The following is a 50,757-nucleotide window of genomic DNA, read 5'->3' as shown; positions in this document are numbered from 1 at the left end:
GAATTTATATTTTCTAGACATAATAAAACCGCACCTCCAATTGTTAGTTATTTGTCTAACAAATTGGGTGCGGTTCAAAAGTGGGCGGTTCGCAAGTTGGAAAACTAATTAAGTTGCTATGACCACACCATCTATTTTCTCAGAATAGTGATGGGTTACTGAAGACAGGAGTTTCTCAGGCTTCTGTCTTTTTTAGTTTACGTATATTGCTAACTCTTTTATGCAAAAATCTTCCGTTTTTTAGTTTACAAAATATTTGAATTTTGATAACATGGGAAAATCGCTTTTTTAGAGTTAACTATCTGTTTACATTATAACATGATTTATTAGTAAAAATGCAAGCGAAAAAGTTTTGTTAAAGGAACATAATTTATTAGTAAAAATACAAGAGTGATTCAATGATATCGACAGCTGAGTAAATTCTACTTAGCTGTTTTCTTTTGTTCTGATCAATATTTAGATGTTTCATTAGAGTTTTGTATTTTCCCTGAATAAGTGCTTCATGTGGAACGGACAGGATTTTGTTATTTATGTGGATATTCCGATGTTGTTTCTTGATGTGAGTTAAAAAGATATAATGGAATTATAAGGTATACAAGATTCTCTTGGGAAGGGGACGGGGCTATGCAGAAAAATAGCGAGTTATACAAACGGGTACGATTATCGGGGTATTCAAGAAACATTAAGCAGTATACTTTAGAATCCTATTTTGATTCTGTTTGGGGAGAAGAAGATGAAAAGTACTTGGAGTTGCATCTTGAAATCATAAGGAGAATTCAAAAGAGATATAAACATAGTGATGAAACAATGGTAGTGGTAATAGATTATGTTTTACATATATCAAACGGGATATTGAATTGTAGATACATAGAGTATATTGCTTGTATGGTAATAGGCGAGGGTATTAATACGACGGTTAATCTATTGAAGTATTTATATAACGAGAAACCACTATGGCGAGAGATTGAAAGAGGATTGGAGGCTAAGTGAGTATGCTTATCGTCTTTCGCGCACCGTTCATCATCCTTGGGTTGTATGCCTAAGGCGGTTGCTCGTACATCATCTACAGAAGGAGCTAACCATGCAAGAATTTGCATATTGATTGCTAAAAATTGCGTGGTAAAACACTTGAAATGTAGGCTCATATGCGATATCATGTGCAGACCTCAGAAGTGAGGAAAATATACCTAGAAAGGAATGATGAAATTGAGTCGAGACTTTTACAGGATGGACACTGATAAGAGTTGGGAAGCTTACATGAGAGATGCGATGAGAGATGTAAAACTAAGAGGACAGTACGACGATAACGACATGAACTACACAAATAAATTAATTGAGGATATTGCTTTAAATAGGCGCTACCGTGATAAGTACGATATATTCACGGCTGATGTATCTCCAATGAAGAAAGGAAGATTTATATGGAACTAACAAAAGAACAGCTTATGCAGAAGTTACGAGAAGAACACGGCATTACAGAATTTAAGACAGAAGCACAGCAAGTAAGAGACAGAGAGTATTTTGAGAAGAAGGACAAGCAAGATAAACGATACTTTGTATGGCAAAACACTATCAACCATTTAGCCGTACAATACTCACTGAATCCTATCCAAAAAGGAGCGCTACTTATTATGAGTACCTTCCTAGAAAACAATGGAGACGGAAAGCTATTTGATACTGAGGGTTCTACCTTTACAGTAAACAAGATAGCCGAACTTTCAGGAATGTCCACCCGTCAAGCAAGGAGAATCATAAAAGAGTGTGAAAACATTGGAGCATTGACAATTGAGAAGGTTGGGCGAAACATTGAGATTACCTTCACGGATATGCTTTACAGTTGCGGAACATTGGAGAAGAACAAAATGGATCAATTCGCTAAAGTTTTCAAATTACCTATAAGAGAACTAGCTTCAAAGTTTTCACTAAAGGAATTAGGATTGCTTGCTGATTTGTTACCGCACTTCCACAAAGACAGTCATATCTTATGTGATAACCCTACTTGGAACGGCTCAGAAGGTATGAAAGTATGGAGAAGAAAAGATATCGTTGAAGTTACTGGACATAACAAGAAATTCGTTTCGGCAACAATCATGAAGTTTATCCGAAAAGGGGTCATGTTAGAGACTAAGAGATTGATAGACGTGTTGTATTTACACCCTGATTATGTAAGTCGTAGTGATGAGAAGAAGATTCTAGACACAATAAAAGAAGTCGCTAGCGGTTACGCCAACGACTCCAAAGTTAAATACCGATAATTTCCTAAAAAGTCGTCTCCTCCTCCCCAGGTTTGGACGGCTTTTTAGTTCCTATAAACATTATAGCAATTACACGGAAGAAGCCAATACTAATTGGTAAATATTAGGAGTGTCGATTTTGTCCATTTTTGAGCATTTGAGGGGTTGATTTTGTCCATTTTCGAAATGGCTCAAACCCTTGGGAGAGTAAGGTGAAACCCTGTTTTGTCCACTTCTCACCTCTTATACCTCTTATTTATCTATAGTGTTTGGACATAAATGCATAGCCGTACTAGTAAGATAATATCAATAAAGATACATGTGTCGCACACTCCACATGACGTCGCTATCGCTCCATCTACCGTTACTTATGATATACATATAGATATAATGAACGGATAGTGTGAACGTAGTGAAACACAGGGGAACGTAGTGACACAATCTCTATAGATACACACATGACTGAATCAGTCAAGAATACCTTAATAGATACACTGCATAGATACATACATTCTATAGCTACACTTGATTGACGATTGAAACTACGGTGGATTAATCTCCAAAGGTGATACTTATAAGAAATACCTGATAAGGGTAGGCGTAGCCATTGCATGTATGTAAAACTCTTAAGAGAGTGCCGATGCTCAAACGATATATACTCCTATATATGGGAAATACTCTCGGGAAATGACCTCTAAAGTATACACTATTTTGCATATCTCAACTGTACAACTCATAGAAATCACACCTCTAAAGGGAAGATGTACGGAATAGACATCATTTATGCATCTATATTAGCTAAAACTGAATGCTATAATCCTCATGTGAAGTACTTGGAAGTATTGACACCATTGAAGAAATCCCGTCATTAAAGGATTTCACAATAGGAAGCACCTAAATGACTACCGATAACGCAGATTATGACAACTGAATGTGAAATACATCACGTATTCATTATTTCAACATGGATCGAAATGATAAAACTAAATAGCTACATACTCTCATACACTCTAAAGTAGTCCCGTCCTCACCAGATACAATAGCTACATCCTCCTGAGACTATCCTCTAAAGTAGTCCCATCATATCCAGATAGAATACTTACCTTAGATGTTCCCGTCCTCATCAGGTACATACACACAGGCACAATCCATAATCATACACTGTACGGATACACTCCTCTAAAGTATGCCACTTAAAGCTACACTAGATAGCTACCCTCATATGCTACAGCTATACATACAGTACTATCTATCACAGTACATACAATGAAGAGAGTACATCATACAGTAAGTAGTATCCACACAGGTACATATAAGTATGAGAGCACCACCACACAGAGACACCACACAGACCACTCATTGTGATACAACTACAGAGAGGATGAGACACACCGATGTACGACACACACCACAGAGGATGTGAGACACCAATGAGGGAGACAATGGAGAGGACGACACCGACGATGATACAACAACAGAGACGGCGATGAGAGAGACAACAGAGAAGGAGAGAGACGGAAAGAAAAAGAAATCGAATGAGGAGAGGAAAGGGAAGAAGACGGAGAGAGAAGAGAAAGAGTCAACCACCACAGATACATACTGTGTCTCCTCCTGTGCTCATCACCGAAGAGAATCAGAGAGCGAAAGAAAACTTCGAAGAGGGGACGAGACCTTGGGGGGTATCAAGGAAAGAGTGGAGGTGCAGTCGGGAGTCGTCTCTTAAAAGGTATCCGTGTGTGATTGCCCCATGCCCCCGAAAGTTTCCCTACATGTGATTGGGCAATTGTGACCTCTCAGATTGTCTCAAAAGAGATTCTACAGATATTCGCAATAAAAATGTACCCTAAACGTAAAAAACCTCACAGGAAGGAATCTGGTTGATACAATTGTATCATTGACGGATAATTATATTTAATGTTATAATAAAAAGTTTATCTAAACTATTGACATTTATGGGGCATTCCTCTATAATTATAAATATAGAAGAAATTCCCTCTACAATCGTTTACCTAGTGAGATACGTAAATGAGTAATTCCCACAATTATAGAATCGCCCTTCTCTTAAGAGACCTTCAACGCTCGTTCCCCTAAAAAGTTCAAGTCCACTGAAGTAGTCTCATAGAGTTATTTCCGAACGGTATTTCCACACGAGATGATTCTATGAGGTTACATCCGTTGAATGATACAATCATCGTCATTACGGAAAGTCTCAACCTCATTGCCCATTACGGTTGCAATACTAAATAGTAGGAGTCCTTACTCGGGAGTATCTACCGCACAGGTGCTCCCGTAAAGTACTTCTACCTCCCTTTCTCTATATTCCATTGTGATTTCATTGTTCAGTTCAATCTTATTATCTCCCCTTATAATCTTATAGGAGAGCACGGAAAACTCTCCTGTTAAGCAAAGCTCTTAAGGTACGCTACTGGTTTCATCCTCCTCTCCAGTAAACTTGAGAGTTTTGCTTAATCTATACCCATAGTGTCCCAAAACGGACATATCCCACAAAGAAAGAAGATGATTCCCCTTATGAGAATGACCATTTCGATAAACATTCCTGACATAGACAAGCGTTGCGAGAAAGAATTAAAGTTCCTCATGTACGTCCACTTGTTTGCCAAGAGGCCAATCCAAAACTTGTGCTTCATCTCGGGTATCCAACCTAAACAATTGTACAGAGCTTGGAAGGGTGAAAGCTCCTACCGATCTCAGCAAGCAACCGCACTTGCCTTAATTGCAAATCTACCCTATTCGGTAACTGATGAAACAATCGAGTACGCATGTAAGGTAATTGACTTGATTGCTGAATCATTCGATACAATCCTACAAGATGATAAGGAGGTGTATAATTAATGGGACTACAGAGAGTTAAACGCAACAGACACTTAAATGATGCTCCACTCATTCCAGATACTCAAAAGGACATAGGCGTTTATGGAAAGCACGACAATGCCCTAGCTATGCATGGTGACCTTACATCAGCATTGGATACACTCCGAGAGATTAATCCCAAGTGGGAGAAGTTCCTATTTGCATATGTCGGTGAAGCACAATTTTCTCCCATGAAAGCAGCAGAACTTGTAGGCTACGCACCCCACTACGGATATGCCATCACAAGCGATCCCCGATTTAGATACGCTTATCAGTGCTACAGACAGGAAGCATCCTTCCATGAAATCGCCGATGGTTTTAGACTCCTAAAGAAACTTACAGATATCGCTGAAGATCGAACCACTACTCATGTAGCTCTCCCCACTGGAACGGTGAAAATTCCAACTCCTATCAAAGACCAATCAAAAGCTCTAGAATTGTTAGCTCGCTTCCATGGTTTCTTTGACTCTCAAGCTATGAACGTCCAAGTTGGCAACCGACAAATTATAGTAGACTTTGATGATGCCACTAAGGAAACACTTGCCAAGGAAGGCAAGTTCGATCTTGAGAAAGATGACTTCATAGACGGTGACGACAGAGACACTATTGATGTAGTCATTGAAGATTAAAAGACAAATATAAAACTAGAGCGAATGCTCAATACAATTAGAAAAGGATGATTGAACAATGAATTTAAACAATATCAATCCGCGGGTACTATCACGATTAGAGAAAATGGCACAAGCTGAAGAAGCAAAGTTCCAAGCTGAATTATCTAAAGAGAAACATCTATTGGAACAACTAAAGGATGCAAAACACTACGCTACATACGGCTCAATTCAAAACGCTGAAACTTTAGTCAATATCGATGGTGTGACTTGTTTAGCCACTACAGACGGTCATTCCCGTATTTCATCTATTAAGGTACTCGACCAAGAAGTGTACAATGAGATGAACTTACAAGACAAGCAAGCTATTAAGCAATACGACAAGGTGCTAGCTGCCCGTCTAGACCATAATGATTACACAATTGGAGAGAAATCAGACAAGTTCTATAAAGTATTCTCGGATGCTCAAGGTCAACCATTCGATTTAATCCAAGAGAGAGGTAGAGACATTGAGAAGGAAGTACCATCTTCAGAGGTTTGGAGTCACTTTTCTTCAGCGGAACACCGTCAAGCGGGAATCACTAAAAGAGCAGAAGCTCTTATAGATATCAACTCCCCTCAACATCTTGCAGGACTATCTAAACAGGTTATGGAGCAACAAGCTAAAGTGGAATACATGATTGAGAATGCAGACTTTCCAGTGTCCGCTGAAGGAGGTCAAGGCGAATGAGCACTACTACAACCTCTCAAGAAACACTCCATCAAGTAAAAGCTACAGACGGGGCTTCCTTCATCCTTTCGGATGGGGAGGTCTTGTCTATCCTCAACCGCATGCAGTTCCCCTATGTAAAACCTTCAATAGAATCTCTCCTCACTCATAAGAATCTCATATTAGTACCACGATACAGAATGACAAAGAACCTCAAAAAGTATCATCCCCTGCAAGTACTACGTGAAACAGACTCATATGTATTCATGTGTGAGAAAGAACGCTTTAGGGAGACGGTAGCGCATGAGATTAAAGAATCACACACGAGACACCTTTTAGATGAACTGGACGAGGAAATCTTACAAGGTCGATTAACGGATAAGCGTAGAAATACTTACTTGTTAAAACAAAGCTAAATTATATTTGAAAGCATAGGCTCATCTATAAAGGTGGGTTTTTTTTGTAGATTTAGTCGGAAAACGCAATTTATTGCGGTATTTATTTAACAAAATCCACACTTTGCGGCTTGTACAAATAGTAAGATGTGCGGTAAAATGTGAATAATGATAAACATCGTTAAGAGTAAACGGTATCAACAACCGTATTGAACAAAAACATTCCTCATTATACGTATTCAACCTCTAAAGTATCGTAATTGAGCGAACACGTCCCCTTATTATCGATACATCGTCCACATTCCAATGTCTTTAAATCCTAGTCGTTTATAAATTCGTCCAGCAGCTGGATTGTTATAAAATAAACAAAGTGTTCGGCCGTCTTTCGTAAAGTCTTGAATCATTTTTTGTAATATGAGTGAAGCGAATCCATTTCCGCGATAATTCGGGTGTGTACATACACCAACTACCATAGCGGATAATGAATTTTCAGCGGAAGTAGAGGCGGATGCGATGATTACGCCATCTTCTTCAATAAAGTATGTGCGTCCTGTATTTGTTTGGATAGCCTGTCTTAATATTTTCTCTGATTCATTGGTAGTCGGAAATTCAGCGATGTCACTTCGTAATTTCATAATTCGTTCTATATCATCGAGTGAGGCAAGTTTAATTGTTTCATGAATTGGTGTGCTAGGTAAGTTGTTGTCATTTAGACATTCACAAAAATACATTTCATTTTTGACGCCTAATTGTAGACTTGGAGCAGTTTCAAAATTTTCTACAATAGTTGACTTACCAGAGAGTTTAAGTGGCTTATATGTGGAAAGAAGTGCCTCATAATCAGTGGTAATAAATTCTTCTTTACTATAGGGTATAAATGAATCGTGGAATCGGAGTAGAATTGATTTTAATGTTCCATTCTCTTTAAATACTCCCCATAATTCTTGAAAATCTGTGTCATAACCGAAAGCTTCAATATCTCCAATAATAAACAAGTTAAGGGCTGCTTCTTCTTTTAGGTAAGCGAATACTTGTTCATGATCTTTCTTTGTTAATTTTCTTATCATAAAGAATCGACCTCTTTTTTTATTTTTCTAAATATTACAACTTAAGTTTTTTGAAATCAATATAAAATTTTATGTTTAGTTCACAAACTTTCGGAAAAACTAGGAAAGATATGACAAAGGAGGTTATGAACGGTGGATCATCCAATTCAAGGGTTAATGAAAGCAGCAATGGAAAATTTAAAAGAAATGGTCGATGTAAATACGATTGTTGGAGAGCCTGTTCAGACGGCTGACGGTGGTGTAGTGTTAACGGTTTCTAAAGTAGCGTTCGGTTTTGGAGCAGGAGGTTCTGATTTCCAAACGAATGATGGACAAAGAGCGAACGGTAACCCTGCATTTGGTGGAGGTAGCGCGGGTGGTGTTTCTATTACACCAGTAGCATTTCTTGTGGTGAATAAAGATGGAGTAAATATTCTGCATCTACAAAATGCGACACATTTAGCGGAAAAAATGATTGAATTAGCTCCACAAACAATTGATAAAATTCAATCGATGTTCCAAAAAGATGAAAAGAAAGAGGGAAATCATCATCCTCAAAACCCAGATGAAATCCTTTAAAAACGCCTGCTCACGAGCAGGTGTTTTTTCTTGTAATCACTATGTAATAAAACACATGAAATTGTAAATAGTTTTTGAAGTTTTTTCTATGTTTCTAAAATTTTTCATGTTAAAATATGCTATAGAATTGAAACATATAAAACGAAGGTGGCTAGGTGCTTTGTCTGGAGGATCTGACCAAGTAAAGAATATGATATATATTAATGGTAATCGTCGAGGTCATTGTTTTATTACATCAGGAATTACGTTTAAAGAGTTTGCAAGTAACATCCCTTCACCGCTTCATCAAGTGTTGCTTTTAAAGCATAACTTTGAATGGACAGATTTTCATTATCATACTTTATTTGAATATGTTGAGGAAGAAAATATACATAAGTTAATTCAAGCAGAGATTGATGAATTTGATGAATTTTGTTGGGTAGATTTTGATGATGCAAGCGATTTAGATGAACTAGAGCCAAAAGAAATTGCAGAGCTTTTATATTTGGCTCACAAAAAAGAACCACTTGCAAGAACGTTCTTTCCGTTATTGAAAAATAGATTTGTTTATTTTTCACATGATGACGGATGGTACAACAAAGTGTATTATCGTAGAATTGCAGACTTTGTAGGGATGTTAAGTAAAGTTATTCCTTATAAACTCGGTGCTTTCGGTAAGAAACGTTTTTCTTTCTTCCAAAAATCAAAAATTTTCCCAGCAATTTCAAAAGAAGTGATTATGGGGCTTATTCCATTAATGGAAGATGGTCTTTATATTGATCTGGCAGGGAAAATTGAGTCAAGAAGGGGTCTTGAAATTCCAGTTTATGTAGTCGGTTCGTATGAAAGTACGGATGAGGTACTAGATAATATCGATGAATTGAAAGAAGAAGCAACAGAGACTGGTTGGCTTATTTTTGATAAGAAAGAACAAGAGTGGCAATGGGTTGTGGACTAAGAAAACTTGGCGCATGCAGTCAAGTTTTCTTGTCTTTTGAAAGGAGTACAAATGAAGAAATATTATACAATTGTGGGCATTGTAAGTATTATTCTTGTGGCAATTTTACTTATAACTTGTCCGAAAGAATCAGATTTTAAATTGTATCTAGAAGATAAGTATGCATTGAAATGTGACGAGAGTAGTTTTGAATGCACACAAAATGTAGATGGTAAAAAAGAAAAACTAAAATTTGAAAGTACAGATGCACGAAATGGTGTATTCTTTATGACTGTAAAGCAAACATTTAAAACAGAAGCTGATGTTACGAAAGAATATAGCGGGGTAGGAATGTTTGGTACATTTCTTTTTGTTTCAGAGAAGACTTTCTAGTAATAGAAGGTCTTTTTTTTATGCTTATGTTCATATAGATGAAGTAAGACAAGCATAGGAGGGATATTGATGAAGAACACATGTATTGTTTGTGGCGGTGAGGAGTTTTTCTCTTCTACATTATACGCACGTACAAAACAAGATTGGGCGTATGCACCAAATATGTATCGATTTGAAAAGGTGTTTATTGAGCACCGGGATGAAGAAAATTATCCAGTGTTCCAAGAAATTACAGCAAAGCATTGTTGTGGATGCGGTCATATTATGTTGTATCACGAATGAACACACCAAGTATAACTTGGTGTGTTTTTTTAAAACGCTGACAAAGCAAGCGGATAAAGTAAAGTAAATAAAACAGAAAAACTACCAAAACCAATTGCTGTATATCCAAGTGTTCTTGCTCCGAAATTGACAGCTAATAAGCCAACTAAAATCGCAAGGGAACCGAGTGTAACTGGATAAAATGCAATGGAGAAAAGCGAAAGAAATAAAGCGACATAGCCTATCATTGCACCGGTATTTGTACCTTCTATTTCATTTGCAATTTCTTTACGCTTATGTCTAATTGGTAAGCCAGCTGGTGATATTTCAGCTGCATACTCTTCGTTTTTTTCACCACTTTTAAAATGATGATTTCTCTTTCTTCGCATGTACATCCCTCTCTTTCAATTGGGTGTACCTATAGTATCTTTCATCAAGAGAAGAACATGAGTATGAGTTAAACCCAAGTAAAGCAAAAATTGGAGAATAAAGATTCCTTCATTAGCATGTACATTTCCTTATGAAGATAAAACAGGAATTTTGGAAAATGATGTAGAATGAAATGAGTGATAAAGCGTGAAGGTAGGGGAATATATGACGAAATTTAATTGGCATGAATCAGCAGAAAAGAAATGGGATAGTAGTGCAGAGTTTTGGAATCAAAATAGTCAGGAGATGTGGGACAGCGGGAGTAGGAGTACAATTATTCCGTTTTTTGAACAGTACGTGAAGAAAGAAGCGCAAGTGCTTGATGTTGGTTGTGGTGATGGATACGGTACATATAAATTAAGTCGCGCGGGCTATAAAGCAGTTGGAGTGGATATATCAGAAGTGATGATTCAAAAAGGGAAGGAGCGCGGAGAAGGGCCTGATTTATCTTTTATAAAAGGAGATCTTTCTTCCTTACCATTTGAAAATGAACAATTTGAAGCAATTATGGCAATTAATTCTTTAGAATGGACCGAGGAGCCATTACGAGCATTAAATGAGATAAAGCGTGTTCTAAAAAGTGATGGATATGCATGTATTGCAATTTTAGGACCGACAGCAAAGCCAAGAGAGAACAGTTATCCTCGTTTATACGGCAAAGACGTTGTTTGTAATACGATGATGCCCTGGGAATTTGAACAGTTAGCGAAAGAACAAGGTTTTGAAGTTGTAGATGGAATCGGTGTATATAAGCGCGGAGTAAATGAGAAGATGCTAGGTCAACTCCCTACAGAGTTACAACAATCGTTAACATTCTTATGGGTATTTATGTTAAAAAACGTATAAAGAAATGAAAGAATTTTTAGGAGGTAAATAAGTGCAGAAAATACAAAAAACTGATACAATATCATCAGAACCAATTAAAGGGGGACTAGGGTATATGACAACTACTACAACAGTTAAATCCGACATTGAAATCGCACAAGAAGCGAGTATGAAGAAGATTCAAGAAATTGCAGCTGATTTAAATATTTTAGAAGATGAATTAGAGCCATACGGGCATTATAAAGGTAAGTTATCTCTTGATATTTTTAAGCGCTTACAGAATGAGAAAGACGGTAAAGTTGTTTTAGTAACAGCGATTAACCCAACTCCAGCTGGAGAAGGTAAATCAACAGTAACAGTTGGTTTAGGTCAAGCTTTTAATAAAATTGGTAAGAAAACAGTAATTGCACTTCGTGAACCATCTCTTGGACCAACGATGGGACTAAAAGGTGGAGCAGCAGGTGGTGGTTTTTCACAGGTTGTACCTATGGAAGATATTAATCTTCACTTTACTGGAGATATCCATGCGATCACAACTGCTAATAACGCGTTAGCTGCGTTTATTGATAATCATATCCAGCAAGGAAATACACTTGGAATTGATACGCGTAAAATCGTTTGGAAACGCTGTGTTGACTTAAATGATCGTGCTCTACGTAACGTAGTAATTGGTCTTGGTGGACCAGTTCAAGGTGTACCACGTGAAGATGGTTTCGATATTACAGTAGCATCTGAAATTATGGCCGTATTCTGCCTTGCAACAGATATTCAAGATTTAAAAGCGCGTCTATCTCGCATCGTAGTTGCTTATAACTTTACAAATCAACCTGTAACGGTTAAAGATTTAGGGGTAGAAGGTGCGTTAACATTACTACTAAAAGACGCATTAAAACCAAACTTAGTACAAACGTTAGAAAATACACCAGCTATCATTCACGGCGGACCATTTGCGAATATCGCTCACGGTTGTAACAGTGTTATCGCTACTACAATGGCAGCAAAATTAGGTGATTATGTTATTACAGAAGCTGGATTCGGTGCGGATTTAGGCGCTGAGAAGTTTTTAGATATTAAAGCTCGTGCAGCTGGTATTAAACCAGAAGCGGTTGTTATTGTTGCGACGATTCGTGCGCTTAAAATGCATGGCGGCGTAGCAAAAGATCAATTAAAAGAAGAAAATGTAGATGCATTAGCAAAAGGTATGGAAAACTTACAGAAGCATGTTGAAACAATTCAAAGCTTCGGTGTGCCTTTCGTAATTGCAATTAATAAATTCATTACAGATACAGATGCAGAAGTTGCATACTTACAAGAATGGTGTAATGAGCGTGGCTATGCAGTATCCTTAACGGAAGTTTGGGAGAAAGGCGGCCAAGGCGGAGTTGACCTTGCTGAAAAAGTGTTAAAAGAAATTGAAAAAGGTGAAAACAACTACGCACCACTTTATGAATTAGAATTACCATTAGAAGAGAAAATTCGTACAATTGCTCAAAAAGTGTACGGCGCAAAAGATATTGAATTTGCTCCGAAAGCACGTAAGCAATTAGCTCAATATGAAGGAGAAGGTTGGAGTAACCTACCAGTTTGTATGGCGAAAACACAATACTCTCTTTCTGACGATGCAACGAAATTAGGTCGCCCATCTGACTTTATCGTTACAATTCGTGAGCTAAAACCATCTATCGGTGCAGGCTTTATCGTTGCGTTAACAGGAACAATGTTAACAATGCCAGGCCTTCCAAAACAACCAGCAGCACTACAAATGGATGTAAATGAAGATGGAAAAGCAGTAGGTTTATTCTAAAAGGTTGTAATTCATCTCGTTTATCTGTAAACTATATATACATCAAGTGGCGCCTTTCCATCGAAAGGCGCCTGTTTTTTGGAGGAAATTATGTTTGATCCAACTGCTTTTGATAATTTAAAAGTAATCGTAGAAGGCGCTGTTTATGATTTTGATTTACATGGAGATATTCTTGTAACTGATCGAAAAGATATGATGGACCTTGCTTCATTAAGTCGTATATATCATATTTCATTTCAATTAACAGAACCATTCGAACCGTTAGTAGAAGCAACATTTTCACTATCTGTAGATGCAAAGAACTTGTCTGGTGAAATATTAGAAGTACCACAATTTACACCAGGTTGTGAAATGAAATTAGCATTTTCATTCCCGATAGAAAAACCAGAAGTAATGTGCAAAGAAATTGAAACTTTCATGCATTCTATATGGGGAAAAGAAAGAATGATTACGCAAAAACTTTCATACGAATATAATAAGCAAGCGATTTCATATCATAATAAGGTAGAGGTTCTATTTCAAAAAGCGATTACAGAAGACCATGTTGATGATTTAATAGCTGTTATTTCACACATGATAGAAACGGTGCGAACAATACAACATTTTCTTCAAAAATAGAGATAAAGGAGAAAAACAAATGATAAAAGATATGCAACCATTTTTACAACAAGCTTGGGAGAAGGCTGGTTTTAAAGAATTAACTGAAATTCAAAAACAAGCGATTCCAACTATTTTAGAAGGACAAGACGTTATAGCTGAATCTCCAACTGGAACAGGAAAAACATTAGCGTACTTATTACCCCTTTTACATAAAATTAATCCTGAAGTAAAACAGCCCCAAGTTGTTGTTTTGGCACCAACACGTGAACTTGTCATGCAAATTCATGAAGAGGTTCAAAAGTTTACAGCAGGAACTGAGATTTCAGGTGCATCTTTAATTGGTGGTGCAGATATTAAGCGCCAAGTTGAAAAATTAAAGAAACACCCAAGAGTGATTGTCGGTTCACCAGGACGTATTTTAGAATTAATTCGTATGAAAAAGCTCAAAATGCATGAAGTGAAAACAATTGTATTTGATGAGTTTGATCAAATTGTAAAACAAAAGATGATGGGCGCTGTACAAGATGTAATTAAATCTACGATGCGCGATCGTCAATTAGTATTCTTCTCGGCTACAATGACAAAAGCTGCAGAAGATGCGGCACGTGACTTAGCAGTTGAACCACAATTAGTACGTGTAACACGAGCAGAGTCAAAAAGCTTAGTTGAGCATACGTATATCATTTGTGAGCGACGCGAGAAAAATGATTACGTAAGAAGAATTATGCATATGGGCGATGTAAAAGCAGTTGCTTTCTTAAACGACCCATTCCGTTTAGACGAAATTACAGAGAAATTGAAATTCCGTAAAATGAAAGCAGCGGCTCTTCATGCAGAAGCAAGTAAACAAGAGCGTGAAGCGACGATGCGTGCTTTCCGCGGAGGAAAATTAGAAATTTTACTTGCTACTGATATTGCAGCACGCGGTATCGATATTGACGATTTAACACATGTAATTCACTTGGAATTACCAGACACAGTAGACCAATATATTCACCGCTCTGGACGTACTGGACGTATGGGTAAAGAAGGAACTGTTGTATCTCTTGTAACACCGCAAGAAGAGCGTAAATTACTACAATTTGCGAAAAAACTAGGTATCGTATTTACGAAGCAAGAAATGTTCAAAGGAACATTTGTAGAAACAAAACCGAAAGCACCAAAGAAAAAGAAACCAGCATTTACTGGGAAGAAAAAGCCTAGATAAATGATGAGGAAGGCGTAACTATTTGTAGTTACGCCTTTTTTATTTGTAATCAAGTGATAATGGGAATTGTATTAGTGTTTTTTATGTGCCTATCATATATATGCTTTTACTGGGAGTATCGAAAAAAGGGTAGTTTATTTATTTCGTTTATACGAGGAAATAATATAAAAAAAGTCGAATATTAAACTGATACGAAATAATAAAAAGAAGGTACACATATGGATAGGAAATTAGGAATGTTTTTAAATACGAAACATATTGAAGTAAACGAAGGAATAAAGAAGGCGAGAGAATGGGGGTTAGAATATATTCAATTATATGCTATGAATTCGACTTTCAACTTAGCTAACATTTCAAAGGTACAATGGAACACATTAAAAGAAAACTTATCTTTTAATGAGATTCAAGTCCCGTCATTAGCAATTAGCTTCGGAGAAAATGGAATGATAGGAACTGAAGCTGGATGTGCAATAGAGAGTCTTAAATATATTACTGATAAAGGGTTAAGGTTAGGAGCTAACATAGTAACTGCCCATATTGGGAAAATCCCTGATGATGAAAATAGTGAGTACTATGATAAAATGATACGTGTTTGTAATGAAATAGGAGACTTAGCGTTCAGATTTGGAGGATTTTTCGCTATTGAGACAGGATCTGAAAAAGCGATAGTGTTAAAGCGATTTATAGAAAATATAAATTCAAAAGGATTAGCGGTTAACTTTGACCCAGCAAATTTAATTAGTGATGTAAATGAAAATCCGGTAGAAGGTTTATTGCTATTAAAAGATTATATAGTACAAACTCATATTAAAGATTGTACAAAAGTGAAAAGCGATAGTTCAAGTAAGTATATTGAAGTAGCAGTAGGAAATGGTGAAGTGGATTTCGATATATTCTTCAAGGTATTAGATGAAATTGGATTCAATGGATATAACATGATTGAAAGAAATGATTATTTTGATGAACTGGATGGGATGAGTCAGTCGATAAATTTTGCAAAGAAGTACATACCAACTCAAAAGGAATAACGATAGTATTTGTAGAAAGCTACATAGAATATAAAAACCATTAGGGGGAAATGCAATGATCCATAAAGTAGGACAAATTATGTTATATGTAAATAATCAAGATGAGGCAGTAAATTTTTGGACGGAAAAGGTAGGATTTCATGTAGTTGCAGAGGAAGATAATAAACAAGGAATGAGATGGATTGAAATCGCTCCAACTAACGGTGCTGAAACGAGCATTATATTACATAATAAAGAAGTTATCTCTAAGATGAGCCCAGAATTGAATCTTGGTACACCGTCTTTAATGTTCTTCTCAGAAAATCTTGATCAATTATATGCAGATTTAAAAAATAAAAATGTTACTGTTGGCGAAATGGTAACTATGCCTTCTGGTAAAGTATTTAACTTTGCTGATAGTGAAGGGAATTATTTTGCGGTTATGGAAAAGAACCGATAATAATATTGTTATGTGAAAATCCCCCCTCAAATATATTGAGGGGGATTACATATTTGAAGTGGATTTTTCATTAGAGAGTTGATTAATATAAAATACGCCTTTTTCAATAGCTGTCTCAATATAACCAATGATTTGATTAAACGTAAACACCTGTAAGTCTTCATGCAAATGTTGCTTTGGATACAACATATCTTCAAAAAGATATTTTCGAAATTCTAAAACATTTTCTTTAGAAACCTCTTCAATATCGACAATGTGAGCATTTTGATTGAGAAGCGAGAAGAGCTGTTGTTCTTTATCGTAATGATGAAGCAACTTTGCATTTAACAATTTAAAATCGTTATAGTACATAGGTGCGATCGTCTCGTCATTTTCTATTCTATTTTTTAGCCAAGGAAGAAAAAAGCCGCTTAGCCAATTATCATCAGCAATGAGGTGAGTGTAATAGCCTAAGAGAAAAGGGGAATCCATTTGAGCTTTATATTTTTGAAAAAAAGAATTAAAAGCTATCCTTCTCGTATAATTTTTCGTTGTGCCAGCGTAAAAGTGTGAAGTTCCTTTTTCTTCTGCTGAATGAACCGCATCAGGTGCTACACCTCCGAGTATGAAAGAAGTTCTATCTTGAATACATAGTTTTTCGGCAATACCGTTAGCGATAATAGCATGCATAATTCGTGATCCCATGAATGACACCTCGGTTTCAAGTATTCATTTCAGGAAGAGGACTGAACAGTTAGTATTACTTTCCCTGTACTTTTTCTACTTTCGACCCATTCATGTGCTTTCCCTGCATCTTGGAGTGGAAAAGATTTTGTAGCCTTCATTTGCAAACGTCCGTCACGCAAATAACGGAATACTTCATTTGCAGTTTCTTGGAGTAGTTCAGGACGTTTTTTTCGTGTAGTTCCAAAGCTAAAACCGAGTATAGAACGGCAACTTGCATGTAAATCTTTCGTTTGAAAATTGCCAATTTCACCACTAGTATTACCGAAATGAACGAGGCGGCCGTAATAAGCAAGACATTTTAAACTTCTTTCCGAAACAGTTCCAGAAATAGAATCTAAAATTACATCAACCCCTTCACCGTTTGTCAGCTCATTGACTTTCTCTACAAAATCTTCATTCTGATGACAAATTACATAATCAGCTCCAGCATATAAAGGAATTTCTTTTTTTGCTTCACTTCCGACAGTACCGATAACTTTTCCAGCCCCTAATAGTTTTGCAAGTTGAATAGCTGTAGTACCAATTCCACCAGCAGCCGCATGAATGAGTACTGATTCACCTTGTTGAAGCTTTGCAACATTTGCGAGTAAATTGTAGCTTGTAAAAGATACAATCGGACAAGCAGCTGCAGTTTGAAAGTCGACTTCATCAGGTAAAACGAAAGTAAGATTTTCATTTGAAACAACGTATTCTGCGTAAGATCCATTTTGAGGAAAAGCAATGACACGTTGTCCAGGGTTTATATTTTTCACATGAGAGCCGACACGTTCTACTATACCAGCGACATCTATCCCTGGAATAAAAGGTAGTACTTTATTTCCTTTTTTGCCATAACGTGATTTAATATCAGCGAAATTTATACTTGTAGCAACAACGCGAATTAAAACTTGATTTTCTGAAATAACCGGCATATCCACATCTGTATATTTCATCACTTCAGGACCACCGAACGATGTTACAATGATGGCTTTCATTATTTATCCCCCTAAATTTGACTATATAAATCATTTTAAATCTTTATCAGGAATTGGAAAATTATATAATAGTTATGCAAGGTTATAAGTGAAGCTTATGAACGTATTGAATCATTATATTAATTTATATAAAAAACTTTTGAAAAAATCGAACGAAATATAGATTACTTGCCAATATAAAGTGTAAGACAAAGGAGGGGTGGTATATGAAGGATGAAACAGTGTATACAGATTTGATCCAATTAACTTTATCAGGAAATAAAGAAGCGTATAGTGAATTATATGATGTAACGATTCACGAAGTATATAAGACAGCACATTTTTTAATAGATGATAAAGCGGATGTAGATGATGTCGTTCAAGAAATATACATACAGCTATATGAATCACTTCGTAAGTATGATAGCGAGAAGCCATTTCGTCCTTGGCTAATTGGACTTGTAATTAAACAAATTCACTCTTATAGAAGAAAGAGGTGGATGCGACTACGAATTATAAAAAAAGCAGAAGAGCAAAGAAAACCGGTACAAAGTGATTTTTCTAACGATGTTGTAAGTAAAATATCAAATCGAAAACTAATCGAACTTATTCATAAATTACCGTATAAATTGAAACAAGTTATTATTTTAAGGTACTTGCACGACTACTCACAAGAAGAAGTAGCAGAAATATTACATATTCCAATTGGTACTGTTAAATCTAGAATTCATTCGTCTTTAAAGAAACTACGTCAAAAAGAGCAAGTAGAAGAAATCTTTTTAGGAGAGGTAGGGAATGTGAAATGAGTTTAGATTGTAGAGTTCGAGAATCTATACAAGAAGAAGCGAAGGGGATTGTTGCGCCGCCGGAGTTGAAAGAAAAAGTAATCGTTCAAATAAAAATGAAGCGTGGGGGAAGTAAGAAGAAGAAACGCCTTATCGCAGGAGTACTTGCAGCGGCGTTTTTAATCCCAACAACTGGTTTTGCATATCAATCTATTATGGCAGATGGTATATACGGGTCTTTTGAAAACTTAAAAAACATGCTGGAACGATGACATTAGAGGCGTACATGCGTTTTAGTGCAAAGCTATCAAAAGCGAAAGATGAAATGAGTACAAAAGAATATGAAGTGTTTACAAAAGAACTAAAGAAATTAACGAATGCAAAGCTTGCGTACGGAGATTCGAATGGCAATATTGATTATGATGCATTATCGCCAGCAAAAAGAGAAGAAATGAAAAAGGTAAGTATGGGCCTTCAACCATACTTTGATAAATTAAATGGTCATAAATCAAGTAGAGAAGTATTAACGCAAGAAGAGTTTGATCGCTATATGGAAGCTTTAATGACACATGAAATCGTACGAGTGAAGACAAAATCAACCGGTGCAATAAAAGTAGAAGAAATACCTGAGGCGTACAAAGAAAGGTTTATTAAAGCGGAGCAGTTTATGGAGTATGTAGACGAAAAGGTAAGATAAGTTAGAAAGCTCATAGCTTTTGCTTTGAGCTTTCTTTATTGAAACGTAATTTGACTTAGTACGTGATCCCCTTTAGTTTAATATAAATTTCCTTTTCTCATGTGTAGCGACTTTTACAAGTAATATTGCATTTATAAATAAACCGCCGAAACCAATGATATTTAAGCATAGGTCATTAATTATATTTTTTCATATTTGCAGTGTCTTTTTGTATAAAGGAATCTAACAGTGAATAACCAGCTATTAAACTAATTATCGTAACAAAAGTTGTATTTATAAGAATAATATTAGCTAAATAAGGTAAGTACGAACCAACTGGTGAAAAGAGTAGAGCTGGAGAAAAGGAAATGAATAGCGTAGGCAACGTAATAGCAATAAATTTATCCGTTTGAAAGCTCCAGTTTTGTTTACTCGTTTCGCGATTAATAGATTGAAGGAATCGTAATAAAATGCCAACTATAAGAGGGAAGAGTGTAAAGTAGAATAATCTTGGATAAACGTTAAAGTTCACTTGCGCGTCTGTATCTAAATAAAATTGAATTTTTACTCCGACAAATAATAATAAGACGACAAATAATGTGAAGCAGAGGTATAGCATCACTTTTTGCATTACATTCCACCATCCTTTACTCAAAATATATTCAAAAAAAAAAGAGATATACAATAACTACTGTTGTATATCTCTTCTTTTACTGTTAGCTAATAGGGGGATTAGTTTTTTCTAACTTCGTGAAATAATCAATAATGCCCATTGCGCTAATTTCTATATCTAGATGTAAAATGTTATAAACGGAATGATCTGATGGAACGTTTAACTTTGTAAGGTGAGAAGAGATTTTATCCATTAATATAGTTTGCAAAGCTTTAGTAGCCTCATCGAAATCATTATATTTTTCAAAGACCTCTTTACCAGTATGAACGAAAATAGGTAACCAATGCTCCAGTTGGTTATATACTTCTGTAACATTGGATGATGCGCCGTAATGGCCGAAATAAATAGTATCTACATTCATACTTTGAATATGATTTTTAGAAGCAATCATCGCATCTGGTTGGAATTGTGAAGGGGACGTTGATGGTAGATACAGTTCTACACCAAGGTCTGCAAGTTCTCTATAATAAATTCCAATTGTATCGCCAGTGAAAATACCGTTTGTTAATGAATCGTGAATGCTAATATGGTGCTTAGCATGTCCTGGTGTATCGTAAAATGTAAGTGTACGGTTTTCTGCAATTTTTAATGTATCACCATGTTGTACAATACGAACACGTTCTTCTTCTATAGGAAGAATTGGATCAAAAAGTTTATCGAAATCTTCTTTGTACACAGCTTTTGCACCTAAAATGAGTTTTGTTGGGTCAATCATATGACGAGCACCGCGAGAATGCACATATAAAGTAGCATTTGGGCATTTTTCCATCATTAAACCAGCAGCACCGGCGTGATCTAAATGAACATGTGTAACGATAATGTTTTTAACTTCGTTTAAATCAATATGTAATTGTTGTAAGCCGTCTAAAATATACGGAAGAGAAGGGGCTGCACAAGTTTCAATTAAAGTAATATCATCACCTAATAAAACGTACGTACCAGTTCGTTCATTATGTTGTAAATCAAAATCATCAATCAGATATAGGTGAGAAGATAATTGTTCTACTTTTTTCATCTTTACCACTCCTTGTATACGGTATGTAACTATTATACGCTAAAAATACAAAAAGGCAGAAAACGAAAGTTTCGTCTTCTGCCTTTTTGTAATGTTCTTATTGTCTTTGTTGTTTATTAATAGACATAACGAATAGTCCAACAATGCCGCCAACTAATGGAAGCATAATCTCTCCCGCTAAATTAAAGTAGGAGCTTAAAAATAAACCATTTACATCGATTACCCAGCCAATCACATACAATAACATCATATATAGTACGAAATAAAACTCGCGATTTGAAATCGTTTCATGTTGTGCAGTTTTCATATTGAACACCATCCTTTTCTATAATAATAGAATATAAACTGTCACATTTTGTTCACAATTTAATTGTAAAACTTTCCATCATAAAAGTCTAGTAGATTGTGTCGAATTTTTAAACATAAATAAAGCGCTATCATTTTAACGTGTAAATACGTAATAAGAGCCGTATATTCACGAATGTAGTATAGTATAAACATAGAATGATAGTGAAGAGAGGGGTAAGGACAATGACAATTTATGATTTTTCAGCTAAAACAATTACAGGTGAAGAAAAATCGTTAAAAGATTACGAAGGAAAAGCACTTCTTATTGTAAATGTAGCTAGTAAATGCGGGTTTACACCGCAATATAAAGGATTACAAGAAGTATATGATAAATATAAAGAACAAGGGCTAGAAATACTCGGTTTCCCTTGTAACCAATTCGGAGGGCAAGAACCAGGAACAGAAGCAGATATTACTAGTTTTTGTGAATTAAACTACGGTGTAAACTTCCCAATGTTTGCAAAAATTGATGTAAAAGGTGATAAGGCTCATCCTCTGTATACATACATGACAGAACAAGCACCAGGTTTACTCGGTATGAAAGCAGTAAAATGGAACTTTACAAAATTTCTAATTGGAAAAGACGGAAAAGTAGTAGGGCGTTTTGCACCGCAAACGAAGCCGGTGGATTTAGAGGTTGAGATTGAGAAGGTACTTGGCGAATAACTAGGAGTTTCACTTTATTAAAAAATGCCTCAAAGAACTATTTTGTTCTTTGAGGCATTTTATTTACATTCACATTGTCAATATTAAATCGCTGAATGGAAGTCATTTGATTTAGGTGGAGAAGCAGCTTTTTTCATAAGCACTTCGCATAAGTGTACGGATTTTTTCCATTCTGCTGCGGCTTGTCCTTTTTGATATATAGCATTCTCATAACTGAAAGTAAGTTGTTGCATATCGGCCGAGTTGTAAAGTGTATCAACATGGAGAGCATATTCTCGGAATGTTTGACTCTCATCTCGTCGTATACCAATTCGCGCAAATTGTTTTAGGAGTGAATCGTAAGCTTTTGTATAAACGGCATCATCTTTTCGATATTTATAGAAATGAATGATAAAAAACGTAATCCATTTCATTCTAGTGATGAATAGAATGTATCCTATAATACTAATCGGTATCGTAGAGAGGAATACGTACCACCAAGAAAATCCATTTTTAGAATTTGGAATCTTTTTAGTAGAAGCATCTTCTGTATCTTCTATTAAACTTTTGAGCTTTGCTTCATTGTTTCGTTGTTGTATGGGTTCGTTATTAGAATTATATACTTCGTTATTTTGTAAAGTAGGAGCAGGAGTATTATTTGTGAAATTATAGGGATTCGTAAATCCTTTTGTCGGTTCGAATGGAATCCATCCATATCCAGGGAAATATACTTCGACCCAAGAGTGTGCGTTATCGTTCGCGACTTTATAAACATCCTCACCTTCCGCACCCACCAACGTATTATCAAGTGTTCCTTCTGTATAACCTTTTACCCAACGAGCTGGAATCCCGGCAGAACGAAGTAAAACAATCATAGACGTCGAAAAATTATTACAGTAGCCGCTTTTTGTATCGAAAAGAAATTGATCTACATAATCTTGGTGTTTGGTAGGGAATGAGACATTCGTTGTTTCATATACAAAAGAATGGTCAGTAAAGTAGTTTTCAATAGCTAATACTTTATCATATCGGTTGTTTTTATCATTTGTTAGATTAACAGCTAAGTCTCTTACTCGCTGCGGTAATGATTCGGGAAGTTGCGTGTACTTTGTCATGAAATAAGGATTTGTTTCTTGACCTTCATTCGTTTTTACAGCTTTCAAGTTTTCTATGGAAAACTCCGGGACCTCATATGTTACTTTATATGAATGTAAAGTAGTGGAAGAGTCTGCGTCCATCGTATAGATTTTTTCTGAAAATGGGTCAACGCTGTATGATACATCGGAAGAAGCCTCAACTGATACTAAACCTGCTGGATAGGTAAGGTGCGGATAACTTTTTTGCATGGTGATTGTTGCCGTAGTTGTCTCTGTTTTTGTATTTTGTTCGTACCAACTCACGACGTCGTTTTTATTTTTAAAAGTAACCTTCTTTTGATTTTCAGAAACTTCCCAACCTTTTCCGGTATAAAAATCTTTCGTTTCTACTCTCCAATATTGTTTGTTTTGCGTTTGTGCTGTGAAAACAATTGTAGGATCTGCCGTAAAAGGACCGCCTAATTTTGAGTCATCAAGACCATATCCAATTTTAGAAACTTCTTGTTTTTTACTTGATTCGGATATGTTGAATTTTAAAAAATCCATTGGGTTTGGCCATTGAGGGCCAAATTTTGGCGCAAAGTATGCGATGGTTGCTGACAATACAATAAATATTGTAAGAGGTTTAAGTAGTTTTGAGATTTCTCTAGCATAATTTTGTAAGTGCTCACTCTCTTTTATACGTTCTATGCGAAGAAGACTCAGCATAAAAAAGCCGGTGACAACGGTACGAATAATAGCGTAGTTTGCATTGTATACATGTAAGTTATGAAAAGCGGTGATATAAATAATAGTCAATATAAGAAATAACAATCCACGCTTTTTATGAATCATCCAAAAAGAGATGAAAGCACTCAAAAACCAAAATGATAAAAAAAATAAAAGTGTAGGAAAAACAGGAGAAATATCTAGTAAATTCCCCTGAAATAACAGGGAGGAATTTCGAGAAATATCAGTAAAAAATTTTGTTAGCCAAGTTGGATTAATAAAAGCATTTTTATAATACAGGAAATGAATGATGAATAAAATCGTCACGATCTTTAGTGGAATTTGCCACCTTATTTGAAAAAAAGAAAGAGTGAAGCAAATTCCTATAAATATTACAAAAATATCTAATCTACCTACGTTTGTAATACCTATAAGGGGTCGTATCCATTCTAGTAAAAGTAGAAATGCGCATGCATGCATGAAGAATCTGCTCATATCCCATTTGTATTTTGTTTGTAATGTTGTCATTTGCTCACCTCAAAAAACACATTTGTATATCGGTTTTCATAAACCACATTTACAAATATTTTTCGTTTTTGTAGAGTTTCTAAAATACTTAGTTCTCGATGTGAGAGTTGATTCGGTTTTTCTTTTACAATAAAAACTAGTAATTTTCTATTTTGTATAGTGGCATAGTCAGCTGCCTTTTGAATATCGGGAGAAAGATCGCTTGTCACGAGTAGTATCGTTACGGGTTCATAAACTTTTCTTAATTCCATTTCTACACTCCGGGAGAGCGGGAATACACTGTCCGCTTGTACTTTCGCTAAATGACAAAAGATTTGCTGCAACTGACTATCTCCATTGTCTAAAGGGAAAAAAGTTCGTTCTTTTCCGACAGACACAAATGACGCTGGTGAATTTTGCTTCAATACAGCCCTGACAATAGAGGCAGTAAATGTGACGACTGATTCGAATAGAGGGGACTCAGTTCTGTCTATGAATATCATAATATTATGGCTACGCTGTTGTTCAAACTCTTTCGTCATAATGTTGTTTGTTCTTGCAGTTGCTTTCCAATCAATCCATGAAAAGCGGTCACCAGGTTTATAGTCTCTCACACCGACAGAAATGGTAGAGTCTTTTGTGAAATTTATATTTGCTGAGAGCGCTCCTTGTTCGAAATGGTTTTCCAATTGCTGATACGTTATATCTACATACTGAGGATAGACTAAAAATGTATCCGGAACTGAAAAAGTTACTTCTTTCTCCATCATACTGAATAGATCACCAGTTTTGACTCGTACGCTTGAAAAAGTGTGCTCTCCTCTAGGGATTGTGTCAATTGCATATTGAAACGAAATATTTCGTTTTAATCCTGGAAAGAGTATTGTTTTATTCATCTTTGTTTGTCTACAACTTGTAAGGTGTGGTGGCAGTTCATCTTCTATAACTAAATAAAGTAAGGGGAAAGGAAATTTTCTTTTTATTGTAATCGTGCTTACAAATCGTTCTCCTGCTACATAATCGTTTTGATTTGTTATTCTTTTTACTTCAGCACCCCGTAAAGCGTAGAAGGGGAATAATAGTGAATAAAGGCCAATAGGAACCATACTGTAAAATAAAAACCAACTTACAAATCCTCCTTGAAGCATAGCGTACACAAATGTTAACACTAGGCATAAAGGGATTAGTAATAACTTCAAAACGTGATATAGTGCTCGTAGCATGCGTTTCATCAAAGGTTCATCTTCCTTTGAGTCGGCACGGTAGTTCGCGCAACGATTTTTGAAATAACTTGTTCCCCTGTTATTCCTTCAAATTTTGCTTCCATTTTTAGAATGAGTCTGTGAGCTAACACGTAAGGAGCTAAAAATTTAACATCGTCTGGAATAACATAATTTCTGCCATGGATGAATGCATAAGCTTGTGAAGCTTTCATTAAAGCAATCGAGCCACGTGGACTTGCACCTAGTTGTATAGAACTATAAGAGCGAGTTTGACTAACAAGCTTTACAATGTAATGCTTGATTGCTTTGTCCATGCTTATTTCCCGTGCGTTTTGTTGCAAATAAAGTAATTCTTCTATTGTAGTAATAGCTTGTAAAAGGGAGAGGGGATTTGTTTTTTCCATCCGGTTTAAAACTTCAAATTCTTCTTCTGGTGAAGGATATCCCATTTTTAGCTTCAATAAGAAACGATCGAGCTGGGCTTCTGGTAAAGGATATGTTCCCTCATATTCGACTGGATTTTGTGTAGCCATTACAAAGAATGGTTTTGGTAACGGTCTTGTCATACCATCTATTGTAATATTGCCTTCTTCCATACTTTCAAGTAAGGCAGATTGTGTTTTGGGAGATGTACGATTAATTTCATCAGCAAGTATAAAATTCCCCATGATTGGTCCAGGCTTGAACTCGAATTGGAGCTCTTTCGGATTGTAAATAGAAACACCTGTTACATCTGACGGTAGTAAATCAGGTGTGAATTGAATTCGCTTGTAATCAGCATCAATAGATTTAGAAAGAGCGCGTACTAACATTGTTTTCCCAACGCCAGGAACATCTTCTAATAGTACATGACCTTCAGCTAAGAGAGCTGTCAAAGCTAAAATCGTTTCTTTTCTTTTTCCGACCATTATTTTTTCAATATTGTTCATTATTTTTTCTATAATGGGATGTAATGAATCAAGTTGGTGCATCGTAATCCTCCTAATGTTATTATCGTTTTCTAATCTATTTAGTGGAAAATAGAACGTACCTCTCTATGTGCGAGTATAAAACTATTACCTTTAATTCTAAGAATATTCAGATTATTTATTCTGATTACATCTAGTATAATTGTTTCAGTAACTAAGGGCAATATGGTAAATAATGATTTCTCTTTTTATGTGAAATATATCTTGATATAGAATAGTATCGTCGGTAAAAGTAGAAGAGGGGAAGGAAAGATTGACCTCAATGAGCAAAATAAATAGCGTAGGAAACCCTACGCGTATAGTTTGGAACATATATTAATACCCCTTGTGAATAAAAAATAAAGTCGACTTCACATGAAGAGACCAGCTATTTAAATTATTACACTCCTTTATTTTGTATCTTTCTTATATTCTTTTCGTTTATTTAACCAAATATGAATTAATTCTACTAATTCCATTGTTTCAATCTCACAATATTCTCCTTTACCATCTTCGGCTAAATTGTCTAATATAGTAGTTGTGTCGTTCTGAATTTCTAAACCGCAAATGTTTCCATTTACTACCACATAATTTTTTTCTCCGTTTAAAATACTATGTATTTCTTCTAAAATCCAATCTCCAAAAGCTGCAACTTCAATTCCTAAAAAAGTTTCAACAAGTTTAATTTCTTTAGGAAGTCTCATAACTAAATCGCCACTGTTAAGCACTTCAAAACTATATGGATATTTCATGACTATTTTCCTCCTTTTACTTCTCTATTAATCTCATAAGCTCTATTAAGGTAATAAATTCTTATACTATCATCACTATTTTCCTACTTAAATTATAGTAAAAGTAGATTATTATTAAACTTATCTATCCAATATTTCTCTGATGTAGGTATGAATTCAGTGAAATCTTCATATGTACCACTCCAATCTTTGGGTACATAGTTTTCGTATGATGCCGGTTCTGGAAACATTGAATATAGTATTTTATTATCAAAGTTAATTAATAAGATTTGACTAAAATCTAATAGATCTTCTCCTGCATTTTTCCTTTTAATATTTTCAAGTAGTAAATAATTTAATTCTTCTTTAGTTGTTTTATATTGATTAATCCTTACTAAAAATACTTCTACATTTTCATGATCTAATACTTTTATTCCATTTCTTTCTTCCGCTTCGTCATTATCTTCAATGCTTATACCTAAATTTTTATATGCATTATCTAATTTATTATAATCTAAAAACCATAGTTCTTTATCTGTTACATACCATCTAAACTCATTTTTATATATGACGGCTACGATAATGTTTTCTGCATAAAGCGGTTCTAATTTCATAATATACTCCTTGTATTATTATCTTAAAATCCTGCCATTCTTGGTGTATTCTTCTATGGATTCAATCTAAGTTGCTGACAATTCATATGGATTTTCTGGCGTTTTTTGTTCAACTATTTTCAGGATAGTTGCCCTTGATATGGTGGATTTAAAGTATTGTATTTTCATTTATTACCTCATCTAACGATTTAGGTATACCAAATTTAACTACTCCCAAATTACTTCCTCTATTATATAAGAAATTTTTTGGAAGCTCATTATTATCTGTACTTCATCTTAAATTTTGATAGAAGCAAGGAAGTAATTTAACAGTCAGTGAAGGATGTGAGCCCTCCACAATGATTAGATTTTCACTTTTTTATATTTTTTCCGGAATTTTTGACAATCTCTTGAACTGTGCGAAATGTCACATCTGTATTTTACAACCTCTCTTATAGTAAGGGTATGTAAGAGAGACGTATTAAAGGAGTGAACAGTATGAAGAAGAAACCTTCAGCACTAATGAGACGTTTAAAATATTTTTCACCAATAGATCGTTATAACGATAATCATACACAAGAAACATATGAAGATCGTGAATGGGAAAATGTGTACAGAAAGCGTTGGCAGCATGATAAAGTAATTCGTTCTACACATGGCGTGAACTGTACTGGTTCATGTAGTTGGAACATTTATGTGAAAGATGGAATTGTAACTTGGGAAGGACAGGAGCTTAACTATCCAACAACAGGTCCAGATATGCCTGACTTTGAACCACGAGGATGTCCACGTGGAGCGAGTTTTTCTTGGTACATTTATAGTCCACTTCGTGTGAAATATCCGTATGTACGTGGTGTTCTTTGGAGTATGTGGCAAGAGGAATTACAAAATAATGAGTCACCATTAGATGCTTGGAAAAGCATTGTGGAAAACCCTGAAAAAGCACGCAAGTATAAGCAGGCACGTGGTAAAGGGGGATTCGTTCGTGCGAATTGGGATGAAGTGTTACAACTCGTTTCAGCTTCATTATTATATACAGTAATGAAATACGGTCCAGACCGAAATGTTGGCTTTTCACCAATTCCAGCTATGTCGATGTTAAGTCATGCTGCAGGCAGCCGCTTTATGCAACTTATGGGTGGACCGATGCTTAGTTTCTATGATTGGTACGCAGATTTACCACCAGCTTCTCCGCAAATTTGGGGTGATCAAACAGATGTACCAGAAAGTAGTGACTGGTATAACTCTGGTTACATTATGACATGGGGTTCAAATGTACCGATGACAAGAACACCAGATGCACACTTTTTAGCGGAGGTTCGATATAAAGGAACGAAAGTCGTTTCTGTCAGTCCTGATTTCGCTGAGTCAACAAAGTTTGCAGATGATTGGATTAGTGTGAAACAAGGTACAGACGGTGCACTTGCGATGGCAATGGGGCATGTGATCTTACAAGAATTTTACGTAGATAATCAAGTGGAATACTTCACAAAGTATGCGAAGCAATATACTGATTTTCCTTTCTTCGTTACATTGAAACAAAAAGGAGACCAATTCGTTGCGGATCGATTCTTAAATGCTTCTGATATTGGACGCGAAACAAAGTTAGGAGAATGGAAACCTGTACTTTGGAATGAAAATACGAACGATTTTGCAACACCTCACGGCACAATGGGGTCACGTTGGGATAACGAAAAGAAATGGAATTTACGTTTAGAAGATGAAGAAACAGGCGAAAAGATTGATCCACGTCTTTCTTTACTTGGAATGGAAGATTATGTTGGAACTGTACAAATTCCGTACTTCTCTGATGATGGAAACAAAGTATTAGAACGTACAATTCCAGTGAAAAAGGTTATGACAGAAGAGGGCGAAGTGTTCGTTACTACTGTATATGACTTAACGTTAGCAAATTACGGTGTGAACCGAGGGCTTGGTGGACAAGAGCCGAAAGACTTCAATGATGACGTGCCGTTTACACCTGCATGGCAAGAGAAAATGACAGGAGTAAAACGTGAGCTTATTATTCAAATCGCTCGTGAGTTCGCACAAAATGCTGTTGATACGAATGGTCGCTCAATGATTATTGTCGGGGCTGGTATTAACCATTGGTTTAACTCTGATACAATTTATCGCGCCGTTTTAAATCTTGTACTTCTCGTTGGAGCACAAGGTGTAAACGGCGGTGGCTGGGCGCATTACGTTGGGCAAGAAAAATTACGACCAGCAGAAGGATGGCAAACAATCGCAATGGCAAAAGATTGGCAAGGGCCACCGAAATTACAAAACGGTACATCTTTCTTCTATTTCGTAACAGATCAATGGCGCTATGAAGATACACCAGTGGGACATTTAGCATCACCAGTCGAAGGCAACTCTCGTTATCAACATCACGGTGATTACAACGTATTAGCGGCGCGACTTGGCTGGTTACCTTCTTATCCGACATTTGAGAAAAATGGAATTGAACTATATAAAGAAGCTGTTGCTGCTGGTGCAACAACACAAGAAGAAATCGGAAAATATGTTGCACAAAAATTAAAAGAAAAAGAACTAAAATTTGCGATTGAAGATCCAGATAACAAAAATAACTTCCCGCGCAACTTATTCGTTTGGCGTGCAAACTTAATTTCAAGTTCTGGTAAAGGACACGAATATTTCTTAAAACATTTATTAGGTACAACGAACGGATTAATGAATGATGATAGTGATTCATTACGACCAGAAGAAATGAAGTGGCATGAAGAAGCGCCAGAAGGGAAGCTTGATTTGCTCATTAATTTAGATTTCCGTATGGCTGGAACAGCGCTTTATTCTGATATCGTCTTACCGGCTTCAACTTGGTATGAAAAACACGATTTAAGCAGTACAGATATGCATCCATTTGTACATCCATTTAATCCGGCAATCGGTTCGCCATGGGAAGCACGTTCTGACTGGGATATTTTCACTTCACTTTCTAAAGCTGTGTCAGATTTAGCAGAGAAAATTGATCTTGAACCAATGAAAGAAGTTGTTGCAACACCACTTCTTCATGATACACCGCAAGAATTAGCACAACCACTTGGTAAGATTAAAGATTGGAGCAAAGGTGAGTGTGAACCAATACCAGGTAAAACGATGCCGCAAATTCATGTTGTCGAAAGGGATTATAAAACGATTTATGACAAAATGACAGCACTTGGACCAAATGCCGGGAAACAACCGATTGGTACGAAAGGAATTTCTTGGTCGGCAGAAAAAGAGTATGAGCAATTAAAAAGCCGATTAGGAGTTGTTCGAACAGATTCTATTGCGAAAGGTTGTCCAGACATAAAAGAAGCAATCAATGCTGCTGAAGCGGTATTAACGCTTTCTTCTACAACAAATGGTCATATGGCTGTAAAAGCATGGGAGGCACTTGAAAAACAAACAGATTTAAAATTACGTGATTTAGCAGAAGAACGTGAAGAAGAATGCTTCACATTTGAACAAATTACAGCGCAGCCAAAAACAGTAATTACTTCTCCAGCCTTTACAGGTTCTGAAAAAGGTGGGCGCCGTTACTCACCATTTACAACAAATGTAGAACGTCTCATCCCTTGGAGAACAATCACTGGACGACAATCTTTCTATTTAGATCATGACATGATGAAAGAATTTGGTGAAACGATGGCAACATTTAAACCAATTCTGCAACATAAACCGTTCCGTAAATCACGACCTGAAGTAGAAGGGAAAGAGATTACACTAAACTATTTAACACCGCATAATAAGTGGTCCATTCATAGTATGTACTTTGATTCATTACCGATGTTAACGCTATTTAGAGGTGGTCCAACTGTTTGGATGAATAAAGAAGATGCTGAAGAAGCTGGTGTTGCAGATAATGATTGGATTGAGTGCTTTAACCGTAACGGTGTTGTTGTAGCACGTGCAGTTGTAACGCACCGTATACCGAGAGGAATGGCGTTTATGCACCATGCGCAAGATCGCCACATTAACGTACCTGGAACGAAATTAACAAGTAATCGCGGGGGAACGCATAATAGTCCAACTCGAATTCACGTAAAACCGACACATATGATTGGTGGATACGGTCAATTAAGTTATGGATTTAACTATTATGGTCCAACTGGGAACCAGCGCGATTTAAACGTTGTAATTCGCAAACTGAAGGAGGTAGATTGGCTTGAAGATTAAAGCGCAAGTCGGAATGGTAATGAACCTAGATAAATGCATCGGCTGCCATACTTGTAGCGTAACGTGCAAAAACACCTGGACAAATCGTCCAGGTGCTGAATATATGTATTTCAATAACGTAGAAACGAAACCTGGCATTGGTTATCCGAAGCAATGGGAAGATCAGGAGAAATATAAAGGTGGCTGGGAATTGAAAAATGGTGAAATTCAGCTGAAATCCGGTTCGAAAATGAAGCGCCTTATGAATATTTTCCACAATCCAGATCAACCAACAATTGATGATTACTTTGAACCGTGGAACTATGATTATGAAACGTTAACAAATAGTCCGCAGCGTAAGCATCAGCCAGTTGCTCGTCCGAAATCAGCAATTACAGGCGAATTTATCGACAAAATTGAATGGGGTCCAAACTGGGAAGATGATTTAGCTGGTGGACATATAACAGGATTACAAGATCCGAACGTAAAGAAAATGGAAGAAGAAATTAAAACCGATTTTGAAAATGTCTTTATGATGTATTTACCACGCATATGCGAACATTGTATGAATCCATCTTGCGTATCGTCTTGTTCATCTGGTGCGATGTATAAACGGGAAGAAGATGGGATTGTTCTTGTGGATCAAAATGCATGTCGTGCATGGAGATTCTGCGTATCGTCTTGCCCATATAAAAAAGTGTACTTTAATTGGCAAACGAATAAAGCGGAAAAATGTACAATGTGTTTCCCACGTATTGAAGCTGGTATGCCAACAATTTGTTCGGAAACATGTGTAGGACGTATCAGATATATTGGGGTAATGCTATATGACGCTGACAAAGTAAAAGAAGCGGCTTCTGTTGAGAATGAAAAAGATTTATATGAATCTCAGCTTACTGTTTTCCTAGATCCAAATGATCCTGAAGTAGCAGCTGAAGCGAAAAAACAAGGCATTCCTGAAGAGTGGATTAAAGCGGCACAACAGTCACCAATCTATAAAATGATTATCGATTGGAAAATTGCTCTACCACTTCACCCAGAGTATCGTACAATGCCAATGGTTTGGTATATCCCACCGCTTAGCCCAATTATGAATATGGTGGAAGGGAAAGGTAGTAACTGGCAAGCAGAAGAGATTTTCCCTGCTATCGATAATATGCGTATTCCAATTCAATATTTAGCGAATTTACTCACTGCAGGAGATGAATCACACATTCGACTTACATTGAAAAAAATGGCTGTTATGCGAACGCATATGAGAGCACTGCAAATTAATAAAGAACCAAATGAAGCTGTATTAAAAGAACTTGGTTTAACGAAACAGGATGTAGAAGATATATATCGTCTTCTTGCCATTGCAAAATATAAAGATCGCTTCGTCATCCCGACATCTCACCGTGAACAAGTGGCAGATTTATATAGCGAACAAGGAAGCTGTGGTTTATCATTCACAGGTGGTCCAGGCTCTTGTATGACAATTTCTTAAATAAAGGGGCAGAAAATTATGAGACAAAGTTTACAAACTGCTTTTTCTTGTTCTTCATTCCTTCTCTCTTACCCGGAACTTGGGTGGAGAGAAGCTTTAACTGAATTACTAGAAGAGATTGAAGCGATTGAACAAGAAGACGTTAAAGCATCACTTACAACATTTATAAAACAAGCACTACATAAAACGAACGATCAACTTATTGATAGTTACGTATGTACATTTGATTTTGGTAAGAAGACAAATATGTATTTAACGTATATGAACACCGGTGAACAAAGAGAAAGAGGTATTGAATTACTAGAGTTAAAACAGCACTATAAAAAATCTGGTTTTGAAGTAACAGATAAAGAACTACCTGATTACTTACCGCTATTACTCGAGTTTTTTGCAAATGCAAATGAGCAAGACAGTGAACCAATTATGAGTAAATACAAGGAGAATATACAAGCATTACACGTTCAGTTAAAAGAAGCAGATAGTATGTATGAACCAATTCTTTCGGCTGTTTTACTTGCTATCGATACATGGGGTGTACAGACAAATTAGAAAGGAGAGTTGTCAAAATGATGGATCAATTTCTATGGGTATTGTTTCCCTATATCATTTTTGCAATCTTTATCGGTGGACATATTTTCAGATACAACTATGATCAATTTGGTTGGACATCAAAATCTAGTGAACTATTAGAAAAGAAAATGCTCCGAATCGGAAGTATATTATTCCACTTTGGGATTATGTTCGTAATTGGCGGGCATGTTATGGGGATTTTAATTCCAGAAGCTGTATACCGTTCCATAGGTATTTCTGAGCATATGTATCATGTAGTAGCAATTAGTTTTGGGCTTCCAGCAGGGGTTGCTTCAATCATCGGTTTAATTATATTAACGTACCGCCGCGTAACGGTAAAACGTATCATTGCAACGAGTACAAAGGGAGATTATATTGCGCTTATTCTATTACTTATCGTAATGCTAGCAGGACTTTCTTCAACGTTTTTAAATATCGACTCAAAAGGATTTGATTATCGTACAACGATCGGTCCATGGTTCCGAAGCCTCTTCGTTTTTCAACCGAAAGTTGATTATATGAAGGAAGTACCTGTATGGTTTAAAATTCATATTCTTGCGGGAATGGGGCTTTTCGCAGTATGGCCATTTACTAGACTGGTACACGTATTTAGTGCCCCAATTAAATATGTAAGCCGTAGCTATGTAATTTACAGAAGACGTATTCCAAATGAATTGAAAAAATAAATTAGTTTTATATGTTTCGTAATTTATAAGGAAAGCCGAGATCTAATTGGAGACCTCGGCTTTCCTTATAGGTATAAGTACCTAAATAAGACGCTAATCAATACTACAAACAGAAGCAGAACAATCTTCACAAGCAATTTCACATTTTAAAAATTGTAAATCGTGTATTGTAATCTTTCCTTTATGAATAGAAATTGTACCTTGCTTTTTTAATTCATTTAACATTCGATTTACACTTTCACGTGAAGTTGCACAGAAATTAGCAAGTTCTTGATTCGTTAACGGTAAATCGATGAGAATACCATTTTCCTTTAAAACACCATAACTATTTGTCATTCGTATGAGAGTAGAATATAAGGCACCTTTTTTGCCGTGTAATACTAAATCTCGGAACTTCGTTTGCATTCTTCTTAAATGTTCACTAATCCATTTCATAAATTCAAATACAAGAGCTGGTTTTTGGAGTAATTCTTTTTCTAACGCTTCACGCTTTATAACGCCTACTTCAACATCTTCAAGGCATTTTGAATTTAATAAATACTTCGCATTATCCGTGAACAATGTTAATTCTCCAATAATGTCGTATGCCGAACAAATTCGAAGTGTTAGTTCTTGTCCGTCAGCACTAAGTTTACTAATTTGTACTTTTCCTGAGTGGATGATATAGAGTTCGGTTGCCTCCATACCTTCTTGAAAAATAAAACTACCTTTTTTTATCTGCATTTTATATTCAACAGATGCAAGTAATTCTTTTAAATCTTGAGATAATGTCATACTGTTTGCCACAGCAATCACCTTTCTTCTTATAAGCAATACATTTCCTATTTTGAGTGTAAATATGATGAAAATGCAAGAGCTATTTTAAAAATAATGTAAAATTTCAATGACCGTAAGGAGTATGGCCTGAAGATGTGAACAAAATGCGAACGGATTTGTGAAAAGTTTTTGAATGGGGAAAGTGATGTGAGAAAAGTCACATTGAATATGTAGCTTCTTTTTTATAATAAAGGCAAATAAAAAAATGAAAGCTTACTAAGGATTGCAGCAGAAAAGAAGGGATATAGATGCACGAGAACATGAAAGATTCTTTAAAGCGACCACTTCAAGATTTACGCATTTCAGTTATTGATCGTTGTAATTTTAGGTGCACATATTGTATGCCTGCTGAAGTGTTCGGACCTGATTATGCTTTTTTACAGGAAGAGTGTTTATTAACGTTTGATGAAATAGAAAGGTTAGCGAGATTATTTATAAGTATGGGAGTTAATAAAATTAGGCTTACTGGCGGTGAACCTTTATTGCGTAAAGACTTACCGAAGTTAATTGGAAGACTTGCAAAGCTAGAAGGCTTAAAAGATATTGGGCTCACAACAAACGGAATTCATTTAGCAAAACAAGCTAAGGCGCTAAAAGAAGCAGGATTAAAGCGTGTAAATATTAGTTTAGATGCAATAGAGGATTGTGTCTTCCAAAAAATTAATGGAAGACATGTAAGTACGAAACCTGTACTGAAAGGAATTGAAGCAGCGAAGGAAGCTGGATTAGAAGTAAAGGTAAATATGGTCGTAAAAAAAGGGATGAATGATAGTCAAATTCTTCCTATGGCTCAGTATTTTAAAGAACAAGAAATACAGTTACGTTTCATTGAGTTTATGGATGTAGGCAGTACGAACGGATGGAACTTTGAACAAGTCGTTACGAAGGAACAATTAATAGAGAAAATTAATCGTGTATATCCAATTGAACCTGTTAAACCTCGTTACTTTGGAGAAGTTGCGAAATTGTATCGATATGTAGGAAGCGATGCCGAAGTTGGATTTATTACTTCAGTATCTGAGTCATTTTGTTCTTCTTGTACGAGAGCCCGTATTTCGGCAGACGGCAAGTTTTATACGTGCTTATTTGGAGAAAAAGGAACGGATTTACGATCGCTTCTTCGAGAAAATATTTCTGATGCATCACTATTAAAAATTTTACAACATACATGGCGATATAGAACAGATCGATATTCAGATGAAAGAACGGCGGAAAGTACAAATAAACGTCAAAAAGTTGAGATGTCTTACATTGGTGGATAGCGAAAGGAGGATTCCTTATGCAAGAGCGATATTCAAGACAAGTATTGTTTTCTGGAATAGGTGAAATGGGACAAAGGAAAATAAGGGAAAAGCATGTGCTCTTAATTGGTGCGGGGGCGCTAGGAGCTGCAAATGCAGAAGCGCTCGTTCGGATGGGAATTGGGAAATTGACAATTGCCGATCGTGACTATGTCGAATGGAGTAATTTACAACGGCAACAGTTATATACAGAAGAAGATGCAAAACAATGCAAACCAAAAGCAATTGCAGCGGCAGAACATGTAAGAAGGATTAATTCTGAGGTGGAAATTGTACCAGTTGTAACGGATGTCACAATGAAAGAAATGGAAGAGTTAACGAAAGAAGTAGATCTCATATTAGATGCGACTGACAACTTTGATACGCGTCTACTTATAAATGATATTTCACAAAAAGAAAATATACCTTGGATATACGGTGGATGCATTGGAAGTTACGGTGTAACGTACACAATTCTTCCAGGGAAAACACCATGTTTTCGCTGCTTAATGGATCATCCGATGGGCGGTGCAACATGTGATACAGCGGGAATTATTCAGCCAGCTGTACAGATGGTTGTTGCTCACCAAGTGACAGAAGTAATGAAAATATTGGTGGATGATTTCGAGACGCTACGAGGAACAATGTTATCATTTGATATTTGGAACAATCAATTTCTCTCATTAAAAGTAAATAAACAGAAAAAAAGTACATGTCCATCTTGCGGAAATACACGTACGTACCCAAGTTTAACATTTGAATCACAGGTGAAAACGGAGGTGCTATGCGGACGGAATACAGTTCAAATCCGTCCAGGAATAAAGAGAGCTCTAAATTTAAACGAAATTAAAAAAAGATTACAAAAAATTGTACATGTCCAAAAAACGCCGTACTTACTATCATTTCTAATTGATGAATATCGTTTCGTTTTATTTACAGACGGTAGGGCATTTGTTCATGGGACAAATGATGTGAAAATAGGAAAACGATTGTACGCAAAATATATAGGATGAACAGAAAGAAAGTTTCTCCTTATTAAAACGAGGTGAAAAAGAATGTTAGCAAAACGTATACCAATTCCAGTGGCGGAAGCAGTTGCACGAGTAATGAAATATGCTTATCAAGGTGAAACAGAAGAGGTTTCTCTTATAGAAAGTTACGGAAGAACGCTTGGAGAAGATGTTATTGCAGATCATGATGTCCCGCATTTTGATCGCTCTCCGTACGACGGATTTGCGATTAGAGCGGAAGATACAAAAGAAGCAAGTAGCAGTAATCCCATTCAGTTTGAAGTGATTGGTGAAATTGGAGCAGGGGTTGTTTTTACAGAAGAAGTGAAAGCATTTCAAGCTGTCCGTATTATGACAGGGGCCGCAATTCCGAGAGGGTGTAATGCGGTTGTTATGTTAGAACTAACGGAAGGATTTGAAAAAAACGAAAAGACTTATATGACATTAAAACGCTGTTTCGCAGCCGGTGATAACATTTCTTTTAAAGGTGAAGATGTAAAACAAAATACTATCCTTGTGAAAGAAGGGACTGTTATTAATCCTGGAGTTGCAGCACTTCTTGCTACGTTTGGTTATAGTTCCGTACATGTTGTAAAACGGCCGATTATTGGAATAGTAACGACGGGTAGCGAACTGCTTGAAGTACATGAACAATTAAAGCCAGGGAAGATTCGAAATAGTAACTCCTATATGATAGCAGCGCAAATTGAACGAGCGGGCGGAGTTGTACGGTATTATGGACAATTCGTTGACGATTTTGAGACGTGTTATAACAATGTAAAAAAGGCGATAAAAGAAGTTGATATTTTAATTACGACTGGTGGCGTTTCAGTAGGAGACTATGACTATTTGCCTGCTATTTATGAGAGATTACAAGCTAATGTACTTTTTAACAAAATAGCGATGCGACCAGGAAGTGTGACAACTGTAGCTGAGGTAGAAGGAAAACTACTATTTGGTTTATCTGGTAATCCTTCAGCTTGTTATGTCGGTTGTGAATTATATGTTAGACCAGTCATTGGAACATACTTGCATAGAAAAGATTCGCACGTATTTCGTGCAGAGGCAATTTTACAAAAAGACTTTCCGAAAGCAAATCCGTTTACTCGATTTGTAAGAGGGAGAGTAGAAATTGTAGATGGTCAATTGCAAGTTACACCAGTTGGTTTAGATAAATCTAGCGCAATTTCTTCACTTGCAGAAGCGAATGCATTTATTGTTTTGCCAGGGGGAACGAGAGGATTTAAAGCTGGAATTACTGTTTCGGTACTGTTATTAGAATTAACCAGCGGAAGTGAATGGCCATGGAAAGAATCGCTTCGTTCATACAAATAATAGAAAAATAGGTTGCTAATTTATACAAAGATAAGAGGTGCGAAATGACACATACGTATTATGAAGTAATTGATACACCTATATCAATTGAAGAAGTGACAAACAAAGTAATTCGGCGTGAGTGTGGTGCGATTACTACTTTTATTGGCACTGTTAGAGAATTTACGAAAGGCCGACGTACGCTTTATTTAGAGTATGTAGCTTATAAGACGATGGCGGAGAAACAGCTTGAGAGAATTGGTACCGAAGTAGGGGAGAAATGGCCTGGAACATATGTGGCAATTACACATCGCATTGGTACATTACAAATTTCTGATTTGGCTGTTGTCGTTGCTGTTGCTACACCGCATCGGAAAGCTGCTTATGAGGCGAATGAATATATTATGGAACGTATAAAACAAATTATTCCGATATGGAAAAAAGAGTTTTGGGAAGATAGTGAGTCGTGGATAGGCGATCAGTTAGAGAAAACAGCATATGGTAATGGCGAGCCTGGAAAGGAGATGAGAATTTGATTGAAGTACTATTATTTGCACATTTACAAGAAGAAGTAAGTAAGCCAGCATTACACATAGATTGTGAAAATATTACAGTCGCGAAGCTGAAGGAAGTTCTGATTAAGGAATATAATGTAGCAATTTCAAACGAGATTATGGTCGCGATAAATGAAGAATACGCAAATGAGGATGACATTATTCAAACTGGTGATGTCGTAGCAATGATTCCGCCAGTAAGTGGTGGTTGATTCTTTTCAGCCTAATCATGTAAGAACGTGATTAGGCTGGAGGGAATGAATATAACTACGTATACATAGGAGGGAACAGGATGAAAAGTCCTAATTTTCAATTAAGTTTACAAACTTCTAATCTAATTATCGGTTTTATGGTGTGGGTTATTTTATCATCATTGATGCCCTATATTAAAGTGGATATTCCATTAACTGCGGGACAAATTTCTATGGTAACAGCAGTACCCGTTATTTTAGGTTCTGTTCTTCGCATTCCAATTGGTTATTCGACCAATCGTTTCGGAGCAAGAAAATTATTCTTTATTAGTTTTATTCTATTATTATTTCCTGTTTTTTATATTAGTGTTGCCAATTCTATGATGGATTTAATTATTGGTGGATTATTTGTAGGAATCGGTGGTGCTGTATTCTCTGTAGGAGTAACTTCTTTACCAAAATACTTTCCAAAAGAGAGTCACGGTTTTGTAAATGGTATTTACGGTGTCGGTAACGCTGGAACAGCAATTACTTCATTTTTAGCGCCTGTTATCGCAACTTCAGTTGGCTGGAGAACGACAGTACAATGTTATTTAATTTTACTTGCAGCTTTTGCACTTATGAACTTTTTATTAGGTGATCGTAAAGAGAAAAAAGTGAATACACCACTAATGGAACAAATAAAAGGTGTATATAAAAATGAGAAACTTTGGTTTTTATGTATCTTTTACTTTTTAACTTTCGGATCATTTGTTGCATTTACAGTATATTTACCAAACTTTTTAGTATCTCATTTCGGATTAGAGAAAGTAGATGCAGGTATACGTACAGCCGGATTCATCGTACTCGCAACAATTATGCGTCCGATTGGTGGTTGGCTCGGTGATAAGTTTAATCCATTTAAAATATTAATCTTCGTATTTATCGGTTTAACACTTTCAGGTATTATTTTATCATTTATGCCTAGCATGAACGTATATACATTTGGTTGCCTACTTGTCGCATTTTGCGCAGGTATCGGTAATGGTACAATCTTCAAACTCGTTCCAATGTATTTCTCTGAACAAGCTGGTATTGTAAACGGACTCGTTTCAGCTTTAGGCGGACTAGGAGGATTCTTCCCACCTCTAATTTTAACATTACTATTCCAACTAACAGGTCATTATGCAATAGGATTTATGGCGTTATCAGAAGTCGCACTTGCTTGTTTAATTATTACAGTCTGGATGTATAGTCAAGAAAAGCTGTTAGTGATGTTAAAGAATCATTAATAAAGAAAAAGAGCCGTCCCAAAGTATTTTGGGGTGGTTCTTTTCGTAATATAATAGGCTTCGCTATATTTTTTAGGACCAGATTCTTTAGTAAGGCTAATAGATATTGTGAAATAGTACACTTAAACTAAAAAATACAGTTTAGGTCGATAAGATAAAATTATAAATTTCTATAAATAATCCATAATTTTCTTTATGGCTCATATTTGTTATGTTAAAGAAAAGAGAGGGGAGGGGAATGAAGTAAGTGTTTTTTCTGATTATTGAGAACTAATGGTGTTTTCCGATGAATTAAATGTGATCCATAGGTAGTAAAGCGTTTAATCCAACTAAAATATATGTAGAATGAGGTTTTACATGTTTGTATTTATTATATTAGACGTAATATTACCGATATTAATATTGATGCTAATTGGTGCAATCTTACAAAGAAAGTTTCAATTTGACTTAAAGCAACTATCTACACTTATTACGTATTGCTTGATGCCTGCGGCTGTATTTGTGAATATATATGATATTCGTATAGAAATAGATTTGTTGCTCCAGATAATATACTATTTAATGCTTTACAGTCTAAGTCTGATCATAGTAAGTCATTTTATTTCAAAAATATTAAAGTTAGAAAAAGGGGAAAGTGCAGCTCTAAAAAATAGCATTTCGTTAATGAATTCCGGTAATTATGGATTACCAGTAAGTCAATTGATTTTTAGTCACAATCCAGTGGGGGTTTCCATTCAGATTTTCATTGTTATTTTCCAGAATCTTTTAACCTATTCATATGGAATATATAACTTACTATCAGCAACAAAAACAATCGGAGGTATTATTCAATCATTTCTAAGACTGCCTGTATTTCATGCGCTCGTATTAGGGATTCTCTTTCAATCTTTTACAATTCAATTACCTAATTCTATCTTGCTACCTCTTAATCAGCTTGCGAATGGTTTTGTTGCAATAGCACTCATATTGCTAGGGGCGCAATTATCCAACATTAAGCTTAAATTTTTCCATCGAGTCATAACATGGGCTTTAATTGGAAGGTTACTGATGGGACCATTAGTAGCACTTACCATGATCTACCTACTAAACATTGATGGTATTGTTGCACAATCATTATTTATTGCAAGTTCTTTTCCTACTTCAAGAAATACAGCAACCATTGCTATGGAGTATCAAATAGAGCCTGAACTACATGCGCAAATCGTTTTATTTTCAACACTTTTTAGTATTGTTACAGTAACTGTCGTTATTTATTTGTCATATATTTTGTTTTGAATTTACATGCAAAAACGAATAGATTTGAGGTGGCGAGTGATGGAAGGGAATCGATATGAGAAAAAGCAGTCTTTCATATATTAGGTGTCGTTTACAATTGTATCGTGTCTGAGAATTAAGCGGCTTAATTCAAAAAAGGAAACTCATTAAGGTTTATTTCGTATACAAATCTTTAAAGCATTTACATATAGACTTGCGAAAAAAGACGCAATCTCGCTTATAATTAAGATTACATGAGCTTAGGATGATAGCGATGGGGCGGGAGTGTCAAGTAAGAATTTTATCTTTATTGATTTTATGAGGTTTTTCCTCATAATTGTATTTAAGGGAGATGATTCTAAAATGAGTAAACAGAATATTAGTACAACTATTTCAGGAGATTTGATTGTTACCCATCTAATTGGCCAGATTAAAACAGAGGATGTGTATGAATGGTTTAATGGCTTTGAGCAGGTTTGTCAGCAATTTATTTCTGAGGGGCGGAAATACAAATTGTTGGTGGATAGAAAAGGATACACGCCAAATCATTTTTCTGTTCAAAAAGTATGGAAAGAGAAGTTCTTCAATGAAACTATTTTGAATCATAGCAAGGCAATTGCATTTCTTCTTGAAGAAGGAGAGATACTGAAGTATTTGCAACAATCCAATACAAAAGAATCCGTAGAGTTTTTTGACGATTATGAACAAGCGCTAAATTGGTTGAATGAATATCCAATATAAAAACTGAATAGAAAGAGTTGCTCGTAATGTTGCACTTGTCATGAAATTTACTTGCTTACAAGTTGCAAACACCATTCATTTTCTTCGTAGATTGCTTATGGAATAAAAGAACGGAACTACAACAAAAAGAACAAACGTCCCCTAACAAACGTTTGTCCAAAGGTAATTACGATTTTAACTAAGAAATAGACTACAATTTATGTGTACGAGAAATCTTTTTTATAAGTTTAGGCAATATAGATGTTAGTTCTTGCTTCAAACGCTTCGTAAACGATGGATCTTTACCTGAAGTTGAAATAGTGACAACATATTCATCATGTCGAATGACGCCAGGTGTGTGAAAAGATGATTCTGTACCATCACTTACAACGTTAACCCACTGAAAATCGTGGGCGGCCTGCTTGACCATCATATTTACAGCATGTTGATTTGTAGCTGCATAAATAAGGTGAGCATCTTTAATATCATCATTACTAAAAGTTTTTTGCTTCCAAGTAATAAAAGGAAGTTCCTTCATCTCCTCGCAAATTTCTGGGCTGATAACGGTGACAAAAGCGCCTGTATTTTTTAATCCAGACGCTTTTCGATATGCAATTTTACCTCCACCAATGATAACGACCACTTTATTTTGCAGATTAAACATAAGGGGGTACATGTTATACATATATGCATTCCTCCATTCGTTCTAACAATGTTAATTTCATATATGTATCAAACTGTAGGCAATTACAAGTCGTCACGTGATCGTATTTTTTTGTATACAACTTAATTTTTTGAAGCAATAATCCGGTAAAGAGAAGGTAGGGCATGACATATACATGGGATGCAGTTGATGTTATTGTCTTTAGCTCAGCAGTAAAAGAGGGCGTTCCTTTCGTTAAAAAGGAGCACGATACTGGTATACTGAGTTTTTGTTCGACAGCTACTCCAATTTGCTGTAACTCATGTATGGGCTGGGGGTCACTACTACCTCTTCCTACGAGTAAAATACTACTATTTTGCATTGGCATAGCTTCACGTATTCTTTTCACTACAAGTTCAACCATATGCGGATGCGTACTAAAAGGTGGTACAACTGAAAATGTTATATGTGGATATTGCTTTTGCATTTGTTCTATCTCAAAAGGAATATCACATTTATAGTGAGCTGCTGCAAATAATAAAACAGGTACAATCATTATTTCAGTTGCTCCCTCTAGTATCGTTTCTGTAACTGCATCCGAAATGGTAGGTGTCGTTAGTTCTAGAAAAGCTATTTTTTGAATTCTTTCGTTACGTTCTTTCATAACAGATTGAATAAAGTGAATGAATTGTTCGTTCCCTTCTTGTAACCGGCTCCCGTGTCCAACATATACAATTCCTTTCATTGTCTTACCATATCTTTCTTCATAAGAGTTTCTTGTAATTGATGATCTACGTTATGAAACCCGACTTTATTTGCATAGTGTAAAGTTGGAACGTCGGTATACGAGAATGGGAGAGTAACAATATCGATAAAGCCAAGACGTTTTACTTCTGCTAGAAACGTATCAATAGAAGCGCGTCCTTCAAATACAATGCTATCCCATAAGAATTCAGAAAGCATACGAGAATGGACTTCATCGAAACGATGATCAATTGTATACTCATGAGTCATCATATAGGAGCCGGCACCAATTTTCTCTTGAATAAATGCAATCCGATTAATATTTCTGCCTAAATAAACAGTTGTATCGGAAGAGAACTTTGCTTCTTTACTTAGTAGGCCATATTGCATAAGTTTTTCTTGAGTGGCAACGTTCATGTGTTGCAGCTCTGCCTGTAAGGAACGAATATCTTTCTGGTATTTACTACATGATTGCATCAAAATTTCTACACTTTCAGCTGAACAAAAAACAAGGCGATCAACGTTAAAAATTTCATTGATTTGTTCAAGGGTTAATGTATATTCTTCCTTTTTGAAAGTTGGAATTTGATATATTTCTGCACCAGCTTCTTGTAACCTTTGCTTCATTACACTTGTTTTATTTGTTGCGGATGTAAATAAAACTTTTTTACCATGTAATGGTTTACGTTCTTTCCAAGCGATTTGATTACGTAAGGAAACGACATCACCAACAATTGTCATAGAAGGGTTAGAAATATTTTCATTTTTGACGATAGAAACAATGGTAGATAGTGTCCCTGTGACAACGCGCTGTTTACCAGTTGTACCCCATTCAATGACTGCTACTGGCGTATCTTCTTTCTTTCCTGCTTGTCGTAAGTTTTCGCAAATTGTAGGTAAGTTTTTTATACCCATGTAGTAGGCAATCGTATCGCTATTGTGAGATGAATTATATTTTCCATGATCGGTTAAAGGACCTTTTGCATGTCCGGTTAGTAAAGTAACGCTATTACTGTAGTTACGGTGGGTAAGGGGGATACCTGCATAGCTACTAGCGGCGATGCTAGATGTAATACCTGGTACAATTTCATATGGAATATTTGCTGCTGCTAAAGTTTCTGCTTCTTCACCAACACGGCCAAAAATAGATGGATCTCCGCCTTTTAATCGGACAACAATTTTTCCCTCTTTTGCAAATTGAAGAAGGTGTGCGTTAATCATTTCTTGTCGCATAATATGATTCTTTGGCATTTTTCCGCAATACATAAGTTCACATGTTTGTTTTGTATAGCTAAGAAAGAAAGGGTTTAGTAAACGGTCATATAAAACAATATCTGCACGTTTTAAACACTCTATCGCTTTCTTTGTAATAAGCCCTTCATCACCTGGTCCTGCACCAACTAAATATACATATCCGTTCATATAATTGCACCTCATCTAGTTTTATTTAAAAGGAAGCCAGGGGGGAGGCTTCCTTTTGTAAATTACATATATATATAAATGTCACCATCAATGACTTCTACTTCGTACGTTTGAATACAACCGTCATCAGGTTTTTGAACTTCACCTGTTAGTAATGAAATCTTCCAATCATGCAGTGGACAAAAGACGACTTCACCAGATACAATTCCTTCTGCTAACGGTCCGTTTTTATGAGGACAACGATTTTCTACAGCTCGAATATCACCATTTGAAAGGCGGAATAGGGCGATAGACATACCTTTCATTTGTACCTCTTTACCGATTTGAATAGGAAGATCTTCTGCACGCATAACTTTTATTTTTTCTTTCGTTTGTATCATATAGATCACAGCTCCTTATTTCACAGTTTCTACTTCATACATCGCTTTTAATGATTTTGTTTCTAGTGCTTGTCCCCAAGCTTCTTTATATGTGCCACGAGCTGTTTGGAAACGTTCATTTAACTTAGTGACGATATTTACATCTTGCAGTATTTCTTTTATGTGATCGAAGCCTAATCGTTCTGTCCAGTAGGCAGTACGCTCTCCGTAAATACCAGTTTCACGATAATATTGCATGTAAGCTGTAGCGATGCGAAGAACATCATCTTCAGTAGGGACAATCATTACAAAATCAGCTTCACGTACTTCTGTACCACCATTTCCACCAATATAAAGTTGGTATCCATTTTCGACACAAACAACGCCAAAATCTTTCGTAAGTACTTCCGCACAGTTACGCGGACAACCCGTTACACCCATCTTCATTTTATGAGGTGTATCTACCATTTCTAATGATTGTTCAAGGAGCATACCAAGTCCTAATGAATCTTTCGTACCGAAACGGCAGAAACGAGAGCCAACACATGATTTTACATTACGAAGAGATTTTGAATACGCATATCCAGAAGTCATATTTAAGTCAGCCCATACGTTAGGTAAATCTTGTTTCTTAACACCGTATAAGCCAATTCGACTTGCACCGGTAATTTTCACAAGTGGAACATTATACTTTTTCGCAACTTCAGCAATTTTCATTAAATCATCTGCTGTTGTAACGCCTCCGTACATACGTGGAATAACAGAGAATGTACCATCGTGTTGGATGTTACCATTCATTCTTTCATTAACGAAACGGGAGGCTTTATCATCTTCATATTCTTCTGGAATCGCCATACGTAAATAGTAGTTCAAAGCAGGACGACATTTCGAACAGCCATCTTCATGTACAAAACCAAGAACATTTCGTACTTCTTTTGGTGATTTTAAGCCTTTTTCATGAATTGCCGCTACGACTTCATCACGTGATAAAGGTGTACATCCACACATACCAGCAGACTGGGCTGAGGCATCAAAAGCATCTCCGAGTGTATGAGATAAAACTTGTTCTACAAGCGGACGACATTTACCACAAGACCCTGCGGCTTTCGTACAGCCTTTAACTTCTTCAAAAGTCGTTAACTCTTGTTCTAAAATGGCATGAACGATTGTTCCTTTCGTAACACCATTACATCCACAAATCGTGTCATCCGCACTCATTGTAGCAACATCAAGTTCACTTTCTTCACCAGCTTTGTGAAGAATGGACGCTGGTGTATATTCTTGTATATCTTCTTCTTTCTTTAACATGCTAAAGAGGCGTGTACCATCAGCTGTGTCACCATATAAAACGATACCAACGACTTTATTGTCACGAATTAATACTTTTTTATAGGAACGTTTGCATTCATTAAAGATGGATATTGCTTTCGTTTGATCATCTTCATAAATTTGGCCTGCAGAGAATAAATCACAACCAGCAACTTTTAATTGCGTACCGACGATACTGCCCGAATATCCATCAGTTTGTAAATTTGTTATATGTTTCGCTAATATTGCACCTTGTTCATAAAGAGGGGCAACAAGTCCATATGCGATACCGTCATGTTCTGCACATTCGCCAACTGCATAAATGGACTCATCATTTGTTAGCATATAGTCATTGACTACAATGCCGCGATTGACAATTAAACCAGCATCTCTTGCTATTTGCGTATTTGGTCGGATACCGACAGCCATTACGATTAAATCACAATCTACAACTTCACCATCTTCAAATTGAATGCCCTCAACATGGTTTGTACCAAGAATTTTTACAGTTTTCTTTTCCATTAAAAACTTCATGCCTTGTGCTTCTAAATCTTCACGCAGTAGAGAAGCTGCTTTCGTATCTAGTTGTTGCTCCATTAAGCTAGGCATTAAATGAACAACATGTACGTCCATTCCTAAGTCAATAAGACCTCTTGCTGCTTCTAAACCAAGTAATCCACCACCAATGACAACGGCCTTTTTCTTTTCTTTAGCAGTATCCATCATAAACTGTGTATCTTCAATAGTTCGAAAACCTGTTACACCAGGAAGAGTGGAACCTTCAACCGGTAAAATAAAAGCACTAGAACCTGTTGCAATAATAAGCTTGTCATATGTAAGAGTACGATTCTTTTCTGTAATAATAACTTTTTCTTCTCGGTCAATACTTTGAACTCTTTCATTTGTATACAAAGTTATTTCGTTTTCTTCATACCAACTGTATTCATTCATAATGATATCTTGTATATTTGTTTTACCTTGTAAAACATGAGAGAGCATAATGCGATTATAGTTTGGGTGTGGTTCATCTCCAAAAATAGTAATCTCATATGAATCACAATCATGTTTTAATATTTCTTCCATACAACGTATGCCAGCCATACCATTTCCGATCATAACTAAACGTTTTTTCATTTTCGTTTCCCCTTTTTATGTGAAATGTTGAACAAAGGATTATATTTTTATTATAGAAAATCAAGAAAGGGGGAGATGTGATATTTATCACATTTTTATAATGATTCACAAATTGTTAAAATTCTGATTTATGTGAGGGTGATGTGGATAGGTTTCGCAAAATGAAAAAGCAGGACATCAGTATGTATACTCATGTCCTGCACTTTATTTACGCTCTCGTAATGGCACGTGGAAATAAAATATTATTTTCTACATGAATGTGCTCAAATAAATCAGACTCTAACGCTTCAAGGCGATTGTAAACAAGTCGATAAGTGCCGCAAGCTCCTTCTGGAGGAGTAAAGTCATGTGTAACTTTACGAAGTTCTTTAATAATGTTGCCAGCGTGGTTATGTTCATTTTCTAGTTCATCTACTACTTTACGTAACTTTGCATAGTTTTCATCAGTTGGATTTTTTTCAAATTCTAAAATTAATGGGAAATCTTCTGTTTCTTCTTTAATTAAATGCTGTTCTAATTCCATTTTAAGTTCATGAAATAGCTTATGAATTTTAGCTAAATGCGGCTGATTTGCTCCATGAACACGTAATACTTTCGTCACATAAGGACTTAACTGTGGTAACTCTTCATTTAAATAACGATGATGCTTATGAATTACATAATCAATCAATTCACGATAAGAAGCATTTTTCCAATCAATTTCAGATTCATTTAATCGTTTCGTATTATGATAAAGCGTATTTAACTCTGTAATTACTTCAGTAGCTGATAAATTTCTTTCATGAATTGCATCAATAAGTGGCTTATTACCGCCACAACAAAAATCTATTCTATAGGATTTAAAAAGATCACTAGCTTTCGGAAACTGTGTAACAATCTCACCGACAATAGAAGTTTCAGTAAATGTATGTTCCATATGAATGCCTCCATAAAGTTTAAATGTAATATCTAAATTAAGAATAGCGATAAATGAAAAACAACGTGGTGATTGAAATCACTTATTATGTGTCTGATTTGAGAATAATAGGATTATTCTTCAACAGAGGACATTATAGAAAAGATGGCGAAGAATTTTGGGATAGGAAGTATATCTTTTATAGGAGGTTTTTATGGAATATGTTTATCATATGGTACCAGAAGAACTAAAAGGAGAATATTTAATCCCATTAAATGAATTGAAAAGGGTATATCCAAATTTATATCGTGAGTATATACAAAAATATAAAGATCATACTCAAAGAGAGAACTTATTAACACGTAAAATACCAAAACTAGAATGTTTATGGAATGATGTCGTGCATTTTTTACCACTGCATCCTTATGAGATTTATAAAGTATTATTGGAAATAGGAGTAAACATTCATACAAATAAATTGTTTTATAAAATTCCTATTAGCGCACTGAAGGGTCAGTGTATGGCAATATACAAGTACACAAAGCACAATTGGGGTGGACCAAATAGAGAATTAAAAGAATGCGAAATAGAAATCATCAACTTTAATGAATATAGAGAATTAAAGCAATTAAATACCTGCACCAAAGAATATTACAGGGAGAAATATGAAAAGGGTAGAAGATTTGGGATGTTTCACTTAATTCCACATGTTCTTGTCAAAGGGAAAGTGGAGGTGAAAAATATTGAAATCATTAATTGGAGTATTGCTCCAGTTAATGGTTAATAGTACAAGTATTTAAAAAATAAGATGCCATTTTGAATTGATATAGGGCTTAAAAGAATGGAAGAGTAATTAGATCTTATACGTAATAATAAAAAAGAAGCTTACTGATAAAATGTACCCTATAGAATAGACACTTAAAAAAAAGTCTATTCTATAGGGTCTTTCTTGTATAATGAGAGAAAAA

51 protein-coding genes and 1 pseudogene are annotated in these 50,757 nt (G+C 35.8%); 33 read left to right on the top strand and 19 right to left on the bottom strand.

The features are described from left to right. Positions 1–624: 624 nt before the first annotated feature. From PDQ33_RS14960 to PDQ33_RS14930, 7 genes are all read left to right on the top strand, one after another. On the top strand, positions 625–990 hold the full coding sequence (locus PDQ33_RS14960) for a DnaD domain protein (RefSeq protein ID WP_076873623.1): 366 nt from the start codon (positions 625–627) through the stop codon (positions 988–990). Positions 991–1,257: 267 nt separating this feature from the next. Then, positions 1,258–1,431, top strand: a complete 174-nt coding sequence (locus PDQ33_RS14955; RefSeq protein ID WP_179098834.1) for a hypothetical protein — start codon at positions 1,258–1,260, stop codon at positions 1,429–1,431. Further along, positions 1,422–2,255 carry a hypothetical protein gene (locus PDQ33_RS14950; RefSeq protein WP_076873625.1) on the top strand — a complete coding sequence of 278 codons (834 nt, stop codon included), beginning with the start codon at positions 1,422–1,424 and terminating at the stop codon, positions 2,253–2,255. The genes PDQ33_RS14955 and PDQ33_RS14950 overlap by 10 nt, the downstream gene beginning before the upstream one ends. A gap of 1,465 nt (positions 2,256–3,720) precedes the next feature. Continuing rightward, the gene (locus PDQ33_RS14945; RefSeq protein ID WP_270756031.1) at positions 3,721–3,957 is read left to right on the top strand and encodes a hypothetical protein; all 237 of its coding nucleotides are present in this window, start codon (positions 3,721–3,723) and stop codon (positions 3,955–3,957) included. 1,129 nt (positions 3,958–5,086) lie between these two features. Continuing rightward, a complete protein-coding gene (locus PDQ33_RS14940) occupies positions 5,087–5,734 on the top strand; it encodes a hypothetical protein (RefSeq protein ID WP_076873627.1) in 648 nt (215 codons plus the stop codon). Positions 5,735–5,792: 58 nt separating this feature from the next. Then, positions 5,793–6,443: a hypothetical protein gene (locus PDQ33_RS14935; RefSeq protein WP_270782912.1), complete on the top strand. Its 651-nt coding sequence runs from the start codon at positions 5,793–5,795 to the stop codon at positions 6,441–6,443. Continuing rightward, on the top strand, positions 6,440–6,838 hold the full coding sequence (locus PDQ33_RS14930) for a hypothetical protein (protein ID WP_076873629.1): 399 nt from the start codon (positions 6,440–6,442) through the stop codon (positions 6,836–6,838). Before PDQ33_RS14935 ends, PDQ33_RS14930 begins: the two co-directional genes overlap by 4 nt. A gap of 260 nt (positions 6,839–7,098) precedes the next feature. Here PDQ33_RS14930 and PDQ33_RS14925 read toward each other — a convergent pair whose 3' ends face one another. After that, entirely contained in the window at positions 7,099–7,884 is a 786-nt protein-coding gene (locus tag PDQ33_RS14925) for a GNAT family N-acetyltransferase (protein ID WP_061130725.1), read from the bottom strand. A gap of 132 nt (positions 7,885–8,016) precedes the next feature. On the opposite strand from PDQ33_RS14925, the gene ytfJ reads away from it, so the two are divergent. The 4 genes from ytfJ (at position 8,017) to PDQ33_RS14905 (ending at position 10,033) form a co-directional block, all read left to right on the top strand. Beyond that, on the top strand, positions 8,017–8,442 hold the full coding sequence (gene ytfJ, locus PDQ33_RS14920) for a GerW family sporulation protein (protein ID WP_000349987.1): 426 nt from the start codon (positions 8,017–8,019) through the stop codon (positions 8,440–8,442). A 160-nt stretch (positions 8,443–8,602) separates the two neighbouring features. Further along, entirely contained in the window at positions 8,603–9,379 is a 777-nt protein-coding gene (locus PDQ33_RS14915) for an oxalate:formate antiporter (protein ID WP_000014090.1), read from the top strand. A gap of 51 nt (positions 9,380–9,430) precedes the next feature. Beyond that, positions 9,431–9,751, top strand: coding sequence for a hypothetical protein (locus PDQ33_RS14910; RefSeq protein WP_000761180.1), 321 nt, complete (start codon positions 9,431–9,433; stop codon positions 9,749–9,751). Positions 9,752–9,820: 69 nt separating this feature from the next. Further along, positions 9,821–10,033: a hypothetical protein gene (locus tag PDQ33_RS14905; protein WP_000798747.1), complete on the top strand. Its 213-nt coding sequence runs from the start codon at positions 9,821–9,823 to the stop codon at positions 10,031–10,033. 29 nt (positions 10,034–10,062) lie between these two features. Here PDQ33_RS14905 and PDQ33_RS14900 read toward each other — a convergent pair whose 3' ends face one another. Further along, complete coding sequence (locus PDQ33_RS14900) at positions 10,063–10,401, bottom strand: hypothetical protein (protein WP_001253207.1); 339 nt, start codon at positions 10,399–10,401, stop codon at positions 10,063–10,065. A 187-nt stretch (positions 10,402–10,588) separates the two neighbouring features. Between PDQ33_RS14900 and PDQ33_RS14895 the strand changes: the two genes are divergently transcribed. The 6 genes from PDQ33_RS14895 to PDQ33_RS14870 all read left to right on the top strand — a co-directional run bounded on the left by PDQ33_RS14895 (position 10,589) and on the right by PDQ33_RS14870 (position 16,344). Then, a complete protein-coding gene (locus PDQ33_RS14895; protein ID WP_140385459.1) occupies positions 10,589–11,287 on the top strand; it encodes a class I SAM-dependent methyltransferase in 699 nt (232 codons plus the stop codon). 94 nt (positions 11,288–11,381) lie between these two features. Continuing rightward, complete coding sequence (locus PDQ33_RS14890; protein WP_333491740.1) at positions 11,382–13,070, top strand: formate--tetrahydrofolate ligase; 1,689 nt, start codon at positions 11,382–11,384, stop codon at positions 13,068–13,070. 90 nt (positions 13,071–13,160) lie between these two features. Then, positions 13,161–13,688 carry a hypothetical protein gene (locus tag PDQ33_RS14885; RefSeq protein ID WP_042874954.1) on the top strand — a complete coding sequence of 176 codons (528 nt, stop codon included), beginning with the start codon at positions 13,161–13,163 and terminating at the stop codon, positions 13,686–13,688. Between the two features lie 19 nt (positions 13,689–13,707). Continuing rightward, the gene (locus tag PDQ33_RS14880) at positions 13,708–14,877 is read left to right on the top strand and encodes a DEAD/DEAH box helicase (RefSeq protein ID WP_270756027.1); all 1,170 of its coding nucleotides are present in this window, start codon (positions 13,708–13,710) and stop codon (positions 14,875–14,877) included. Between the two features lie 218 nt (positions 14,878–15,095). Continuing rightward, positions 15,096–15,905 (top strand): sugar phosphate isomerase/epimerase family protein, encoded by an 810-nt coding sequence (locus tag PDQ33_RS14875; RefSeq protein WP_000375197.1) that lies wholly within the window; start codon positions 15,096–15,098, stop codon positions 15,903–15,905. A gap of 55 nt (positions 15,906–15,960) precedes the next feature. Then, a complete protein-coding gene (locus PDQ33_RS14870) occupies positions 15,961–16,344 on the top strand; it encodes a VOC family protein (RefSeq protein ID WP_000581474.1) in 384 nt (127 codons plus the stop codon). Positions 16,345–16,389: 45 nt separating this feature from the next. Here the strand turns inward: PDQ33_RS14870 and PDQ33_RS14865 are convergent, their stop codons facing one another. After that, the gene (locus tag PDQ33_RS14865) at positions 16,390–17,028 is read right to left on the bottom strand and encodes a zinc dependent phospholipase C family protein (protein WP_061130727.1); all 639 of its coding nucleotides are present in this window, start codon (positions 17,026–17,028) and stop codon (positions 16,390–16,392) included. A gap of 29 nt (positions 17,029–17,057) precedes the next feature. Beyond that, on the bottom strand, positions 17,058–18,044 hold the full coding sequence (locus tag PDQ33_RS14860; protein WP_270756026.1) for a quinone oxidoreductase family protein: 987 nt from the start codon (positions 18,042–18,044) through the stop codon (positions 17,058–17,060). Between the two features lie 206 nt (positions 18,045–18,250). Here PDQ33_RS14860 and PDQ33_RS14855 point away from each other — a divergent pair, with 206 nt between their 5' ends. After that, positions 18,251–18,829 (top strand): sigma-70 family RNA polymerase sigma factor, encoded by a 579-nt coding sequence (locus PDQ33_RS14855; protein ID WP_061130729.1) that lies wholly within the window; start codon positions 18,251–18,253, stop codon positions 18,827–18,829. Beyond that, a pseudogene (locus PDQ33_RS14850) lies at positions 18,826–19,505 on the top strand (DUF3600 domain-containing protein). The gene PDQ33_RS14855 and the pseudogene PDQ33_RS14850 overlap by 4 nt, the downstream one beginning before the upstream one ends. A gap of 175 nt (positions 19,506–19,680) precedes the next feature. On the opposite strand, the gene PDQ33_RS14845 reads toward PDQ33_RS14850, so the two are convergent. The 3 genes from PDQ33_RS14845 to PDQ33_RS14835 form a co-directional block, all read right to left on the bottom strand. Continuing rightward, positions 19,681–20,115, bottom strand: a complete 435-nt coding sequence (locus tag PDQ33_RS14845) for a hypothetical protein (protein WP_001174551.1) — start codon at positions 20,113–20,115, stop codon at positions 19,681–19,683. An 85-nt stretch (positions 20,116–20,200) separates the two neighbouring features. Continuing rightward, positions 20,201–21,172, bottom strand: a complete 972-nt coding sequence (locus tag PDQ33_RS14840; RefSeq protein WP_061130730.1) for an MBL fold metallo-hydrolase — start codon at positions 21,170–21,172, stop codon at positions 20,201–20,203. A gap of 97 nt (positions 21,173–21,269) precedes the next feature. Beyond that, positions 21,270–21,479 carry a DUF3925 family protein gene (locus PDQ33_RS14835; RefSeq protein WP_000844978.1) on the bottom strand — a complete coding sequence of 70 codons (210 nt, stop codon included), beginning with the start codon at positions 21,477–21,479 and terminating at the stop codon, positions 21,270–21,272. A 224-nt stretch (positions 21,480–21,703) separates the two neighbouring features. Between PDQ33_RS14835 and bsaA the strand changes: the two genes are divergently transcribed. Beyond that, a complete protein-coding gene (gene bsaA / locus PDQ33_RS14830; protein WP_000158181.1) occupies positions 21,704–22,186 on the top strand; it encodes a glutathione peroxidase in 483 nt (160 codons plus the stop codon). Between the two features lie 83 nt (positions 22,187–22,269). On the opposite strand, the gene PDQ33_RS14825 is transcribed toward bsaA, so the two are convergent. The 5 genes from PDQ33_RS14825 to PDQ33_RS14805 form a co-directional block, all read right to left on the bottom strand. Beyond that, entirely contained in the window at positions 22,270–24,498 is a 2,229-nt protein-coding gene (locus PDQ33_RS14825; RefSeq protein ID WP_270756024.1) for a DUF4129 domain-containing transglutaminase family protein, read from the bottom strand. Next, entirely contained in the window at positions 24,495–25,709 is a 1,215-nt protein-coding gene (locus tag PDQ33_RS14820) for a DUF58 domain-containing protein (RefSeq protein ID WP_270756023.1), read from the bottom strand. Before PDQ33_RS14820 ends, PDQ33_RS14825 begins: the two co-directional genes overlap by 4 nt. Beyond that, positions 25,709–26,671 (bottom strand): AAA family ATPase, encoded by a 963-nt coding sequence (locus PDQ33_RS14815; RefSeq protein WP_061130733.1) that lies wholly within the window; start codon positions 26,669–26,671, stop codon positions 25,709–25,711. Before PDQ33_RS14815 ends, PDQ33_RS14820 begins: the two co-directional genes overlap by 1 nt. Positions 26,672–27,057: 386 nt before the next feature. Next, entirely contained in the window at positions 27,058–27,399 is a 342-nt protein-coding gene (locus PDQ33_RS14810; RefSeq protein ID WP_000877034.1) for a hypothetical protein, read from the bottom strand. Between the two features lie 92 nt (positions 27,400–27,491). Then, positions 27,492–27,992 (bottom strand): hypothetical protein, encoded by a 501-nt coding sequence (locus tag PDQ33_RS14805; protein WP_270756021.1) that lies wholly within the window; start codon positions 27,990–27,992, stop codon positions 27,492–27,494. A 477-nt stretch (positions 27,993–28,469) separates the two neighbouring features. Here PDQ33_RS14805 and PDQ33_RS14800 point away from each other — a divergent pair, with 477 nt between their 5' ends. From PDQ33_RS14800 to narI, 4 genes are read left to right on the top strand one after another with little or no spacing between them, the layout of a single operon-like run. After that, a complete protein-coding gene (locus tag PDQ33_RS14800) occupies positions 28,470–32,153 on the top strand; it encodes a nitrate reductase subunit alpha (protein WP_061130734.1) in 3,684 nt (1,227 codons plus the stop codon). Beyond that, positions 32,143–33,618: a nitrate reductase subunit beta gene (narH, locus tag PDQ33_RS14795; protein ID WP_270756019.1), complete on the top strand. Its 1,476-nt coding sequence runs from the start codon at positions 32,143–32,145 to the stop codon at positions 33,616–33,618. Before PDQ33_RS14800 ends, narH begins: the two co-directional genes overlap by 11 nt. Before the next feature lie 18 nt (positions 33,619–33,636). Next, positions 33,637–34,167, top strand: a complete 531-nt coding sequence (narJ, locus tag PDQ33_RS14790) for a nitrate reductase molybdenum cofactor assembly chaperone (protein WP_270394387.1) — start codon at positions 33,637–33,639, stop codon at positions 34,165–34,167. A 17-nt stretch (positions 34,168–34,184) separates the two neighbouring features. After that, positions 34,185–34,874 carry a respiratory nitrate reductase subunit gamma gene (gene narI, locus PDQ33_RS14785; RefSeq protein WP_000969201.1) on the top strand — a complete coding sequence of 230 codons (690 nt, stop codon included), beginning with the start codon at positions 34,185–34,187 and terminating at the stop codon, positions 34,872–34,874. A gap of 93 nt (positions 34,875–34,967) precedes the next feature. Here narI and PDQ33_RS14780 read toward each other — a convergent pair whose 3' ends face one another. Continuing rightward, a complete protein-coding gene (locus tag PDQ33_RS14780) occupies positions 34,968–35,660 on the bottom strand; it encodes a Crp/Fnr family transcriptional regulator (protein ID WP_000013859.1) in 693 nt (230 codons plus the stop codon). Positions 35,661–35,938: 278 nt separating this feature from the next. Here PDQ33_RS14780 and moaA point away from each other — a divergent pair, with 278 nt between their 5' ends. The 8 genes from moaA (at position 35,939) to PDQ33_RS14740 (ending at position 43,305) form a co-directional block, all read left to right on the top strand. Further along, positions 35,939–36,952: a GTP 3',8-cyclase MoaA gene (gene moaA, locus PDQ33_RS14775; protein ID WP_000545027.1), complete on the top strand. Its 1,014-nt coding sequence runs from the start codon at positions 35,939–35,941 to the stop codon at positions 36,950–36,952. Positions 36,953–36,969: 17 nt separating this feature from the next. Then, positions 36,970–37,983 (top strand): molybdopterin-synthase adenylyltransferase MoeB, encoded by a 1,014-nt coding sequence (locus PDQ33_RS14770; protein ID WP_270756016.1) that lies wholly within the window; start codon positions 36,970–36,972, stop codon positions 37,981–37,983. Between the two features lie 42 nt (positions 37,984–38,025). Then, a complete protein-coding gene (gene moeA / locus PDQ33_RS14765) occupies positions 38,026–39,315 on the top strand; it encodes a molybdopterin molybdotransferase MoeA (RefSeq protein ID WP_000880222.1) in 1,290 nt (429 codons plus the stop codon). A gap of 44 nt (positions 39,316–39,359) precedes the next feature. Then, the gene (locus PDQ33_RS14760; RefSeq protein WP_000149956.1) at positions 39,360–39,830 is read left to right on the top strand and encodes a molybdenum cofactor biosynthesis protein MoaE; all 471 of its coding nucleotides are present in this window, start codon (positions 39,360–39,362) and stop codon (positions 39,828–39,830) included. Then, on the top strand, positions 39,827–40,060 hold the full coding sequence (gene moaD, locus PDQ33_RS14755; RefSeq protein WP_000573674.1) for a molybdopterin converting factor subunit 1: 234 nt from the start codon (positions 39,827–39,829) through the stop codon (positions 40,058–40,060). Before PDQ33_RS14760 ends, moaD begins: the two co-directional genes overlap by 4 nt. 80 nt (positions 40,061–40,140) lie before the next feature. Beyond that, on the top strand, positions 40,141–41,310 hold the full coding sequence (gene narK / locus PDQ33_RS14750; protein WP_270756014.1) for a nitrate transporter NarK: 1,170 nt from the start codon (positions 40,141–40,143) through the stop codon (positions 41,308–41,310). 357 nt (positions 41,311–41,667) lie between these two features. Beyond that, complete coding sequence (locus PDQ33_RS14745) at positions 41,668–42,585, top strand: AEC family transporter (protein ID WP_061130738.1); 918 nt, start codon at positions 41,668–41,670, stop codon at positions 42,583–42,585. A gap of 297 nt (positions 42,586–42,882) precedes the next feature. Then, complete coding sequence (locus tag PDQ33_RS14740) at positions 42,883–43,305, top strand: STAS/SEC14 domain-containing protein (protein WP_073535995.1); 423 nt, start codon at positions 42,883–42,885, stop codon at positions 43,303–43,305. Between the two features lie 190 nt (positions 43,306–43,495). Here the strand turns inward: PDQ33_RS14740 and PDQ33_RS14735 are convergent, their stop codons facing one another. The 6 genes from PDQ33_RS14735 to ric all read right to left on the bottom strand — a co-directional run bounded on the left by PDQ33_RS14735 (position 43,496) and on the right by ric (position 49,810). Beyond that, complete coding sequence (locus tag PDQ33_RS14735; protein ID WP_000282597.1) at positions 43,496–43,969, bottom strand: precorrin-2 dehydrogenase; 474 nt, start codon at positions 43,967–43,969, stop codon at positions 43,496–43,498. Continuing rightward, entirely contained in the window at positions 43,962–44,672 is a 711-nt protein-coding gene (locus PDQ33_RS14730; protein ID WP_046197555.1) for a sirohydrochlorin chelatase, read from the bottom strand. Before PDQ33_RS14730 ends, PDQ33_RS14735 begins: the two co-directional genes overlap by 8 nt. After that, positions 44,669–46,093 (bottom strand): uroporphyrin-III C-methyltransferase, encoded by a 1,425-nt coding sequence (locus tag PDQ33_RS14725; protein WP_061130739.1) that lies wholly within the window; start codon positions 46,091–46,093, stop codon positions 44,669–44,671. The genes PDQ33_RS14730 and PDQ33_RS14725 overlap by 4 nt, the downstream gene beginning before the upstream one ends. A 62-nt stretch (positions 46,094–46,155) precedes the next feature. Then, complete coding sequence (gene nirD, locus PDQ33_RS14720; protein ID WP_061130740.1) at positions 46,156–46,473, bottom strand: nitrite reductase small subunit NirD; 318 nt, start codon at positions 46,471–46,473, stop codon at positions 46,156–46,158. A 15-nt stretch (positions 46,474–46,488) separates the two neighbouring features. Further along, on the bottom strand, positions 46,489–48,894 hold the full coding sequence (nirB, locus tag PDQ33_RS14715; RefSeq protein WP_061130741.1) for an NADPH-nitrite reductase large subunit: 2,406 nt from the start codon (positions 48,892–48,894) through the stop codon (positions 46,489–46,491). Positions 48,895–49,102: 208 nt separating this feature from the next. Further along, positions 49,103–49,810, bottom strand: a complete 708-nt coding sequence (gene ric, locus PDQ33_RS14710; RefSeq protein WP_000401354.1) for an iron-sulfur cluster repair di-iron protein — start codon at positions 49,808–49,810, stop codon at positions 49,103–49,105. 193 nt (positions 49,811–50,003) lie between these two features. On the opposite strand from ric, the gene PDQ33_RS14705 reads away from it, so the two are divergent. Further along, positions 50,004–50,573 (top strand): hypothetical protein, encoded by a 570-nt coding sequence (locus PDQ33_RS14705; RefSeq protein WP_000456965.1) that lies wholly within the window; start codon positions 50,004–50,006, stop codon positions 50,571–50,573. Positions 50,574–50,757 lie beyond the last annotated feature (184 nt).

Source organism: Bacillus cereus group sp. Bc031 (assembly GCF_027716265.1).
In the GTDB taxonomy this organism is placed as follows: domain Bacteria; phylum Bacillota; class Bacilli; order Bacillales; family Bacillaceae_G; genus Bacillus_A; species Bacillus_A paranthracis.
The sequence above is the reverse complement of the archived record's forward strand: the minus strand, read 5'-3'. Positions and strand labels throughout refer to the sequence as shown.

Coding starts and splice junctions, on each gene's coding strand:
- moeA (WP_000880222.1), top strand. CDS start 38,026: ATGTTAGCAAAACGTATACCAATTCCAGTGGCGGAAGCAGTTGCACGA.
- narK (WP_270756014.1), top strand. CDS start 40,141: ATGAAAAGTCCTAATTTTCAATTAAGTTTACAAACTTCTAATCTAATT.
- PDQ33_RS14855 (WP_061130729.1), top strand. CDS start 18,251: ATGAAGGATGAAACAGTGTATACAGATTTGATCCAATTAACTTTATCA.
- PDQ33_RS14735 (WP_000282597.1), bottom strand. CDS start 43,969: ATGTATAACATGTACCCCCTTATGTTTAATCTGCAAAATAAAGTGGTC.
- PDQ33_RS14925 (WP_061130725.1), bottom strand. CDS start 7,884: ATGATAAGAAAATTAACAAAGAAAGATCATGAACAAGTATTCGCTTAC.
- PDQ33_RS14870 (WP_000581474.1), top strand. CDS start 15,961: ATGATCCATAAAGTAGGACAAATTATGTTATATGTAAATAATCAAGAT.
- PDQ33_RS14880 (WP_270756027.1), top strand. CDS start 13,708: ATGATAAAAGATATGCAACCATTTTTACAACAAGCTTGGGAGAAGGCT.
- PDQ33_RS14910 (WP_000761180.1), top strand. CDS start 9,431: ATGAAGAAATATTATACAATTGTGGGCATTGTAAGTATTATTCTTGTG.
- PDQ33_RS14730 (WP_046197555.1), bottom strand. CDS start 44,672: ATGAAAGGAATTGTATATGTTGGACACGGGAGCCGGTTACAAGAAGGG.
- PDQ33_RS14935 (WP_270782912.1), top strand. CDS start 5,793: ATGAATTTAAACAATATCAATCCGCGGGTACTATCACGATTAGAGAAA.
- PDQ33_RS14940 (WP_076873627.1), top strand. CDS start 5,087: ATGGGACTACAGAGAGTTAAACGCAACAGACACTTAAATGATGCTCCA.
- PDQ33_RS14945 (WP_270756031.1), top strand. CDS start 3,721: ATGAGAGAGACAACAGAGAAGGAGAGAGACGGAAAGAAAAAGAAATCG.
- PDQ33_RS14860 (WP_270756026.1), bottom strand. CDS start 18,044: ATGAAAGCCATCATTGTAACATCGTTCGGTGGTCCTGAAGTGATGAAA.
- narI (WP_000969201.1), top strand. CDS start 34,185: ATGATGGATCAATTTCTATGGGTATTGTTTCCCTATATCATTTTTGCA.
- moaA (WP_000545027.1), top strand. CDS start 35,939: ATGCACGAGAACATGAAAGATTCTTTAAAGCGACCACTTCAAGATTTA.
- PDQ33_RS14820 (WP_270756023.1), bottom strand. CDS start 25,709: ATGAAACGCATGCTACGAGCACTATATCACGTTTTGAAGTTATTACTA.
- nirB (WP_061130741.1), bottom strand. CDS start 48,894: ATGAAAAAACGTTTAGTTATGATCGGAAATGGTATGGCTGGCATACGT.
- PDQ33_RS14725 (WP_061130739.1), bottom strand. CDS start 46,093: ATGAACGGATATGTATATTTAGTTGGTGCAGGACCAGGTGATGAAGGG.
- PDQ33_RS14890 (WP_333491740.1), top strand. CDS start 11,382: ATGACAACTACTACAACAGTTAAATCCGACATTGAAATCGCACAAGAA.
- narJ (WP_270394387.1), top strand. CDS start 33,637: ATGAGACAAAGTTTACAAACTGCTTTTTCTTGTTCTTCATTCCTTCTC.
- PDQ33_RS14825 (WP_270756024.1), bottom strand. CDS start 24,498: ATGACAACATTACAAACAAAATACAAATGGGATATGAGCAGATTCTTC.
- PDQ33_RS14835 (WP_000844978.1), bottom strand. CDS start 21,479: ATGAAAACTGCACAACATGAAACGATTTCAAATCGCGAGTTTTATTTC.
- PDQ33_RS14930 (WP_076873629.1), top strand. CDS start 6,440: ATGAGCACTACTACAACCTCTCAAGAAACACTCCATCAAGTAAAAGCT.
- bsaA (WP_000158181.1), top strand. CDS start 21,704: ATGACAATTTATGATTTTTCAGCTAAAACAATTACAGGTGAAGAAAAA.
- PDQ33_RS14900 (WP_001253207.1), bottom strand. CDS start 10,401: ATGCGAAGAAAGAGAAATCATCATTTTAAAAGTGGTGAAAAAAACGAA.
- PDQ33_RS14875 (WP_000375197.1), top strand. CDS start 15,096: ATGGATAGGAAATTAGGAATGTTTTTAAATACGAAACATATTGAAGTA.
- PDQ33_RS14770 (WP_270756016.1), top strand. CDS start 36,970: ATGCAAGAGCGATATTCAAGACAAGTATTGTTTTCTGGAATAGGTGAA.
- PDQ33_RS14705 (WP_000456965.1), top strand. CDS start 50,004: ATGGAATATGTTTATCATATGGTACCAGAAGAACTAAAAGGAGAATAT.
- PDQ33_RS14955 (WP_179098834.1), top strand. CDS start 1,258: ATGAGAGATGCGATGAGAGATGTAAAACTAAGAGGACAGTACGACGAT.
- PDQ33_RS14800 (WP_061130734.1), top strand. CDS start 28,470: ATGAAGAAGAAACCTTCAGCACTAATGAGACGTTTAAAATATTTTTCA.
- PDQ33_RS14885 (WP_042874954.1), top strand. CDS start 13,161: ATGTTTGATCCAACTGCTTTTGATAATTTAAAAGTAATCGTAGAAGGC.
- PDQ33_RS14845 (WP_001174551.1), bottom strand. CDS start 20,115: ATGCAAAAAGTGATGCTATACCTCTGCTTCACATTATTTGTCGTCTTA.
- nirD (WP_061130740.1), bottom strand. CDS start 46,473: ATGATACAAACGAAAGAAAAAATAAAAGTTATGCGTGCAGAAGATCTT.
- PDQ33_RS14815 (WP_061130733.1), bottom strand. CDS start 26,671: ATGCACCAACTTGATTCATTACATCCCATTATAGAAAAAATAATGAAC.
- PDQ33_RS14905 (WP_000798747.1), top strand. CDS start 9,821: ATGAAGAACACATGTATTGTTTGTGGCGGTGAGGAGTTTTTCTCTTCT.
- PDQ33_RS14840 (WP_061130730.1), bottom strand. CDS start 21,172: ATGAAAAAAGTAGAACAATTATCTTCTCACCTATATCTGATTGATGAT.
- PDQ33_RS14740 (WP_073535995.1), top strand. CDS start 42,883: ATGAGGTTTTTCCTCATAATTGTATTTAAGGGAGATGATTCTAAAATG.
- PDQ33_RS14760 (WP_000149956.1), top strand. CDS start 39,360: ATGACACATACGTATTATGAAGTAATTGATACACCTATATCAATTGAA.
- PDQ33_RS14805 (WP_270756021.1), bottom strand. CDS start 27,992: ATGAAATTAGAACCGCTTTATGCAGAAAACATTATCGTAGCCGTCATA.
- PDQ33_RS14745 (WP_061130738.1), top strand. CDS start 41,668: ATGTTTGTATTTATTATATTAGACGTAATATTACCGATATTAATATTG.
- PDQ33_RS14865 (WP_061130727.1), bottom strand. CDS start 17,028: ATGGGATCACGAATTATGCATGCTATTATCGCTAACGGTATTGCCGAA.
- PDQ33_RS14960 (WP_076873623.1), top strand. CDS start 625: ATGCAGAAAAATAGCGAGTTATACAAACGGGTACGATTATCGGGGTAT.
- ric (WP_000401354.1), bottom strand. CDS start 49,810: ATGGAACATACATTTACTGAAACTTCTATTGTCGGTGAGATTGTTACA.
- PDQ33_RS14810 (WP_000877034.1), bottom strand. CDS start 27,399: ATGAAATATCCATATAGTTTTGAAGTGCTTAACAGTGGCGATTTAGTT.
- PDQ33_RS14950 (WP_076873625.1), top strand. CDS start 1,422: ATGGAACTAACAAAAGAACAGCTTATGCAGAAGTTACGAGAAGAACAC.